This is a genomic window from Sphingomonas sp. (assembly GCF_019635455.1).
Lineage (GTDB): Bacteria > Pseudomonadota > Alphaproteobacteria > Sphingomonadales > Sphingomonadaceae > Sphingomonas.
On sequence record NZ_JAHBZJ010000013.1, the window covers coordinates 1 to 54,633 of the forward strand.

A 54,633-nucleotide genomic window follows, 5' to 3' on the forward strand; every position below is an offset into this window, starting at 1 on the left:
CGTCAGCCGTAACGCCGTGATCGGCAAGGCGCACCGCCTGGGCCTTCCCGCGCGCCCGTCGCCGGTGAAGCCCAACGAAGCCAAGGCCGCCGCGAAAGCCCAGGCGGCCCCCGCCGCGCCCAAGCCAGCGCCCGCCGCCGCGCCGCCGCCTGCCGCCCCCGCATCGGCGCCCGCGCCGGCGCCGCGCATCGACGCGACCACTTCGACCCCGAGCGCCACCGGCGAGCTCGCCGGCGCGCCCAAGGCCGCCGAAGGCCCGGTGATGCGCTCGGTCGGCCCCGGCGGCTTCCTTCGCCAGAATCCCGGCGAGCAATCCGCGCCGATCACGCCGGCGCCGCCGCGCCGCCTGGTCCCCGCCAAGCCCAGCAAGGCGATCGAGGGCAAGACCAGCCTGCTCGATCTGAACGACCGCATCTGCAAATGGCCGCTTGGCCATCCGGGCGAGCCGGACTTTCATTTTTGCGGCGTCAAGGTGAACCCCGGCTTCCCCTATTGCGTCGAGCATTGCGGCCACGCCTATCAGGCACAGCTGCCGCGCCGCGACCGCCGGCCGCCGCCGCCGCTGCCCTATGGGGGACCGCGCGTTCGGTAAGGCACGGTTTCCATAACGAAAAAATTCGTCGAAAACGGATCTAGTTTACCAGCCGATAACCAACGCGCCGCTAATCGACGCCCGGTGTTCTCTCGGGTTTCCTTTCTTGCAGCGGCATTGATCCCGATCCAGATCGGACTCGTTCTGGTAACGATATCAGCTGTCAGCTTTGCTCCGCCTGCTCATGGCGCGATGGCGCTGATCGCACTCGACGGCACCGTCGGCGACCGACTGGCCGGGCCTGCCATTGCGCGCGGGGCCGACCTGCTGGGCCGTGGACCGGCGCGAAACATCCTGCTGATCCGCGCCGATCGCGGCCGGATCTTCCTGCCGATGCTCTCTCGCGGGGTACTCGTCATCGCCGCTCCCCAAAGCTGGTGTGGCGCCGGAAAGGACCCGTCATGACGCCGCCGGAAGTCCTGCAACTGCGCCGTCGCGGCACCCATATCCTGATCGCCGCGTCGTGGTTCCTCACGGCGTTCATCGCGCTGGCGAGCGCATTCCTGGCGCACGGCACCGCGCTGCCCGTGTTTCTGGCCGGAGCGCTGGCCAATGCGATGCCGACCTTCATGGTGCTGCGCGGACGGGCGGACCGGCAGACCCGGCTGGCGATCGGCACCCTCGCCGCGGTCCTTCCGGCGCTTGGCGTGTATGCGCTTGTCGGCGACCCTTGGCAGATGGATGCGCATCTGTACTTTCTGGTGACCCTCGCGGGACTGACGATCCTGTGTGACTGGCGGCCGATCGTGCTGGCGGCGGCGCTGATTGCCGCGCACCATTTGCTCCTTCTCTATCTGGTCCCTGCCTGGGTGTTCAGCGGCGGCGGCGATATCAAACGCGTATTGTTCCATGCCGCCGCAGTGGTGATGGAAGCGACGGTGCTGGTCTATCTGACCACCATGTTGCGGACGCTGTTGCAGGTGCAGGCCGACGCCCGCGACGCCAGCGAACGAACCGCGGTGATCGCCGACGATCGGCGCGAAATCGCCGAGCGGGCGATGTCCGACGCCGCCGATGCGGCGCGGCGCGAGGCGCAGGAACGCGGGCAGCGCGAAGCGATCGCCAGTGAGGCGGAAGCCCAACGCCGCATCATGCAGCGCGACCTGACCGACGCGTTTCAGGCGTCGATGGCCGGCGTGGTCGGCACCGTCGGCACCGCTGCGGCGGAACTGGAACAGCTTTCGACCTTGCTGGCCGAACTGGCGCGGCGAACGAATCAGGAAACGCGCGAATCCGCCTCGAATGCCGTTCAGACGTCGAACGCGATCGAGACGCTCGCGACCCAGCTGCGCGACCTGTCCACCTCGATCACCGCGATCGCGGCGAGCGCGGACCAGCAGGCGCAGCGCAGCGACGACGCCACGGCGATCTCCGATGGCGGGCGCGGCGCGGTTGCCGCGCTCACCGAGCGGTCGAACACGATCACCGGCTTTGCCCAGTCGATCCACGAGATCGCGACCCGGACCAACCTGCTCGCACTCAACGCCACGATCGAGGCGTCGCGCGCGGGCGAGGCGGGACGCGGCTTCGCGGTCGTCGCGCATGAGGTGAAGCAGCTGGCCGGGGAAGCGGCGCGCGCGACGGGCGAAATCCACTCGCTCGCCGATTCGATGCATGACGGCGCCGAAATCGCGCAGGGCGCGCTGACCGAGATCACCGCGATGGTGGCGGACCTGGCGACTGCGGCAGAATCGATCCGCGCGGCGGTCGATACCCAGCGCGAAACCGCGGCCGCGATCGATGATTCGGCGCGCGATGCCGCCGGCGGCGCGGCGTTCATGGTGGAACATATCCGGGGCGTCGCGACAATGGCGGGAGAGACGCAGTCGCTGTCCGATCGCGTCGCCACCGCCGCCGCCGCGCTGTCGAGCACCGCGCGCGCACTCGACGATTCGACCCGCGGCTTCCTGGCGCGGATCGCCGCATAGGCAACGGAACAGCCGCCCCGCTTGCCCGCGCCGGGGGGAACGATATAGCAACGGGCGATGTCTTCCGATCTCTTCAAGTCCGGCACCCCTGCCCCCGGCACCAGCTATGACGCGTCCTCGATCGAGGTGCTCGAGGGGCTGGAACCCGTCCGCCGCCGCCCGGGCATGTATATCGGCGGCACCGACGAACGCGCGCTGCACCACCTCGCCGCCGAAGTGCTCGACAATTCGATGGACGAGGCAGTGGCGGGCCATGCGAGTCGCATCGAGATCGAGCTGGCGCCGGGCAATCGCCTGACCATCACCGACAATGGCCGCGGCATCCCGGTCGATCCGCATCCGAAATTCCCCGACAAGTCGGCGTTGGAGGTGATTCTCTCCACGCTCCATTCGGGCGGCAAATTCTCCGGCAAGGCCTATGCGACCTCCGGCGGCCTGCATGGCGTCGGCGTCTCCGTGGTCAACGCCCTGTCGATCGACACGGTGGTCGAGGTCGCCCGCGATCGCCAGCTGTATCGCCAGCGGTTCAGCCAGGGACGCACGCTGGGGCCATTGGAGCATCTGGGCGGCACGCCGAACCGGCGCGGCACATCGACCGCCTTCACCCCCGACCCCGAAATCTTTGGCGCCGGCATGCAGTTCAAGCCGGCCCGGCTGTACAAGCTGGCGCGGTCAAAGGCGTATCTGTTCGCCGGCGTCGAGATTCGCTGGAAATGCGACCCCTCGCTGATCGCCGACGACACGCCGGCGGAGGCGGTGTTCCAGTTTCCCGGCGGGCTGGCCGATCACCTGAAGGAACAGATCGGCACGCGTGAGGGCGCGACGGCCGAATTCTTTTCCGGCAGCCAGGACTTTCCCGACGGCCAGGGCCGTGTCGAATGGGCGGTGGCGTGGCCGCTGTGGAGCGACGGCTCCTACAGCTGGTATTGCAACACCATCCCCACGCCCGATGGCGGCACGCACGAACAGGGGCTGCGCCAGGCACTGGTACGCGGCATCCGCGCCTTCGGCGACCTGGTCGGGCAGAAAAAGGCGAAGGACATCACCGCCGACGACATCATGGTCGGCAGCGAACTGATGCTGAGCGTCTTCATCCGCGATCCGCAATTCCAGTCGCAGACCAAGGACCGCCTCACCTCGCCCGAAGCGACCGGCCTGGTCGAAAAGGCAGTGCGCGACCATTTCGACCATTTCCTGACCGACAAGATGGAGCGCGGCAAGGCGCTGCTCGGCTATGTCCTCGAGCGGATGGACGATCGCCTGCGCCGCAAGCAGGAGCGCGAGGTCAAGCGCAAGACGGCGACGAGCGGACGCAAGCTGCGCCTGCCCGGCAAGCTGACCGACTGTTCCGCCGACGACCCCGCCGGCACCGAGTTGTTCATCGTCGAAGGCGACAGCGCCGGTGGCAGCGCCAAGCAGGCGCGCGATCGCAAGACCCAGGCGATCCTGCCGATCCGCGGCAAGATTTTGAACGTCGCGTCGGCGACCAGCGCGAAAATCCTCGCCAATCAGGAGATCGCCGACCTGATCCAGGCGCTGGGCTGTGGCACGCGCAAGGAGTGCCAGCCGGACAATCTACGCTATGAACGCATCGTCATCATGACCGATGCGGACGTCGATGGCGCGCATATCGCGACGCTGCTGATGACGTTCTTTTTCCAGGAAATGCCGGACATCGTGCGGCGCGGGCATCTCTATCTCGCCCAGCCGCCGCTCTATCGCCTGACGGCGGGCAGCAAGTCGCTCTATGCGCGCGACGACGCACATCGCGCGCGGATCGAGGCGGACGCGTTCAAGGGCCGCAAGGTCGAGGTCGCCCGGTTCAAGGGACTGGGCGAGATGAATCCGGGCCAGTTGCGCGAAACGACGATGGACCCAGCGACCCGCAGCCTGATCCGCATCACCCTGCCCCAGGAATATGAGGAGCGGGCCGGAGTCAAGGATCTGGTCGATCGGTTGATGGGCAACAACCCGGCGCATCGCTTCACCTTTATCCAGGAAAATGCGGCGCGGATCGACGACGAGGCGATCGATGCCTGATCGGCCACCGTTGCTGGTCCTCAACCCCGCCCATGATCCCGCCGGGCTTGCACGCGGCTATGCGGCGCAGCAACGGCTACAGATCCGCGACGTGCTGACCGCCGAATCGGCACGGCTGATCCGCGATATCCTGCGGCTCGACACCGCATGGGGGCTGGCGTGGCAGGCGGGAAGCCATGGCCCCAATCTGTGGCGCGAGCGCGAAGTGAAGGCGGCGAGCGCCGGAGCCGGGCGCGACGAGGCCGAGCGGCTGATCGGTGCGGCGGCGGGTGGGGATGGCTATGCCTTTGCCTATTCCGCCTATCCGATGCTCACCGCCTATCTGGAACGGTGGGATTCGGGCAGCGCCCAGGACCAGCTGCTCGAGGAGCTCAATTCGCCGCCGATGCTCGATTTCGTGCGCCGGGTCACCGGCATTGGCGAGATCGTGAAGGCGGATGCGCAGGCGACGCTCTATGCGCCCGGCCAGTTTCTGGCGATGCATGACGATGCCGAACCGTCGCGCGGGCGGCGCGTCGCCTATGTGCTCAACCTGTGCGCCACGGACTGGCGGCCGGACTGGGGCGGCTATCTCAATTTCTACGATGACGCGGGCGACGTGGTCGCCGGCTATCGCCCGCGGTTCAACGCGCTGAACCTGTTTACCGTGCCTCAGCCGCACAACGTTACCTATGTCCCGCCTTTCGCACCGGTTGCGCGGTTCGCGATCACCGGATGGTTTCGCGACCGCTGAACTTTTTTGACGCCGGGGTGTAAGAAGCCGGCGTTCCGCGCGACTAAAGGGGGTATGGGCGGACACCTCACCAACCAGCGCCACGCGGCAGCGGACCGGCTCTATGCCGAGGCCTGTGCCGTCCACGCGCCGGCGCTCGCCCGGTTGGCGCGCGCGGTCGAGCGCGACGCGGATCGCGCCCGCGACCTGGAGCAGGACATCCATCTGGCGCTATGGCGCAGCCTGGCGCGTTATGACGGCCGCTGCGCGCTCGGCACCTGGACCTATCGCGTCGCACACAATGTCGCCGCAGGCCACGCCACGCGCGGCGCGCGATCGACGCGGCTGGTGGCGCTGGAGGAGGCCGACGCGCTGGCCGCCGATGACGACCCGGAAGCCCAGGCGGGCGAGGCCTGGGTGATCGAGCGGCTTCACCGCCTGATCGCCGCGCTGAAGCCCGCCGACCGCAGCGTGATCCTGCTCTATCTCGAAGGCCTCGACACCGCGACGATCGCGGACGTCACCGGCCTTTCATCCAGCAATGTCGGCGTGAAGGTGCATCGCATCAAGGCGATGCTGGCGCGCCAGTTCAATTCCGGAGACCCCGTATGAGCGACCCGCTGATCCACCTGTGGACCGCGCGCGAGGCGGACGCCGGCGCGATCCCGCCCGAACAGCTGCGCGCCCGCGATGCCGCCCTGCGCCGCCGGGCATGGCGTCGCGACCTGATCGAATATGCCGCCGGCGCGCTGGTCGTCGCGATATTCGCCTGGTATATCCTGCTCATCCCCGAAACGTCGATGCGGATCGCGAGCGCGGTCATCATCGCCGGCACGCTGATCGTCATGCGGAATCTGTGGAAACGCCGTGCGGTCGAGGATCCGGCGGCATTGGCCGATGATGCGATCGCCTGTTACCGGTCGCGACTGGCGCAGCAACGCGACATGCTGGCGAGCGTCGCGCGATGGTATCTCGCGCCGCTCGTTCCCGGGCTGGTGCTGTTCGTGATCGCGACCGTCGTCGCCAGTGCGCGGGTGATGGCGATCGGCCCGGCGCTGGCCACCGGCGCGATCACCCTGGCCTTTGCCGGCGCGCTGTTCGTCGGCATCCTGCTGCTCAACCGCCGCGCCGCGCGCACGCTCGACGCGGAAATCGCCGCGCTCGACGCGATGCGCGACCCCCCATCGCGCTGAATTCAAAGGAGATGTTGATGCGACCGATGCTTATCGCCGCGCTTGGCCTGCTGGCGGCTCTCCCCGCCCCGATCGCGGCACAGACGCCCGCCCCGCCGCCGGCCGCCGCGGCGACCCCTTCCCCCGCCTTGTCCCAGCGGATCGCCGCGCTTCCGGACATCGTCGGCGGGAGCGGCGATTTCGACGCCTATTTCGCCCCCGCCTTTCGCGCCCAGGTGCCGAAAGAGACGTTCGACGAGGTCGGGCGCCAGTTGAAGGCGCAATATGGCGCGGTGACGAAGGTGGAGTCGGTCACCGCCATCTCGCCCACCAGCGCCGGGGTGCAGCTGGGATTCGAGCGGGGGATCGCCCGGCTGGACATCGTCATCGACGCCGCCCCGCCCCATGCGGTGACCGGCCTGCGCATCACCGGCACCCAGCCGCGCGTGGAAAGTGCAGAGGCGATCGAGGCGGAATTTCGCGATCTGCCCGGCAGCGCCGCCTATGGCGTCTATGCGCTTGGCCACAGCGTCAGCCCGGTCACCGAAATGGCCGGCGACCGGCTGATGCCGCTCGGCTCCGCGTTCAAGCTGTGGGTGCTGGCGGAGGCGGCGCGGCAGGTTTCGGCCGGGGAACGCGGCTGGACCGATATCATCCGCCTGGGCGAACGCTCGCTCCCGTCGGGAATGATGCAGAACTGGCCCGAGGGGGCGCCAGTCACGCTGCACACGCTGGCGACGATGATGATCTCGATCAGCGACAATAGCGCGACCGACACGTTGCTGCGCACGCTGGGGCGCGATCGCGTCGATGCGATGGTGCGCCGGATCGGTCATTCGGACGCACGCGCGACCCTGCCGGTGCTGACGACGATCGAGGCGTTCCGGTTGAAGGCGGCGGACAATGCGGCGCTGGCGGCACAGTGGCGGGCGGCGGGACCCGATGGGCGACGGCGGATGCTGCGCGAACAGGCGGAACGGATCGCGGCGACGCGGATGGACCCGGCCTGGTTCGCGGCCCGGCCCCGCGCGCTCGACGTCGAATGGTTCGCCACGCCGCGCGACGAGGCGGCGGTGATGAACTGGCTGCGCGTGAAGGGCGGCGCGGACGCGCTGGCCATCCTGGCGATCAACCCGACCACCACGATCGCCGACCAGTTCGATTATGTCGGGTTCAAGGGCGGATCGGAAACCGGCGTAGTCTATGGCAATTGGCTGGTGAAGACGAAGCGCGGCAACTGGTATGCCGTCACCGGCGGGTGGAATCGCGCCGACGCCGGCGTCGATAATGGCGCGTTCATGGCGCTGATGAACCGTGTACTGGCGCGGGTCGCCACGCAATGAGGGATCACAGGTCGCCGCGCATCCGGTTGCGGTGATAGCGGGTGCGCACCGCGACGCCGGTGACGATGAGCATCACCGCCGGTCCGATCACCAGCATCGGGACCCAGCGCGGCAGGCCCAGGAACGGCGCGGCAAAGGCGATGCCCGCGCCGATCACCGCCAGCCCCAGCGCCGAGGTGCGCAGGCCCCGCGCGACACCGCGCAGTTCCTGGCGATAGGCGGCCCGCTGGACCGGGTCTTCAAGATCAGGCGGCTGTGGCATTCCATTCCTCCCGCAACAGACCGTAGATCACCGAATCGCGCACGCCCAGATGCGTTTCCCACTCGCCGCGCAAATGCCCTTCCAGCGTGAAGCCCAGCCGTTCGAGCAACGCGCGCGAAGATGAATTGTCGGAATCGGTATCGGCGAACACGCGCCGCTGTCCCTCGGCAAAAATGCGATCGATCACCGCGCTCACAGCTTCGCGCGCGATTCCCGTGCGCCAGTGGGTCCGGGCGAGCAGGTAGCCCAGTTCGCTCACATTCCCCTGGCGTTTCTCGCCGGCGGCGACGACGCCGATCGCGCTGTCGTCGCCGCGCAGGGTGATCGCCCACGCGCGCCAGTCGGACGCGTGCCGCACGAAATCGGCGCGCGTCTGTTCGATGTCGGTGTGCGGCGGACCGGACCAATAGGTCATCAGGTCGGGATCGGCGTAGCTGGCGTGCAGCGCGTCGGCATCCTCGACCCGACGCGGGCGCAGGATCAGCCGTGGGGTTTCGAGCCTAGCCGTCTCGCGCACCGGCAGGCTCACGCCTCGCCCAGCGCCTCGACCAGCGCCTTCACCTTCTTCTGCCGCCATTGCGGCAGCGGCGCGACCATCCAATAGCCCAGTTTCGACGGTCGCGGCTCACCGACGATGGTCAGCGCGCCGGCGGCAATCGCATCGCGCGCCAGCAATTCGGGAACCGTCGCGTGGCCCAGCCCCTGCGCCGCAGCGTCGAGCGCCAGGCCCGCGTCGCCGACGCGCACCAGCGCCGCATCGTCCGGGGCGATGCAGCCGGGCCAGGCGATCGGGGTCTGCGCGGTGGAGCCGGGCCGCGCCACGGTGACGACGCCGTCGCTCTCCAGCGCCTCGCCCTCATGCTCGCCCGGCCCCTCGCCCCAGCGGATCGCGAGGTCGAGATTGGCTTCGGTGAATTCGATCGCATCGTCGGCGGCGATCAGTACGAACCGCAGATCGGGATCGGCGCGCGCAATTTCGGCAAGGCGCGGCATCAGCCATTTTTCGGTCAGGTCGCGCGGCGCGGCGATGGTCAGCGACTTGGACGATTGACCCGCCTGCATCGCCCGCACCGCTTCCTCGAACTGAAGGAAGCCGGCGCGCAGCGCGGCAAGCCCCGCCTCTGCCTCAGGCGTCAGCTCCAGCCCCTTGGTGGTGCGGCGGAACAGGACGACGCCCAGCGTGTCCTCCAGCGCGCGAATCTGCTGTCCGACAGCCGCCGGCGTCACCGCCAGTTCGTCGGCGGCGCGCGTGAAGGACAGGTGCCGCGCCGCCGCGTCCAGGACGCGCAGGCCGTTGAGCGGAAGATGGGTGCGTTTCACCGACGGCGCCCTATTGCGTAACCGCCGGCGCGCGCAGCGCGAAGCGCGGGATTGCGACGTCGAATTCGCGCCCGTCCGCGCCGACCATCACATAGCTTCCCTCCATATGACCGGTCGGCGTGGTGAGCGGGCATCCGGAGACATAGTCAAAGCTCGATCCCGGCGCGATCATCGGCTGTTCGCCGACCACGCCCTCACCCTCGACGCTGTGCTGATGGCCGCGTCCGTCGGTGATCGTCCAGCGGCGCGACAGCAGCTGGACGGCCTGATGCGCGCCATTTTCGATCCGGATGTGATACGCCCAGAACCACCGCCCGCGTTCCGGCTGCGACTGTTCGGGCAGATAGCTGACCGAAACCCGCACGGTGATGTCGCGGGTCGTCGCGTCCTGTTCGAACAGCGCATTCACAGCCCGACCGTCGCCAGCGCCCGATCGAGATCCTCGATCAGGTCGTCGGCATCCTCAAGCCCGACATTGAGCCGCAGCATCCCTTCGCCCACGCCCATCGCCAGCCGCTGGTCCTCGGCGACGCCGCTGTGGGTGGTGGAGGCGGGATGGGTCATCAGCGACCGTGAATCGCCGATATTGTTCGAAATGTCGATGAGGGCCAGCGCATCGAGCAGGCCATGCGCCTGCGCCCGCCCGCCATCGACTTCGAACGAGAAGATCGGCCCTGCCGCCGCCATCTGGCGCATCGCCAGGTCGTGCTGCGGATGGCTGTCCAGGCCGGGATAATTGACCGCCGGCACCCGCCCCGCAAGGAAACGCGCGACCCGCATCGCATTCTCGCTCTGTCGCCGGATGCGCAGATCGAGCGTTTCCAGCCCCTTCAGCACCACCCACGCGTTGAACGGCGAGAGCGTCGGCCCGGTATTGCGGTGGAAGGGGAGCAGCGTGTCGTTGATGAACGCGTCGGTGCCGCACACCGCGCCGGCCAGCACACGCCCCTGCCCGTCCATCATCTTCGTCGCGCTGTACGCCACGACGTCCGCACCGAACTCCATCGGGCGTTGCAGCGCCGGAGTGGCAAAGGCGTTATCGACAACGGTGGTGATACCGCGCTCTTTCGCGATGCCGCACACCGCCGCCAGATCGACGACGTCCATCGTCGGATTGGCGGGAGTTTCGAAGAAGAAGACCCGCGTATTCGGGCGGATCGCGTCGATGAACTGCTGGGGATCGCGCGCATCGACCACCGTCGTCTCGATCCCGAAACGCGGCAACAGCGTATCGGTGAGCCAGCGGCACGAACCGAACGCCGCGCGCCCGCCGACCAGATGGTCGCCGCTCGACAACTGGCATAGCAGCGCGGCGGTCATCGCCGCCATGCCCGACGCGGTGGCGCGACACGCCTCCGCCCCCTCGAGCAGCGCGATCCGCTGTTCCAGCATCTCCACCGTCGGATTCTGGAGCCGCGAATAGGTCATGCCCTGTTGCTCGCCGGCGAACCGCGCGGCGGCGTCGCCGGCGCAGTCATAGGCGTAACCAGAGGTGAGGAAGAGCGCCTCGCTCGTCTCCCCCCATTCGCTGCGCGCGGTTCCCCCGCGCACGGCCAGCGTTGCGGGCTTCCAGCCCCTCGTGATCTCGCGATCCTGTCCGGTACGGCGCTTCATGGCGGCCCATGTGACCGCTCGCGCGCGCGGACGCAAGGGACAGCGGACGCAAGGGACAGGCGTGACGGCGGCGCGAAGCTCAGCTATCGACCCGCACCATGCTCGACCAGCTCGAACAACGCCCGATGCTCCTCGCGCTGCTGCTCGGCGGCATCGCGGCGATTCTGTTCGCGATCGGCCTGGATCGCCCCGGCATCCTCACCTTTGACGAGGTGCATTATGTGAAGGCCGCGCGGGTGCTGATCGATCTGGCGCACATCACCAATCCCGAACATCCGTTGCTGGGCAAGAGCCTGATCGCACTGGGCATGCTGATCCTTGGCGACAATCCGATCGGCTGGCGGGCGATGTCGGTCGTGGCGGGAAGCGTCACCGTGGTCGGCCTCTATGCCTTTACCCGGCAGCTGACCGGGGCGACGCGCGCGGGCCTGTTCGCGGCGCTGTTCGCGATGCTGGGCCAGATGCTGTTCGTCCAGGCGCGGATCGGGATGCTCGACGTGTTCCTGGGCGTGTTCCTCGTCTGGGCGGGTGTCGCCTTCATCGCGGCGATGCGGGCAGGGCCGCGATCTGCGTGGCGGTGGTGGATGGCGTGCGCGGCGCTGTTCGGCTGCGCGGTCGCGGTCAAATGGGCGGCGGTTCCCTATGTCGCACTGGCGGGCGCGCTGTTCCTGTGGCTGCGGCGCGGCGATCCGGCGCGGTTCGGCGCCATGGGTTGGCCGACCGGCCTGGCCATTCTGGGCGGGGTGAGCATCCCGGTCTATTTCCTCAGCTTCGCCCCCGCCTTTTTCTATACCGAACAGCCGATGACGCTGGCCCGGCTGATCCCGTTCCAGATCGAGATGTGGCAGTTGCAGACCCAGGTGCTGCCCCCGCACAATTACCAGTCGAGCTGGTGGAGCTGGCCGCTGATGATCCGGCCGATCTGGTATTTCTACGAACCCGATCAGGGCGCGGTGCGCGGCGTGCTGCTGATCGCGAATCCGGTCGTGCAATGGGGCGGCCTGATCGCGGTGGCCGCATGCTGGTGGGCGGGGTTTCGCGAAAAGGCGCCCGCGCCGATGGCGGCGGCGATGCTGTGGGTGTTCGCGCTGGGCGTCTGGGCGATCATCCCCAAGTCGCTCGGATTCTTTTACTATTACTATATTCCCCACCTGCTGCTGTGCGTCGCGCTGGCGGTGGCGTCCGATCACTGGCGCGCGCGGCTGGATGGGAAGGACGAATGGCTGCTGGTGGTGGCGGTCGGCCTGTTCGCCTATTTCTATCCGATCCTGGCCGCGCTTCCGCTGTCCGGGGATCGCGGCTTCGAACGCTGGGTGTGGTTCCCCAGCTGGGCCTAGTAGCGCCCCCACACGAAGCGCGAGGATAGCGCGAAATTCCACACCGCCGCGACCAGAATCCCGGCGAGCGCCGCCGGCATCCAGCGCGCCTGCTGCACATCGTGGAGGAATGCCGCGACGCCCACATTCGCAATCGCCCCGACCGAGCAGACGAGGCAGAAGCCGACCCATCCGTCGAGCAGCTTGCGGAAACCGCGCAGCCGGGTGTCGCGATAGGTGAGGGCGTTGTTGAGGAAAAAGTTGAACGTCATCGCCACCAGCGTCGCGGCGATCGTTCCCGTCAGGAAGCTGGCGCCAAGCTGGCGAAAGACCAGCCACAGCACCGCAAAATGCACTCCGGCGCCGAGCGCGCCGATACCGGAGAACATCACGAAGCGGACCGGCACCACCCGGCCGAACATCCGGTCGTAGAGCGCGATCAGATATTCCATCGCGACGACGTGATCGAGCTTGCTCTCCCCCTCCTGCCGGGTGCGGAAGACATAGGGAAGTTCGACAAAGGCGAGCGTGCGCGGGCTGGCGGTCATGATGTCCAGCAGAATCTTGAACCCGATCCCCGACAGATGGGGAACGATGCCGCGCACGACATCGGCGCGGATCATGAAAAAGCCGCTCATCGGATCGCTGAGATCGACTTTCAGAACCTGGCGCGACAGGCGCGTGGCAAAGGCCGATTTGGCGACGCGATCGCGATCCCATTCGCCGGTGCCGCCCCCATCGACGAAGCGCGACCCGATTGCGAGGTCGAGCGCGGCGTCCCCCTTCAGCGCGTCGAGCATGCGGGGCAACAGCGTCTCATCATGCTGCATGTCGCCGTCGATCACCGCGACATAGGGGGCGGCGGTGGCGCACATCCCCTCGATCGTCGCCGAAGACAGGCCGCGCCGGCCGATCCGCTGAATCACCCGGACGCGCGGATCGGTGCGCCCCAGGTCGCGGGCCGCGTCGGCGGTGCCGTCGGGACTGTTATCATCGACGAATATCGCTTCCCAGCGCCGCCCGGCCAGCGCACGGTCCAGCGCCGCGACGAGCAGCGGCACATTGGCGCGCTCGTTGAACGTCGGGACGACGACCGCCAGTTCGAGCGGACCTGCGCTCACGCCAGCGCCTTCACCACCGCGTCGCCCATCGCCTCGGTCGACAGGTCGCCGCCCAGATCGGGGGTACGCGCGCCAGAGGCAAGCGCGGCGATCACCGCCGCCTCGATCCGGTCGGCGGCAGCGTCCATGCCCAGCGAATAGCGCAGCATCATCGCGGCAGAGAGGATCGTCGCACAGGGATTGGCCCTGCCCTGCCCGGCGATATCGGGGGCGGAACCGTGGATCGGTTCGTAAAGCCCCTTTCCCGCGCCATCGAGCGCGGCGGACGGCAGCATCCCGATCGACCCCGCACACATGCTCGCCTGATCCGACAGGATGTCGCCGAACAGATTGCCGGTGACGATGACGTCGAACTGACCGGGATTGCGCACCAGCTGCATCGCGGCGTTATCGACGTACATATGTGTCAGCGCGATGTCGGGATATTGCGCCGACATCTCGGTCACCACGTCGCGCCACAGCTGGGAGGTTTCGAGGACGTTCGCCTTGTCCACCGAACACAGGCGGCCCCGGCGCGCGCGCGCGGTCTCGAACCCGACCCGGGCGATGCGCGCCACCTCCTCCTCGTCATAGGACATGAGGTCATAGCCCTCGCGCCGGCCGGCCGCGGTGGTCCGCATGCCCTTGTCGCCGAAATAGACGTCGCCATTGAGTTCGCGGACGATCACCATGTCGATCGCGCCGGCGACTTCGGGCCGCAACGCCGATGCGTCCTCAAGGCCGGGGAAGAGCTTTGCCGGGCGCAGATTTGCGAACAGGCCAAGCTCGCTGCGCAGACCAAGGATCGCCTGTTCGGGACGAAAACGCCGTTCGAGCGCATCGCAACGCGGATCGCCGACCGCGCCGAACAGGATCGCGTCGGCGCGTTGCGCCAGATCGAGCGTCGCGGGCGGAAGCGGATGCCCGTCGGCGAAATAGGCGGCGCCGCCGACCGGCGCCTCCGCAAACGTCAGGTCGAGGTCGAGCGCATCCAGCACGCGGCGCGCCTGCGTCGTCACCTCCGGTCCGATCCCGTCGCCGGGCAGGATTGCGATCAGCGGCATGTTCTCAGGTCCCTTTTCGGCGGCGGTGGACACGGCGCCGGGCCGGTGCCGCAAATCGACGCCCGCGCATTACCGCGTTCGCGGCCTCACGCAACCGCCCTCTTCAGCCGATCGATCAGCCGCGCGCGCGCCGCCAGGACCTCCGCCGCCCGGCCATGCAGCAGATCGCGCGCCAGGAAATGGCCGGTGATGCGAAGGCCGGCCATGATGTCGGTCCATTCCGCCGCCCCGCCGTGACGCAGAAAGGGCGGGAGCGGGAACAGCTGCCGCTCATAGCCCGCCGCGCCGGCGCCGCTCACCGCGCGCCCGCTTTTGGGACTGACAAAGGCGAGATCCTCGCCCTCCCCGGTCGCGGCGCAGCGTTCGAGATCGAGTCCGAAGCCAAGCGCGGCGAGCAGCAGCAGTTCGTACCGGACCAGCGCCGCCGCCCAACCGCGCGCCGCCGGCGCCGCCTCGATCGCGTCGAGCATGCCGCCGAGCGCGGCATGGATCTGCGGATAGGCCTGTCCTTCCGGCAAGGTCGCGGCGGTCAGCGCGGTCGCCCAGTCGAACGCGGCGGCGGGAAGCGGTTCGCGATGCATCGCGGCGCGGCTGTGGACCAGTTCGACGGTCAGCGCGGGCAACTGGTCCTGTGTCCGTGCGCGCCAGTCGCCCAGGATCACATTGCCCGGCTGGAGCACCGGACGATGCTGGCGCGAACGGCCACCGCGCACATAGCCAGCGAGCATCCCGGCCTCTTCGGTCAGAGCGCGCACGATCGCCCCGGTTTCGCCATGCGGTCGGATCGCGAGGACGATGGCGGTTGCGGCGAGGTGCATCGCCGGGATTTAGCCGCGCCGCAATTTCCTTGCCAGCTTCTCGAGCCCCATCATGCCGACCAGCTTCTTGCCGCCCGCCACGCTGTGGTTGAATGCGCCCAGCGCCGCCGTCGTCACGCGGTTGGCCAGGCTCGGCCGCAGCAGCAGCAGATCGAGGCACGGGACCGCGCCGGTCGAGAATTGCCGCTTGTGCTGTCCTTCGCCCTCGGTGAAGTCGAAGCGCGTGAAGCGCCGCTCCTCGAACAGGTCGCGAAACGCCTCGATCTGAAGGACCGCGCCGGGCGACAGGTCGTTGAACGCCGGATCATGCCCGACATATTCGTAGATCAGCGTATCGCCGCGCGCGGGACAGTAGAGATACGCCGCCGGTTCGCCGGCGATATGCAGCAGCCACGCGCGAACCGCGTCACCGGCGCCGCGCGCCAGCATGTCGCGGACGAATTCCGGCGTGTCGGGCAGCCCCTCCCCCATCAGCTTTTCCTGATAGGTGCGCAGCGCGATGCGCCGGGCGATGTCGTGGAATTCCTCAAGCTCGGCAGGCGCCGTATAGCGGCGCACGTCGATCGTGCCGCCCGAAACCTGGGCGATCTTCTTCGCCTTGCGCCGGACGCCCTGCCGCGCGCTGGAGGACAGGCCGGCAAGATAGCCGTCATAGCCGCCGGTCAGATCGGCGAAGTAGCGATGATAACGCTGGCGCACGAACCCGATCATATGGCCGGAGGCATAGATCATCGCGTCGAGCCGGTCGGCGGGAAGCGAGGTGACGATATAGCCGTGCGCGTCACGCGGCAGCGGCGGCAGGACCGGCAGGCGGCCCTCGCGCGCCTCGTCCAGGCTGACCGGAACGCGGATCATCGACCGCTGTACCGCCATCAGCGTGCGCGCGCCGATCTGGAAATTGAGCGCGGTCGGGCGCGGGGCGGTCGTCGCGTTCATGCCGCGCGCTCCTCGACCAGGTTCGACCAGAGCTGCTGCGCCTGGCGCAGGCCGGTGCGGAGGAGGCTGGGGCCGAGCGGTTGGTCGCAGCGATCGAGCGGCAGGTCGGGCAGGCTGGCGAATGTCGTCGTGACGATCGCCCCGCGCCGTTCGGCGAGCATCGCGCACAGCGTCTCGAACCGGTGAACATGGATCGCGTTGGGCCGCGTGCCGGCCCGGTTCGACAATTCGAATCCGTGGCTGACGATCGTCACCGCCGCATGGCTTTCGCGCACCGCGTGATCGAGCGCGTCGCGCATCTCTGCGGTCGAAAGCGCGCAAATCTGGAAATGCCGCAAATGGCCGCGCTTGTCCTCGATCAGCGTGACCGGCACCTCGACCACGCCCTGATGCATGCAGGGCGCGATCCGGCGCGGATCCAGCCCGATCGCGCTGGGCCAGGGATGTTCGGAGCCATTGTGGCTGCTGTCATAGCGGATACCGAGCGCGGCGAGCGCGGCGAGCGTGTCGTCGCTCGCGCAATAGCTGCCCGCGCGAAACGCGATCGGGCGCGGCGCGCCGGCGGCGACCAGCAGATCGGACGCGGCGCGGATCAGTTCGCGCTGTTCGATATAGGTGAAGTCGATCAGTTCGAACGAGGCATGGGCGGTTCGATCCTCGTCGCTGGCCGCCGCCCAATTGGGGTGGAGATGCAGCTGGACATCCTGTCCCGCCTCCAGAATGGCATCGACGACGCGGCGGATCGGATCGAGTCCATGCGCCACCGCCGGCATGGGATCGACGAAGAACGTCGCCTTCAGATCGTGCTGCGCCAGCATCCGCAGCTGGTGGGAAATTCCCACCCCCGCCGGTTCCAGCGAACGTGCGGCGATGGCGTCGATATCCAGCCCGGCGGCGTGGTGGCGCCACATCAATTCGGTATCGACGGTCAGGAATGCGCGTGTCGGCATGATCGGCGCTCTATCGCACGCGGGTGAAGAAATTCCCAAGGAAGCGGCCAGCGCCCCGCTTCACGGCTTGATCCCGTACCGCGCATATTCGGCATCGATGCCCGGCGACATCAACCGGGCGCCAGCCAGATCCGCGGCAGCCCGCGCGTCGCCCCTGGACTTGCGGATGACGCCGCGCATGAACACGCTGGCGGTCAGGTCCGGTTCCTGCTGCAACGCCGCGTCGATATCCGCCAGCGCGGCGTCCATGCGCCCCATCCGGAAATAGACCAGCGCGCGGCTGTCGAGATAGGCCGAATTGTCTTCGCTCAGTTCGATCGCCTTGGTGCAGTCCTGAAGCGCAGCCTCCAGTTCGACATTGTGCGTGCCGCGCATCCAGCATCGCGTGTTGAACAGTTCGGTGCTGCGCGGATAGGATTCGATCAGACCGTCCATGATTCCCACGGCCTCCTCGACCTTCCCCGAATCCGCCAGATACTTCGCGCGCTGGGCGGCATAACCGGCACGGACCTTGTCGTTCGTCATCTCGATCTGTTCGTCCGCGATCGCGATCGCACCGGCATAATCGCCCTTGCTCGCGCGATAGTCGATCGCAAGCTTGATCGCATGATGCGACGAAGGGTCAAGTTCGCGCGCCTTGTCCGCATCGGCGATCGCCTTGTCATGCCGGCCCAGCAGGTCGAAGACCGACGCGCGCTGCGCGTAGAGGTCGGCGCTCGGCGCGAGCGCGAGCGCGCGGTCGAAATCGCCGATCGCGGCCGCATAGTCGAACACGGACAGGCGGAATCCGGCGCGGGCGAGATACACCGTCGCCGATTGCGGATCGGCGGCCACCGCCTCGTCCAGGATCGCGTTGATCTTTGCGAACGCGCCGGGCCTGCCCTCCTGCCAGCGCTCCGGATATCCGGCCGGCGCCACCAGACGGAGCAGCTTGGCCTTGGCCATCGCCAATTCGCGCCGCGTCGCCGGCACCTGCGCCGGATCGATCTCCGCGCCGGTGGTGATCAGCTGATCCTCGACGGTCACCGTCCCGCCGGTCAGCGATGCGCGGCGACGCAGCACCCGGCCGGCAAGCTGTGCGGGAAGCGTTTCCGCGCCGTCAAGCGCGAACCCTGCCCCCGCCTTGGGGAGCCGGTAACTGACGCGAATCCGAATATTCGAAGGGTCGCCCGTCGTCACCGGCAGGTCCCGCCAGCTGGCACGGCCGCGATCGGGATTGAACGTAATCGCCTGAACCGCGTGATCGACCGTCAGTCTGCGACGCCCGTCGTCCAGGTTCCAGCCGGGTTCGGCGACGCCGGTGGCGCTGATGATCGCGGTTCCCGCCGCATCGTCGAAATCGATCCGCCGGCGGACGAGCGCGACGATCGATGCATAGTCGCCGAGCGCTCTCGCGACCATCTGGTCGCGCTGTTCCTTGCCCATCGTCGCATCGGCAGTGCGCAACAACTGAACGACGGGTCCGTGCAACGTGACCTTTGCGGTTACCGGCGCAAGGAAGTTGATCCCGGCGCTCTGATCGAAGTCGAGCGCCACGTCGAATTGCGGCCGCGCATCGGGCTGGAGCGGCAGATCGACCAGCCCCGCCCCCGCCATGCGCAGCGGCAGCGCATGCCGAAATGGTGGCACGTCGCCCAAATCCTCCAGACGATCGCCGTTCGAGGTTCCGTCGAGCCACAGGCTGGTGCCGTCGATGGTCGCATGCACGATGACATGGTCGAACGCGGCCGGCATCGGCAGGCGCTTCGGCACCAGGTCTCCAAGCGTCGAATGCACCAGCACCGCCTCCGCCTCGATGCCCAGTTCACGCAGGATCGCAAGCAGCAGCAGCGACTTCGCCTTGCAGTCGCCATAGCGGGCCGACCAGGTTTCGGCGGGCGACTGGGGCGCGTAATTGCCCTGCGCCATACCGTTGAACAGGTATCGCACCTTGTCCTGCACCAGTCGCAGCGCGGCCGCCGCCCGGCGTCGCGGCTCCGGCGAAGCGGCGGCGATCGCGGCGACCTCCTGCGCCAGCGCGCTACCCGGCGCGATCAGCCCCTGGGTCCGATAGAGCGGCGCCATCGCCTTCGATACCGCCTGCCAGTCGGGATAGCTGGCCGCGTCAAGGATCGCGACCGGCCGATACCGCACCGGAATATCCTTTGGCATCTCCGGCACCTTCGGGAGCGGGAGGGCAATCTCCAGCTCCTTCATTCCTGCGACCGTCCGCGGTGGCTGAATCCTCGACCAGTCGGCATAGGAGCGCCAGACGATCGGCGCCGCTTCCGGCCAGATCAGGCGGACGCGCCCGAATTGCGTGCGCATCGGCTCAGCGAACAGCGGCAGCGAGCTTTGCACCTGCCCGCCCAGCACGCGGTCGCGGCGGGTGACGGTGAAGCGCAGTCGCAGCACGTCGCCGACCCGCAGCCCCTCGACCGGCATCGTGGCGGTCAGCACGCCGTCGAGTTGCAGCTGCTCCAGCTTCTGCTCGCGGCGAATTACCGGAATCTGCTTCCCCCCGGCGAGCAGGTCGATCGTCTCGCTGCCGCGCAGGATGCTGGCGCTGTGGACCGTCAGATCGCCCTGGTCCGGGTTCCACGGCAGCTGGATTGTTCCCGCCTGGGCCAGGATTTCGGGGGACGCGATCCGGGTCGCACTTTCGACATAATGCGCAACCTCGCCATCGGCGAGACGCTCCTGCTGGTCGATGATCAGGAAGATCGGCGAGGCGTCGGTGATCGTCGTCATATCGACCGGCGGCGCTGGCTTCACCCACGCCGGCACGGGCGCATAAAGCAGCTTGTCGCCTGCCCATGCGGGCGCGACGACGACGGTCAAAGCCGCGAACGGCGCAATGATACGGATCATGTAAAGCCCCCTGTCTGCGACGAAACCTAGCGGCGCGCATGTGATGGGCAAGCGCATTTGCGACCGATCCGGAACCGCGCGGGACGCCCGGGGGTTGGACGCGCATGATCGTTTCGAATCCGGTCCGGTCGACCCGATGAGCCGCTGGGCATGGGTGTGGCATGTGCTGTCGCGGCGGCTGTGGTTTCGCGCCGCCGCATTCTGCGTGGCCGCCGTGCTGCTGGCGCTGGTCGCGCCGCTCACGGCGCCGCTGATTCCCTATCAGCTCGGCGCGAAGCTGGGGGCCGATGCGGTCGGCAACATCCTGACGATCCTGGCGTCGAGCATGCTGACCGTCACCACCTTTTCGCTGGCGGCGATGGTCGCGGCCTATGGCGCGGCGACCACCAATGTCACCCCGCGCGCGGTGACATTGCTGGTGCAGGACAAGACATCGCAGAACGCGCTGTCGACCTTTCTCGGCGCGTTCCTGTTCGCGATCGTCGGCATCTGCGCGCTATCGACCGGTTTCTACGGCGCACAGGGGCGGGTGCTGCTGTTCGGCGGCGCGATCGCGCTGATCGTCATCATTGTCGTCACGCTGCTGCGCTGGATCCAGCATCTCGCCAAGCTGGGCCGGGTGCATGACAGCATCGTGCGCGTCGAGCGTGCGGCGTTGTCGGCGGTCGATTCGGTGCAGCACCCGCCGCGCATCGCCGCGCTGGCGATGCCGCCGGTGCCGGCCGATGCCGAACCGGTCTTTTGCGCCGACCGGATCGGCTATGTCACCAATATCGATCTGGGCGAGTTGCGCGATGCGATGGGCGATTGCGGCGGGCGGGTGATGCTGGGCGTGGTGCCGGGCAGCTTCATCGACCCCGGGCGGGCCGCCGCCTGGGTGACCGGTGGCGATGCCGCGACGATCGATCGCGTGCGCCGCGCGATCACGATCGAGCGCGACCGCAGTTTCGACCATGATCCGCGATTCGGCCTGATCGTGCTGTCCGAAATCGCCTCACGCGCGCTGTCGCCGGCGGTGAACGACCCCGGCACCGCGATCGCCGTGCTGGGCGCACAGTTGCGGGTGATGCAGAAGCTGTCGCAGAGCGAGGGGGCGCCATTCGACGAACGCGTGGTGCTGCCGGCCCTGGCGATCGAGAAGCTCGTCGCAGACGCGTTCCGCCCGGTCGCGCGCGACGGCGCCGGACAGATCGAGGTGGCGCTCAAGCTTCAGAAGGTCCTCGCGGCGCTCGCGCATATCGAGCCGCAATGGTCGCCCGCCGCGCGTGCCGCCGCGCGTGAGGCGAGCACGCGGGCGAGCGCCGCGCTCGCGCTGCGGGACGACGCGCTGGCGGTGGCGCGCGCCTTTGACGACTGGCCGGACTGACGGGGAGGTCAGCCGGGGTGGTAGAAGTCGTGGACCTGCTGCGCGACCGCCGCTGACACGCCGGGCGCTTTTTTGAGGTCGTCCAGGCTGGCCCCGCGCACCGCCCGCGCGGTGCCGAAATGCATCAGCAGCGCCTTTTTCCGTGCCGGACCGATGCCCGGCACTTCATCCAGCGGCGATGCGCCGATCGCCTTTGCGCGCTTCGCCCGGTGCGCGCCGATGGCGAAGCGGTGGACCTCGTCGCGCAGCTTCTGGATGTGGAACAGCGCCGCCGCGTTGGTCGGCAACATCCGCTCGCTGCCGTCCATCAGGTGGAACACCTCGCGCCCCTCACGCCCATGATGCGGCCCCTTGGCGACACCGACCAGGCAGACGTCCTCGATCCCCATCTCCTCCAGCACCGCGCGCGCGGCGTTGAGCTGGCCCTTGCCCCCGTCGATCAGGACAAGGTCGGGCCACACGCCCCTGTCGCGGTCGGGGTCCTCCTCCTGCGCGCGGGCGAAGCGGCGGGTGAACACCTCACGCATCATCGCGAAATCGTCGTCGGTCGCCGCGCTCTTGATGTTGAACTTGCGATACTGGCCCTTGCGGAACCCTTCCGGCCCGGCGACGATCATCGCGCCGACCGCGCTCGTCCCCTGGATATGGCTGTTGTCATAGACTTCGATCCGGTCGGGCGGTTCGGCCAGCCCGAACAGGTCGGCGATCTCCCGCAGGATCCGCGCCTGCGTCGTCGATTCGGCCATGCGGCGATCCAGCGCCTCGACCGCGTTGCGCTCGGCCTGTTCCATCAGCTTGCGCCGCGCGCCGCGCTGCGGACGGCTGATCTCGACCTTGAATCCCGCACGCTCGCCCAGCGCCTGCGCCACCACGTCGCACTCGGGCAGGTCGCGATCGATCAGCACCGTACGCGGCGGCGGCACCTCCTCATAGAATTGCATGAGGAACTGGGTCAGCACCTCCTCGTCCGGCACTTCGGCGGTGTGCGCGGGGAAAAAGGCGCGATGCCCCCAATTCTGGCCGCCACGAATGAAGAAGGCCTGGATGCCGATCTGTCCCTGTTTGGCGGCGAGCGCGAAGATGTCGGCATCGCCCACCCCCTCCGCATTGATCGCCTGCGACCCCTGGATGAAGGTCAGCGCCTTCAGCCGGTCGCGCAGCACGGCGGCCAGTTCGAAATCGAGGGTCTCCGCCGCCGCCTGCATCTGCTCGCCGAGCTTCGCCTGCACCTTGGTCGATTTGCCCATCAGGAAATCGCGCGCGTCGGACACCAGTTCCTCATACCCCGCCTTGTCGATGCGATCGACGCAGGGGGCCGAGCAGCGGCGGATCTGATAGAGCAGGCACGGCCGGTCGCGGGTATTGAAGAACCCGTCGGTGCAACTGCGCAGCAGGAACAGTTTCTGAAGCGCGTTCAGCGTCTTGCGTACCTGCCCCGCGCCCGCGAACGGGCCGAAATAATCGCCCTTGGCCCGTCGCGCACCGCGATGCAGCTGGACGCGGGGAAAGTCGTGATCGCCGCGCAGCAGGATGTAGGGAAAGGATTTGTCGTCGCGCAGCAGCACGTTGTAGGCGGGCCGGAACCGCTTGATCAGCTGCGCCTCGAGCAGCAGCGCCTCGGCCTCGTTATTGGTCGTCACGACGGTCATGCCGCGCGTTTGCGCGATCATCCGACGCAGGCGGTTCGACAGCTTCGCCGGCTGGGTGTAGTTGGCCACGCGATTTTTCAGCGCGCGCGCCTTGCCGACATAGAGAACGTCGCCGCGCGCATCCTGCATGCGATAGACGCCGGGGCGCGCGGGCAGCGTCTTCAGCACGTTGCGGATCGCCGCGACGCCGGCATCAAGGTCGGGCGTTTCCGACCCGCGCACCGCAAAGGTCGCGCCTTCCTCATTGAACCGGTTCGGGGAATTGGGGGAGGACATCGCCCCCGATCTAGGGACTGTCCACCGATTCAGCTAGCCGGCAGCGTGGCGATCCACGCCTCGATCCCGTCGGTATCGGCCAGCGCGCCGTTCCAGCGATATTTGGGTACCGCCGGCACATTCGATCCACGGGTACGGCCGCGATACACCTTTGTCGGTAGCCAGGCCCGCATGACTCCGCCGGGCAGTTCGAACCCCCGCACCTCCATATACAGCGTGTCGGCATCGGTTTCCTGCCCCACCTGGGTCGCACCCAGATCGGTCAGGACATCGACCGCGTCGAGACAGGCCGACGCACAGCCGAAATCGGTGAGCACGAAGATCCGGGCGCGCACCGGATCGGCGCCCGCGGGCAGAGCAGGGCGGACGCCGGACGGATTCTCTGGGTCCGCAAAGCGCCAGAACGCCTGCCCCTTTGCCTTTGCCCCCTCCATGCCGGCGATCATCAGCTTCACGAGCCGGTGGAGTTCCGGACTGTCGGCCGGGTCGAGCTTCTTGGCGAAGTCGCTGAAATTGGCGATGTTGCCGTCCGACACGCGATAGTCGGTTTCCGACGCGCTCCAGGTCTTGGCATCGTACCAGGGCTTGCCCCACAAGGCGCGCGCCGTGCGCGCCATCCATTCGGATGACCCCCCGCTATTGCCACGCAGGTCAAAGACGAGGCGCGGCGCGGACGCCAGTTCGGCATGGCGCGATTCGATCTCGCGCACCAGCGCGGTCAGTTGCGCCCCGTCCTCGCTCTGGGGATCGCTTTCGAACGTCCCCATGCGGATCCAGAAGCCGCCATCGGCCTGTTTCCTCAGACCGATTCCCGTGCCGAACCGGGTCCCTACCGTCTCTGCGATCAGCGTGCTGCGACGCGTGCTGTCGATTGGCGTCCAGTTCAGCCGATAGCCCATCCGCTTCCCCGCCGATTCGAACGTGCAGCGCTTCGCCGGCGCGCGCCATGGATTGTCGGACCGCAGGAACAGGCGCGGCGCGGTCCGCACGCGCGTCGCGGTCAGCCGCCACCGCCCGGTCAGCGGCCCTAGCCGTTCCGCCGCGAATTGCTCGACACCCTTGCCATCGCACCCGATCAGGCGTGCGCCCGGCGCGGGCCGCGCTTCGCCTTCGCGCTGCACGACGCGCCACGCGCCGTCACGCAGCGCGACGACGAAACCGGGCCAGGTGAACGCCCAGGGGTGCGCATAGCCCTGATCGATCGGCGCGACACCCAGATGCCCGTCATCAAAGGCGTTGCCGAATTCGACCATCGCCCAATAATATTCGCGATAGCCGATACCGGCTTTCGCCCGAGACATCGCGAGGCGGTAACTGCGGTCGAGCAGCGCGTCGAAGCCGGGATTTTCCGTGTCCAGAGGACCGGGATGCGAATCCAGAATCGCGGCACGAAACGCGGTCGCGTCCTGACGGAGCAGGGACGCGTAATCGCGCGCCGGTGCCTTTTGCACGCCGGCATCGGATTGTGCCGACGCCGCACCAGCGACGACCAGCGCCACCGCAGCAACGGCACATGCAACGGATTTCACCACCCCGATACTCCTCCATCGGCAGCTATAGCCGGGCTTTTGCCCCCTTCCACTGCGATCTGCGCGGGGCTAGCCTGCCGCGATACAAAAGGGGGATTATCACATGCGCCTGCTCGCCGGCCTGCTCGCCACCAGCCTTCTTGCCGCGCCGGCGCTTGCCGGACCCGATTTCGCGCCGGCGGTGGAGGCCGATTATGCGGCGCACCTCGAAAAGCTGTTCGTCGATTTCCACCGGAATCCGGAATTGTCGTTCAAGGAAACCCGCACCGCCGCGATCATGGCAAAGGAATTGCGCGCGGTCGGCGGGATCGAGGTGACCGAGGGCGTGGGCGGCACCGGCGTCGTCGGGGTGATGAAGAATGGCGAGGGTCCGACGGTGCTGGTGCGCGCCGACATGGACGGCCTGCCGCTCAAGGAAGACAGCGGCGTCGCCTATCCCTCCACGGTCACCCAGGTCGATATCGACGGCGTGACGAAGCCGGTGATGCACGCCTGTGGCCATGACGTGCATATCACGTCGATGATCGGCACCGCGCGCCAGCTGGCGCGGATGAAGGATCGCTGGCGCGGCACCGTCGTGTTCGTGGTGCAGCCCGCCGAGGAGCGGATCGGCGGCGCGCGCAAGATGATGGAGGACGGCCTCTATACGCGGTTTCCAAAGCCCGATTATGCCGTCGCGTTTCATGTCGCGGCGGGGGTTCCCACCGGCAAGCTGATGCTGGAGCCGGGGATTTCCTCCTCTTCGTCGGACAGCGTGGACATCACCGTGTTCGGCGTCGGCACCCATGGCGCCGCGCCGCATATGGGCAAGGACCCGATCGTCATGGGCGCCGAGATCGTGATGGCGTTGCAGACGCTGGTCAGCCGGGAGATCGCCCCTCTCAGCCCCGGCGTCGTCACCGTCGGATCGTTTCATTCGGGGTTCAAGCACAACATCATCTCCGACAAGGCGGAACTGCAACTGACCGTGCGGTCCGACGATGAGGGGACGCGCAAGAAGCTGCTCGACGGGATCAAGCGCATTGCCGAGAATGTGGGGCGGATGAACGGCCTGCCCGAGGACAAGCTGCCCAAGGTGCGCGTCGGATTCGAATCGACGCCGGTGACGATCAACAACCCGGCGCTGACGGGGCGCGTGCAGAGCGCCTTTACCGGCGCGTTCGGCGAAACGATCCTGCATCGCGAACCGCGCCAGTCGATGGGCGCGGAGGATTTCGCCTATTTCATTCAGCAGGACAGCGGCGTTCCGGGCGCCTATTTCCAGGTCGGCGGCACCCCCCAGGCGGAGATCGACGCGGCGAAGAATGGCGGCAAGCCGGTGCCTTCACACCATTCGCCCTTCTTCAAGATCGACCCCAAGGCGTCGGTGACGCTGGGGACCGAGGCGACGACGGTCGCGGTGCTCGATCTGCTCAAGCCCAAAAGCTAGCGCTCGACGCGCGCGTCCATGATCCAGAGCGCGGCCAGAAGCGCGAGCGCACCGATGGTATAGACCCAGGCGATCAGCCGGATGTTGAGCGCGCCGAGTTGCTTGATCCGGTGCGCCGACAGCCGCGACTGGATCGCGCAGGCACGGCGTTCGGCCATCCAGACGATCAGGATGCCCAGCGCGACGAACAGCGTCGCGATGACGCGCGGCAGCCAGACGGGTTCGATCGCGCCGAACAGCACGTGAAAGCCCAGGCCGATTCCCACCGTCGCGAGCGCGGTGCGCGCCCAGCCGCTGAAGGTTCGCTCATTCGCCAGAAGGGTGCGGTCCTCGGCCAGATCGGTCCGCTCTTCGGCCAGCCGGTTCTTGGTCTTCGCGTCATCGCCCATGCCGGCTCAACGCCCGACGCGGCGGATTGCTTCGCGCGCCAACCAGTGTAATGGTGAGATAATACACACTGGAGGGTTCGATGAAGCTGTTCGCCTGTGCAATATCCGCCGCATCGCTGGCCGCGATCGCGGTCCCGGCCATTGCCGGCCAGACGGTCAGCAAGCCGGTGGTCGCCGCGCTCGCCAATCCGGACCGACCCGCCGATCAGCGGGCGATCGACGGTCGGCGCAAGGCGGGTGAGATCCTGACCTTTGCCGGGATCAGGCCGGGGGACAGGGTCGCGGACTTCGTGATGGGCGGCGGATATTGGACCCGCATCCTTTCACCGCTCGTCGGTCCGAAAGGCAAAGTCTATGCCTACCAGCCCGCCGAGTTCATCAAGTTTCAGCCATCCTATGCCGAGCAGCAAAGGGCCGCCGTCGCCGGTCTGTCCAACGCCGTCGCGAAGGATGAGAGCTTTGGCGCGCTCGCCTTTCCGGAAAGGCTGGATGCGATCGTCACCGTCCAGAATTATCACGACCTGTTCCTGAAACCCTTTCCCCGCACCCTGGCCGCGGACGTCACGAAGAAGTTGTTCGACGCGCTGAAGCCGGGCGGCGTGCTGCTGGTCGTCGATCATGTCGCGGCGAGCGATCCGGACAATGTCGCGCCCGACAAGCTGCACCGGATCGATCCCGCCATCGCGCGGGCGGCGATCGAACAGGCGGGCTTCCGCTTCGCGGGGAAGCTGGACGTGCTGCGCAATCCCGACGACCCGCACGGCGCCAGCGTGTTCGACCCGTCGATCCGCGGCAAGACCGATCAGTTCATCTATAAATTCGTGAAGCCGAAACGCTGAGGCCATGCGGACACGCGCCGGCATCGCCCCACAGGCGAGCGGGCGGCGACCGATGCGGACTGGCCCGAACCGGCGGGTGGCGCCATCCCGCCGTCCCGTGGCCGACGCGCGCGTGATCCGGCAACACGCTTGACCGACAACGAAAAGGCCCGCGATCCGGATGGACCACGGGCCTTTTTCAACGGCTTCAGCGCCGGTCAGTTGACCGTGCCGAGACCCGCGATCGTGCGATCCACCAGCGCCTTGTCGGCACCGGCATCATGCTTCTGCGCGATGATCGCCGCAGCGGCCTTAGCGGCGGCATCGGCGGCGCGCGCGCGGACCTGGTCGATCGCGGCGCGTTCGGCGGCGGCGATCTTCTCCTCCGCCATCTTGCCGCGACGCTTCACCAGATCGTCGGCGTCCTGCTTCGCCTTCGCGACCAGCGCCTTCGCTTCCTCATCGGCATGGGCGACCATTTCGGCGGCCTGGGCCTCAACACTGGCGATCCTGCGCGCATATTCGTCGCGCAGCGCCTCGGCCTCGTTGCGCAGCGCCTTCGCCTCGTCCAGCCGGGCGCGAATCTGGGCGATCTGGGTATCCAGCCCACGCGCGATCAGCCCCGGAACCTTCTTCCACAGAAGGATCAGGATGAAGGCGAGCATCGCGATCGACACCCACACGGTCGAGGTCAGCAGACCGAAGCTCGCGGGGTCGGCATGCGCCTCGCTCGGCCCGCCATGCTGAATGGTCACCGCCTTCGTTCCGGTGTCGGGAAGGCCCATGCCCTTGCCCTTCGCCGCTTCGCTCAAATTCTCTGCCACGGGATCCCCCGCCTGGGCAGGCGCCGTCTGAACGTCAGCCATTGAGCGCCGCCTTCACTGCCGTCTTTGCCTCGGCAGCGGTGACCTTCGCCCCCGAAACCTTGGCGACGATGTCCTGCGCCGCCTCGGCGGCGACCGCTTCGATCTCGCCCTTCGCCGCTTCGGACGCCGCAGCGATGCGCGCCTCCGCCTCGACGACTCTCGCGTCGAGTTCGCCATTCGCGACGGCGAGCTTCTTCTCGGTCTCGGCGGCGGCCTTGCCGCGCGCCTCGGCGAGCTTCGTCTGCGCCGCCTCACGCGCCGCATTTTCATGCGCCCGCCAGCTTTCCTCGGCGGCGTCCGCCTGGACGCGCGCCGCCTCGGCCGCCTTAAGGTCGTCGGCCACGGTCTGATCGCGCTGATCGACCGTCGCCTGAACCTTGGGCGCCATGCCCCGGCCGATGACGAAATAGACGATGCCGAAGGTCACAAACAGCCAGAACAGCTGAGAGGCCCAGGTCGCCGCGAGTTGCGAGATTTGAGGCATATTGATCCTGTCCTGTCACGGACCGGAGCAGCGGAACGCCGCCCCGGCCCGAACGGGAGAGCAGTTACGCGACGAAGATCAGGATCATCGCGACGACGAACGCGAGCAGGCCGAGAAGCTCGGCGGCCGCGAAGCCGATGAACAGGCGGCCCTGCTGGCCGTCGGCCGCACCCGGATTGCGCAGCGCGCCTTCAAGGAACGAGCCGAAGACGTTGCCCACACCGATCGCGGCCATGCCCGCGCCGATCGCGGCAAGGCCGGCGCCGATGAGCTTCGCCGCTTCCGGGCTGATCATGCTGGTCGGTTCCATTTTCAAAACTCCTGCTTCAAATTCAGTTGGTGGTTGTTGACGAAAAAACTCAGTGCAGATGCTCGGCGTCGTGGATGTAGAGCGCGGTGAGCAGCGCGAAGACATAGGCCTGAATGCCCGCCACCAGCACTTCGAGCGCCGAAATGCCGACCATCAGCGCGAAGCTGGGGATGCCGACGATCCCGCCCCACATCGGGCTGGCCGCGCCGGAATTGATGACGAAGCCGGCCAGCACCTTCAGCAGGATGTGGCCCGCGGTCATCGCGACGAACAGTCGCAGGCCCAGGCTGAACGGGCGGAACAGGAACGAGATCAGTTCGATGACAAAGATCATCGGGACCATATAGCCCGGCGTGCCGGCCGGCACGAACAGGCTGAAGAAGTGAAAGCCATGCTTCCAGAAGCCGACGATCAGCACGATCGAGAAGCTGAGCAGCGCGAGCACGCCGGTGATCGTGAAATGGCTGGTGAAGGTGAACGGATGCACGCCGAACAGCCCGAGCGGCAGCAGCCCCAGCAGGTTGGCGAACAGGATGAACATGAACAGCGAGAAGACATAGGGCAGATATTTCCGCCCGCCCTTGCCGATATTGTCATCGACCAGCTTGGCGATGAAGCCGGTGAAGTTTTCCACCAGCATCTGCCAGCGGCCGGGTACGACCTGCTGCTTCATGCCGCCGGCCATGAAGACCCACAGCACGATCATCGCGACGACCATCCACAGCGCCGAGTTGGTGAAGGCGATCTGATGCCCGCCGATGTTGAAACCGTCCCAGATCGTCTGCACCTCAAACTGGTGCATCGGGTCGATCTTGCCAGATTCTGCCGCCACGCCGTCTTCCTGTTTGATCGGCCCGCCGGGGCGCGCCGCTCTTCGTTTGTCTACCGCGATTTCCGGGCGCCGCGCGCGGGCGGCTGGAAATCACTTTGGCAAAAGCGCCCGAAAGTCACTTCGAGCGCTGGTTCGAAATCCTGAAGATGTTCCTGAACGCGACCCCGATTCCGAGGAACAGCATCACGAGCAGGAGCCAGGGGGATGTTCCGAGGAACCGATCGAGCAGCCACCCGATCAGCGCCCCTCCCGCCAGACCGCCGACCAGCTCGGCGAGAACGCGATTGCCCAGGCGATAATCATCCTCGCCCTTGTCGTCGCTCTCGCCTCTGCGGATCGCCTCATCGGTTTGCGCCCGCGCCAGCCGCTCGTTCAGCGCGGCGATGCGTGCATCCTCCTTGAGGGGGTCCAGTCCGGGCTCGTTCTCGGCCATCTCGTCTCTCCACAGCCTCCAGCCACGTCGCAGGACACCGGGCAAAACGCATGCGCCGAGCGGCAAGCCCGCCAAGGCACGCGCGCTTTAGAAAGGGGGGGGAGCCGAGTCAACCGCGGTGCAACAATCGTGCGTGCGAACGCGCGACGCCCGGTTGCCGACCGCCCCCGCCGGGAACCGCTTCCCTTCGGCAGGATCACCCTCTACCCAATGCCTATGGGCGCGGCCGACAGCGATGCGATCACCGACGGCAGCGGACATCGCGCGCGACTGCGCCAGCGCCTGTTGAGCGACGGCGAGGGTCTGCTGGACCATGAGCTTGTCGAATATCTGCTCGCACTGGCGATTCCCCGCCGCGATACCAAGCCGCTGGCAAAGGCGCTGCTCCATGAATTTGGCGGGCTGACCGGCCTGTTGACCGCGGAAGCGGAAGCGATCGCGCGCGTACCGGGAATGGGCGAGACGTCGGTCGCGGCGATCAAGATCGCGCACGCCTCCGCCCTGCGCCTGCTCAAGGGCGAGGTGGCGGCGCGGCCGGTGCTGGCGAACTGGCAGGCGCTGCTCGACTATCTGCGCGCCGACATGGCGCCGCATGTGATCGAGCGGGTGCGCGTGCTGCACATGAATTCGCGCAACATGCTGATCCGCGACGAATTGATGCAGGAAGGGTCGGTGGACGAGGCGCCGGTCTATGTCCGCGAAGTGATCCGCCGCGCGCTGGAACTGGGATCGGCGGCCATCATCCTGGTGCATAATCATCCCAGCGGCGATCCCGCGCCCAGCCGGGCCGATATCGAATTGACCCGCAACATCGTCGAGGCGGGCAAGCGACTGGGCATCGCCGTACACGATCACATCATCATCGGCTCCACCGGCCATTCCAGCCTGCGGGGCATGGGCCTGATGTAAGCGCGCGCACATGCGGGCGCGCACGGAGATTTGACGCGGAACGGCCGCCGGACCGAAATCCGGCGGCCGCTGGACGGGAGATGCGGATACCCGTCCGGGAGGGGCCTCTTACGAAGGCTGGGGGGCAAGGAAGCCCTTGAGTTCATCCTTGCTCACACCGCCCGATTTGTCGGTATCGGCCGCAGCCATCGCCTTGCCGATCCATTCCTTGTCCGCTGCCGACTCACCGGTGAAGGCTGGTTCGGCTGGCGAACGCAGCGCGACCATCCAGGCGCCGAATTCCTCGCTCTTCAGATTGCCGTCGGCATCCTTGTCATAGGTCGGAAAGTCCTGATCTACGATCTGGGCGATCTGCGCCGGGGTCGCCGGCTGCTTTGCAGGCTGCGACTGCGCCATCTGCGGCTCCGAAGTCGCCGGCTCGGCCGGGGTGGCCGGTGTCGTGGGCGTTGCCGCCACGGGCGTGCCGGGTGCCGTATCGGCCGGTTCATCCGTCGCCGATGGCGTGGCCGCCTGTGGCGGCGTTGCAGGTTCCGCCGGTGTGGCCGGCTCGGCTGGCGTGGCGGGCGCCGCCGGCGGCGATTCGGCCTGCGGCTCGCCAGCCGGCATGTCCTGCGCCAATACCGGCGCAGAAATCGTCATCGCGCCGGCAAGAAATATCGTCTTGAGCATTGAAAATCTCCTGCTCTATTGGACGAGAGGCACGTGATATTCAGCGCCACCCGTGAAGATATCGAACACCCAACAAACGCGTTGCATTTTTACAACGTTCCCTGAAAAATTACTTCGCTATCAACTTGACGATACATAACCTCGACTCGTCGCGTCACCGTTTGGATTTTGCGACGAGATGAAGCGCGGGGATGCGGTTTACGGCGCCCGCCCCGCTTTGCTAGGGGCGCGGCGCACCACGAAAGGCTTGCCATGGTTCCCCGCTATTCCCGCCCCGAAATGACCGCCATCTGGTCGGCCGAAAGCCGCTATGGCATCTGGTTCGAGATCGAGGCGCATGCGACCGACGCCCTGGCCGACCTTGGCGTCGTCCCGAAATCCGCGGCCAGGGCGCTGTGGGACTGGTGGGCGACGAACCCGTCGATCGACGTCGCGGCGATCGACGCGATCGAGGCGGTGACGAAGCACGACGTCATCGCCTTTCTGACCTGGGTCGCGGAAAATGTCGGCGAGGAAGCGCGCTTCATGCATCAGGGCATGACGTCGAGCGACGTGCTCGACACCTGCCTGGCGGTACAGCTGGCCCGCGCGGCGGACATTCTGCTGGCGGATATCGACGCGCTGCTCGCGGTCCTCAAGCGGCGGGCGGAGGAGCATAAATATACGCCCACGATCGGGCGCAGCCACGGCATCCATGCCGAACCGGTGACGTTCGGCCTGAAAATGGCGGAAGCCTATGCGGAGTTCGCCCGCAACAGGACGCGCCTGGTCGCCGCGCGCGCGGACATCGCGACCTGTGCGATCTCCGGCGCGGTCGGCACCTTCGCCAATATCGATCCCCGGGTGGAAGCGCATGTCGCCGGGAAGCTGGGCCTGGCGGTCGAGCCGGTTTCGACCCAGGTCATCCCGCGCGATCGCCATGCGATGTTCTTCGCCACGCTGGGCGTCATCGCCAGCTCGATCGAGCGGCTCGCGGTCGAAATCCGCCACCTTCAGCGCACCGAGGTGCTGGAGGCGGAGGAATATTTCTCCCCGGGCCAGAAGGGCAGCAGCGCGATGCCGCACAAGCGCAATCCGGTGCTGACCGAAAACCTGACCGGCCTTGCCCGCATGGTCCGTAGCGCCACGATCCCGGCGATGGAGAATGTCGCCTTGTGGCACGAGCGCGACATCAGCCATTCGTCGGTCGAGCGCTATATCGGTCCGGACGCGACGATCACGCTCGATTTCGCGCTGGCACGGCTGACGGGGGTGATCGACAAGCTGCTGGTCTATCCCGCGCGCATGCAGAAGAATCTCGACCGGATGGGTGGCCTGGTCCATTCGCAGCGCGTGCTGCTGGCGCTGACCCAGGCCGGAGTGAGCCGGGAGGACAGCTATCGCCTGGTCCAGCGCAACGCGATGAAGGTGTGGGAGAGCGACGGCGACCTGTCGCTGCTCGACCTGCTCAAGGCCGATCCCGACGTGACCGCCGCGCTATCGACGCAGGAGATCGAGGAAAAGTTCGACCTCGACTATCATTTCCGACAGGTCGATACGATCTTTGCACGGGTGTTCGCCGAGTGATGCGCGGTCCGGACGATTGACGGCGCGGCGCCTTGGTGATTTACCCGAATAATACAGGAGTGATCGATGGCCAAGGCGAAGAAACTGAAGGCGAAAGCCGAAAAGGCGCTGAAGACCGGCAAGCTGCCCAAGAAGGTGGCCGGAATCGAGCTGCCGAAGGAATTGCGCAAGCAGGGCGGAAAGCTGCTGGAGATGGCGCGCAGCCCGCTGGTCGGCGACCTGCTGGCCGCCGGGCTGGTGGCGCTGGCCGCGAACGTGCGCAACCAGAACCGGCCCAAGGACGAAAATGGCGCGAAGAAGGACCGGTCGGGCGCTGCCGAAGCGCTGGGTCAGACCGCCGCGACGCTCGCGACCGTCGTCGCCGCCCGGGCAGCGGAGAAGATCACCGGCAAGCTGACCGAACGCGCCGCGCCACCGGCCGCGCCCCGAGCGCCGGACGCGCCGGCGCCCCCGACCGCACCGGTCCCGCCGGAAAAGCCCGAACCGTCAGCGCCGCTCAAAACCACCGGAACCCGCAGATCCGCCGCCAAGCCCGCACCGGCACCGGTGAAGACGCCGCGCGCGAAGGCGCAGCCGCCGCTCAAGGCGGGCGCGACCCGCAAGCCGGCCACCCGCAAGCCGCGCGCGAAGCCGGCATCCTGATCCGCGCAGCCCGATGAGCGCGGTCGAGATCATCGGGCTGGCCGCCAGCGTCAGCCTGTTGGCGGGATGGCGGCTGTATCTGTGCGTGTTCGCGGTCGGGCTGGCGATGCACGGCGGCTGGGTGGCGCTGCCCGAACAACTGCGCGCGCTCGACGTGCTGGCCAATCCATGGGTGATCGGCGTCGCCGGCGCCGGCGCGGTCGCCGAATTTCTTGCCGACAAGGTGATGTGGATCGATTCGGCATGGGATGCGGTCCACACGCTGATCCGTCCGGTGGGCGGGGCGCTGCTGGCGCTGGCGATCGTCGATCCGTCCAACCCGGCCTGGCAGGTGGCGGTCCTGCTGCTGGGCGGGGGCAGCGCGCTGCTGACCCATGGTGCGAAGGCAGGCGCGCGCGCAGCGGTCAATGCCAGTCCCGAACCGTTCAGCAACATCGCGGTATCGACCGGCGAGGATGTGCTGACCGGCGGACTGCTGGTGCTGGCGCTGGCGAATCCGGTCGCCGCGGTCGGGATCGCCGCACTGATCGCATTGGCCGCCCTCGCGGCGCTGGTGATGCTGCGCCGACTGCTCAGGCGGCTGTTGCGGCGAACCGCGCAGGCACGCCCCGACTAACGGCCGCGCGTTCGGCCCGTGCCGCCGCCATTCACGCGAACAGTTCGTCCAGAAAATCGCGCATCGCCTGCCAGCTGCGGCGATCGGCATCCGCATGATAGCCGAATCCCGGCCGATCCGATCCGGCCATGCTGGCGTCGGTGAAGCCATGTCCCGCCCCGCCATACCCATGGATCTGCCAGTCGGCGCCGCCCGCAGACAGCTCCGCCGCAAGTCCAACGACCCGGTCGGGCGGCGCGAGTGGATCGTCCCAGCCGTGACAGACGAGCAGCCGGGTCGCGATCGGCGTGGGATAGGCATAGCCAGGCGGATCGAACAGACCGTGAAACGCCACCACGCCGCGCACGTCCCCACCCGCCCGGGCGAGGTCGAGCACCGCCTTGCCCCCGAAGCAATAGCCGATCGCGGCCATGCGCGCGGGATCGACATGCGGCTGCGCGCGCATCGCGGCGACGCTGGCGAACAGGCGGTCGCGCAGCAGCGCGCGGTCGGCGTTGAGCTGGTTCATATACACTGCCGGGTCCGGCGACTCGCGCGTCGTTCGCTTGCCCTGGCCGTACAGATCGGCGACGAACCCGACATAGCCGAGCGCCGCCAGACGGTCGGCGACGGCATCGTCCTGTTCCTTCCGACCCAGAACGTTCGGCACCACCAGCACGCCCGGCCGCGCCGCCCCGTCGGTGGTATCGCGCGCCGCGCACCCTTCGAACGGACCGCCCGGTCCGTCATAGATGATGCGTTGTCTTTCCACCGCCATGGCCATCCTCCGTTGCCCTGTCGCCACCATGCGCTAAGGACGCGGGCGACATCCCGCAAGGAGTAGCCCATGCCCACGCTCGTCCTGATCCGCCACGGCCAGTCCGCCTGGAACCTGGAGAACCGCTTCACCGGCTGGTGGGACGTCGATCTGACGGCGCAGGGTGTGGAAGAGGCCTGGGCCGCCGGACGGTTGATGAAGGAGAAGGGTGTCGATTTCGACCTGACCTTCACCAGCTATCAGACACGCGCGATCAAGACGCTCAACCTCGCGCTGGAGGCGATGGGGCGGCTGTGGCTGCCGACCGAGAAATCGTGGAAGCTGAACGAGCGCCATTATGGCGGCCTGACCGGCCTGGACAAGGCGGAGACCGCGGCGAAGCACGGCGATGAACAGGTCAAGCTGTGGCGCCGCAGCTTCGACATTCCGCCGCCCCTTCCCGAGGAGGGATCGCCCTGGGACCTGGCCAAGGACGAACGCTACAAGGGCATCCCGATCCCCCAGACCGAGAGCCTGAAGGACACGATCGCGCGCGTCCTCCCATATTGGGAGGAACGGATCGCCCCCGAATTGCGGGCGGGCAAGCGCGTGCTGATCGCGGCGCACGGAAATTCGCTGCGCGCGCTGGTCAAGCATCTGTCGGGCATTTCGGACGAGGAGATCACCGGGCTGGAAATTCCGACCGGCCAGCCGATCGTCTACGATCTCGCCGACGATCTGACCGCGACCGATCGCTATTATCTCAGCGAGCGCTGACACATATCCGGGCCGGACGGGAAGGACCGGGTCAAAGGTTGTCGCGGAACATCGCGACCATGTCCTCGACCCGGTCGATATGCGCGGGCGCGATCGACACGATCGTGCGCCGGCTGTCCATCGGATGGACCTCGCGCACCAGGATGCCGGCGCTGGCGAGCCGTTCGACATGGCGCAGCGCGGTGGTGCTCGGTACGCCCGATCCGTGGCACAGCGCCTTGACGCTCACCTCGCGCCCCTCGGCACGCGCGGCGACCAGATCGAGCAGCATGTCCCATGCCGGATCGCGCATGCACTCGATGCCGAGCAGGGTGTTGCGACGGGTGCGCAGGCGGCGCAGGCGGCCGGCATAATCGCCGACGGGACGCCCTTCCGCACGCTTTTGCGCGGCACCGGTAACCGCCTCTTCGATCCGGTCGATCGCTTCGGTGATCGAACAGCCGTTGCGGTTCGAAACCGCCATGGCCAGACCCAGCAGACGCGCCAGATCGTCGGGAGAAAACTGATGATTCACGCTGATTTACGAACCGCCCCTGCTACACGGGACGTCCTTTGACACCAAAATGGAGCCGGCGTGTACGCCGAACGGCTCCGCTTTAGCAATCCATTTCGGGTAACCCGCGCGCCCGATCAGCCGGACGCGTTCAGATTATGGGTCAGACCGATCTCTGCGTTCAACAGCTTCGAAACCGGACAGTTCGCCTTTGCCTCGGCCGCCAGGCGCTCGAACTCCGCCGGGTCGATTCCCGGCACCGACGCATCGAGCGTCAGATCGGAACGCGTGATCGTGAAGCCGCCATCGCGCTGTTCCAGCTTGACCGCAGCCTTTGTTTCCAGCGTCCCGTCCGCATGGCCCGCACGGGCGAGCGCGAAGCTGAGCGCCATGGTGAAGCAGGCGGCGTGCGCCGCGGCGATCAGTTCCTCCGGATTGGTGCCGGGTTCGTCCTCGAACCGCGTGTTGAAGCCATAGGGCTGGTCGGACATCACCCCCGACTGGGTCGAGATGCTGCCCTTCCCCGCCTTGCCGAAACCGGAATAGCGGGCGCTGGCGGTGCGGGTGGTCATCGATCGATCTCCTGATAGTCGGTTCGCAGCAGCAACGACGGGGCGGGGCCGGCGTTCCATGCCTGCGACCGGTCCTTCCCACATCCCGAGCCACGATGTAGAGCGGCGAGCGACGCACATGAAGAATCCGACCGTCCTCTCTCGCCCCTTTTTCGAGCAGAAGAGCCGCGCCTTCTGGATGCTTCAGGGTGCCGGCTGGGGCGGCTATCTGATGCTGCGCGCGGTTTCCAACTTTTCAAACCGCACCTTCAGCTTCGAAGACCTGATCCGCGTCACGATCGAATCGATCGTCGGCTATTGCCTGACGCTGCTGCTGTCCGCGCTGTACGGCTATTATCGCCGCGTGCCGCGTGTTTCGGGCGTGCTCGCGACGATCGCCACGTTGTTCGCGGCGACGCTCGTCTATGCCGTGCTCAACGCCTTTACGGTGTCGGTGATGCGTGGCGATCCGGGGATCGAGCTGCCGCTGATCCTGGGCAGCCTGTTCCTCAATTTCACCGTGCTCGCGGGCTGGTCCGCGCTATATTACGGCATCAACTTCTACCTGATCGTCGAGGACCAGACCGATCAGATGCGGGTGCTGGAGAATCAGGCGAGCAGCGCCCAGCTGGCGATGCTGCGCTATCAGCTCAACCCGCATTTCCTGTTCAATACGCTCAATTCGATCTCGACGCTGGTGCTGCTCAAGCAGACCGACCGGGCGAACGCGATGCTGGCCCGGCTGTCCAACTTCCTGCGCTACACGCTCGCCAACGAACCGACCGCCCATGTCACGCTGGCGCAGGAGGTCGAGACGCTGAAACTATATCTCGAGATCGAGAAGATGCGCTTCGACCAGCGCCTCAAGCCGGTCTTCGACATCGATCCGCGCACGGTGAAGGCGCGCCTGCCCTCGCTGCTGCTCCAGCCGCTGGTCGAAAATGCGATCAAATATGCCGTCACCCCGCGCGAGGAGGGTGCCGAAATCTGCGTGCGCGCTCGGCTCAGCGGCGATCGGGTGCGGATCACCGTATCGGACACCGGACCGGGATTGATCGAGGGCGAGAACCGGCCAAGCCTTTCAACCGGGGTCGGGCTCACCAATATCAGGGAACGGCTGGCACAGGCGTTCGGCCCGGATCACCGGTTCGAAACCCGGTCGGACCCCGGACGCGGTTTCCGCGTTGAGATCGAAATCCCGTTCCAGATCGAGGAACAGGCACGGGAAGCGGCATGATCGGAACCGGTCCGTAACGATTTCGTTGGGAGGTCAAAGGCAGGGGATAGTACGGCACCGCGCCGGGGGCATCGGCGCAGACCGAAAGCAGAGTAGAGGAACCATGACGATCCGCACCATCCTGGTCGATGACGAACCCCTGGCGATCCAGGGGCTGGAGTTGCGCCTACAGGCGCATGACGATGTCGAGATCATCGAAAAGTGCCAGAACGGGCGCGAGGCGATCCGCGCGATCAAGACGCACAAGCCCGATCTTGTCTTCCTCGACATCCAGATGCCCGGATTCGACGGCTTTTCGGTCGTGCAGGGATTGATGGAGGTCGAGCCGCCGCTGTTCGTCTTCGTCACCGCCTATTCCGACCACGCGATCCGCGCGTTCGAGGCGAATGCGATGGACTATCTCATGAAGCCGGTGGACGAGGCACGCCTCGCCGACACGCTCGACCGGATTCGCCAGCGCATCGCCGAGAAGCGCGGCGTCGAGGAAGTCGAAAAGCTCAAGGAAGTGCTGGCGGAGGTCGCCCCGGAAGCGGCCGAGGAACTGGCGACCGATGCCGGCGAAGTGTCAGCCAACCGCTACGAAAAGCTCATCAACATCAAGGATCGCGGCCAGATCTTTCGCGTCGATGTCGATACGATCGAGGTGGTCGAGGCGGCGGGCGACTATATGTGCATCAAGACCGCCGACAATACGCTGGTCCTGCGCGAGACGATGAAGGATCTGGAAAAGCGCCTCGACCCGCGCCGGTTCCAGCGCGTCCACCGCTCCACCATCGTCAACCTCGACCAGGTGAAACAGGTCAAACCGCACACCAACGGCGAATGTTTCCTGATCCTCGATTCGGGATCACAGGTGAAGGTCAGCCGCAGCTATCGCGACGTGGTGGCGCGGTTCGTCCACTGACCCCGGACGGGCGCGGCGGTCTGCCGCGCCACGCCGGTCGAGCGATTCAATCCTGCTGCGGCGCGGCCTCTTCGCCGTCCGCGGGCGCTTCGTACCAGGCCTCGACCGGGCCGTTCAGCTTGATCGTCAGCGGATTGCCCTTGCGATCGACCTTCTTGCCGAGCTGCACGCGGATCCAGCCTTCGGAAATGCTGTATTCCTCGACATCGCGGCGCTCATTGCCCTTGAAGCGGATGCCGATGCCACGACGCAGCACATCGGCGTCGAAATGCGGACTTTTCGGATTGACCGAGAGCCGGTCGGGAGGCGTGTCACTCATGAGGCGCGCCTCTAGCTAACTTCGCGGACAAAAAAAAGCGGCGCGGGACACGCCCGCGCCGCCTCTTAGTTCCGATGCCCGCAGATCAGCCGCAGTAACGGACGCGCACGTTGCGCCGCAGATACGGGTCATAGACCCGGCGAACGGTGCAGCCACGCCAGCCGCTGCGCTCATACTGGCGATAATAATAGCCGTCGCGCGGATAGTAACCACGCTCCCGGTAATAGGGCTGGTCGTAATTATAGTAGCGATTGTCGTAGTTGTAATAGCGACGATCGTAGCGGTCGTAGTACCGATCGCGGCTCGATCCCGCGATCGCGGCGCCGATGACGACGCCGGCGATGCCGGCAGCGACGGCGGCCCCGGCATTGTCGCGATCCCGATGGCGATAGCGCTGCGCCTCTGCCGGCGCTGCCGCGGTGAGGGCGGTGGCGCCGAGCGTCAGACCGAGCACCGCCTTGGTAATGGTGGTCTTCATGACTTCCTCCTCGTGCATCTGCACTTTCTGACGCCGGAAACGCATGAGCGGGCGCCGTGGATGCATTTATGGACGAGTCGGCCTGAACTGCCCCGGAATCGGATGTTCACTTGCGGTTTAGGCGGATTTGGGGTTGGAGGACCGCCCCTGCCCGCTCCGCGCGCCGACACAAGACGAGGAATGGTCGATGAATCTGTGGCTGATGAAGTCGGAACCGGAAACCTTCAGCTGGGACGATCTGGTCCGCGACGGCAGCACCGAATGGGACGGCGTGCGCAACTATGCCGCCGCCAACAATCTGAAGGCGATGAAAAAGGGCGACCGCGCCTTTTTCTACCACAGCGTCAAGGGGCTGGAGATTGTCGGCATCATGGAGGTGTCGCGCGAGGCGAAGCCCGATGGCGACGGCAAGCATTGGGTATCGGTCGAGGTGAAGCCGATCGCGCCGCTGGACCACCCGGTGTCGCTGAAAGCGGTGAAGGCCGAGCCCCGGCTCGGCGCGATGGAGCTGGTCAAATATTCGCGCCTGTCGGTCGGCAAGGTGACACCCGATGAGTGGAAGCAGGTCATCGACATGTCGAAGGGCTGATCCGCCCGCCGTCCCTTTATCTCGCCCGCGCGCTTCGCTAGACGCCGCAGGGCATGGCAGACGACCTTCCGATCGCCGGCCGCTTCGACGGTAACGCGCACCGCTTCCCCGTTCGTGTCTATTTTGAGGACACCGACCTGTCCGGGGTGGTCTATCACGCCAATTATCTGCGGTTCATGGAGCGTGCGCGCTCCGATATGCTGCGCTGTGCCGGCATCGACCAGCGCGCCGCGTATGAAGGCGGCGAGGGTGTATATGTGGTTCGCGACATCGCGATCCGCTTCTCCGCCCCCGCCCGCCTTGACGACGCGCTCGTCATTGTCAGCCGGGTGCTCGATGTACGGGCCGCCTCGGTGCTTATTCATCAACGAGTCATGCGGGACGGGGAATTGCTGACCGACGCCAGGGTGGAAGCTGCGTTCGTATCGCCACAGGGGCGACCGAAACGACAGCCCAGAGGCTGGGTGGACGCGTTCGTGCCGCTTGTTTGGAAGGGAAGCTGAGCGACACATGGACTGGTTCGTGAATACCGACGCGGCGACGATGTCTCCCCTGGGCCTGTTCCTTCAGGCCGACTGGGTGGTGAAGGCCGTGATGATCGGCCTGTTGCTGGCGAGCATCTGGACCTGGGGCATCATCTTTTCGTTGCGGGGGCGCATCGCGAAAGCGCGCAAGGCCGCCGACCGGTTCGAACGCGATTATCGCAAGAGCGACGATATCGACGCCTTTCACCGCCTGCACGGCGACGAGGACCACCCGGTCGCGCGCGTGTTCGCCGCGGGCGTGACCGAATGGCGGCGATCGACCGGCGGCCGCTCCCTGGACAAGGAAGGGACGCGCGAGCGCCTGGCGACGACGATGGGCGCGGCGGTCGCGCTGGAGATCGACCGGCTGTCGGACCGGCTCAACATCCTCGCCACGGTCGGGTCGGTCGCGCCGTTCGTCGGCCTGTTCGGCACGGTGTGGGGCATCATGCGCAGCTTCACCGCGATTGCGAGCGAACAGAATACCTCGCTCGCGGTGGTTGCGCCGGGGATCGCCGAAGCGCTGTTCGCCACCGCGATCGGCCTGTTCGCGGCGATCCCGGCGGTGATCGCGTACAACCGGTTCAGCCATGGCATCAACAAGGTCGAGGCGCGGCTGAACCGCTTTGCCGACGGGTTCCACGCGACGTTGAGCCGCCAGCTTGACGGCGGCGTCGGCGGCGGGACCGCGCCGGCGCAGAAGTCGCTGCTCTGATGGGGGTGCAGCTTCCCTCCGCCCGCGGAAAGGGGCGTCGCGCGCCGATGGCGGACATCAATGTCACGCCGCTGGTCGATGTGATGCTGGTGCTGCTCATCATCTTCATGGTCACCGCGCCGTTGCTGACCGCCGGCGTGCCGGTGAACCTGCCCGAAAGCCGCGCCAAGCCGCTCGACCAGGACCGCAAGCCGGTCCAGATCTCGATCGACGAAAAGGGCGCGATCTATCTCGACAACAGCGAGGTGGACGAGGCCGGCCTTCCCGCGCTGCTCGATGAGATCGCGGCGCAGCGCGGCGCGGAAAAGCCGCAGATCTTCCTGCGCGCCGACATGCGGCTCGAATATGGGAAGGTGATGCGGGTGATGGGCGAGCTTAATCGCGTCGGCCTGAACAAGGTGTCGCTGGTGACGACGCCGGTGGATCGCTGATGGCGGCAGCGCTCGACCGTCGCGAATCGATCGGGATCGGCCTGGCGGTGCTGGGCCATATCGTCCTGTTCGGCGTGCTGACGGTCGGGTTCCTGTCCACGCCCAATCCCCGCAAGCTCGAGGCGACCCCGATCGAGATTTCGCTGACCGACGAGGTGGGCCTCAAGAGCGAGGCGCCGGTGGTCAATCGCGAAGCCCCGGCCGAACGGCTGGCCGAAGTGCCGGCACCGCCGACGCTCGACACGCCGCCGCCGGTGGAGCGGCCCGAGCCGGAGCCGGTGGTTCGCCCCGACCCCGCCCCGCCCAAGGCACAGCCCCAGCCCGCCCCCAAGCCCGAGCCGAAAAAGGCCGAGCCGAAGTCCAGCGCAGCGCCCCCCAAATCACCGCCCAGGCCGACCACGAAACAGGTGCGCCCGACCGGCCGCCTGTCCGGCATCGTCGATGGCCTGACCGATCAGCCGAGCAAGGGCAAGGCGACCACACCGCAGGCGGCGACGATCGGCCCGGCGGTGCGCAGTTCGGTGTTCGGGCTGATCCGCAAACAGGTTCAGCCGCACTGGCGTTCGCCGACCGGGGCGGATGTCAACCTGCTCGTCACCAATGTCGAGGTGCGGCTCAATCGCGACGGATCGCTCGCGGCCGAACCGCGTATCGTCGGGCAGACGGGCGAGACCGAAAGCAATCGCCCGCAGCAGCAATTGCACAAGGAACGCGCGATCAGCGCGATCAAGCAGGCCGCCCCCTTCAAGGGCCTGCCCGACGAATATTATGACGCCTGGAAAGGCTTTGTCCTGTCCTTCGACCGGAGACTGTAGATGCGCATTCGACTTCTCATTGCCGCCGCCGCGCCGGCGATCTTCCTCGCCGCGCCCGCACATGCGCAGACGCCGGCGCAGGTCCGGCCGCCCGTCGTGGCCGCGCCGCAGCAGCCGGCACAGGATGGCCAGTTGCCGGTCATCGACGTCACCGACGAGAGCGCGCAGGACCTGACGATCCTCATCCCCGCGATGCCGACGGCGCAGGTGGTGAGCACGCCGGCAGGCAGCACCGACGCGCTGGGGCGACAGATTTCCGAAGTCATCGCCGCCGATCTGGGCAATACCGGCCTGTTCAAGCCACTTGGCCCCACCGGCGTCCGCGCGATCCCCTATGGCGAAGTGAGCGCCCCCGATTTCGCCTATTGGCGCGGCGCCAGCGCGCAGGCGCTGGTTCAGGGGTTCGTCCGCGCCGGCGGGGACGGCACGCTGACCGTGGGATGCTATCTCTATGACATCGCGCTGGGGACCGAGAGCGCCCGACAGGGCTTTGTCGTGCAGCCGAGCGAATGGCGCCGCGCCGCGCACAAATGCGCCGACACCATCTACACCCGCCTGACCGGCGAAGGGCCGTATTTCGACAGCCGCGTGGTCTATGTCAGCGAGACGGGGCCGAAGAACCGGCGCATCAAGCGGCTGGCGATCATGGATCAGGACGGCGCCAATCACCGGTTCCTGACCAATGGCCAGTCGATCGTGCTGACCCCGCACCTGTCGCCCGACGATCGTCGCATCGCCTATATGAGCTATCAGAACGACAAGCCCTCGCTCTATGTGTACGACCTGTCGAACGGGACGCAGCGGTTGCTGGTCACGAATGTCAGCCTGGCCTTCGCGCCGCGTTTCAGCCCCGACGGGCGGTGGGTGCTGTTCACCATGTCGACGGCGGGCAATGCCGATATCTATCGCATCCCCGCGACCGGCGGCACGCCGCAACGGCTGACCAACAGCCCCGGCATCGATACCGGCGGCAGCTTTTCGCCCGATGGCAGCCGGATCGTGTTCGAAAGCGACCGCTCCGGCACCCAGCAGCTGTATGTGATGAACGCCGACGGATCGAACCAGCAGCGGATCAGCTTTGGCGGCGCGCGCTATGCGACGCCGGCATGGAGCCCGCGCGGCGACCTGATCGCATTCACCCGTATCGGCGGCGGATTCCGGATCGGCGTGATGAGCCCGTCGGGCGGCGGCGAAAAGCTGCTGACCGACAGCTGGGGAGACGAAGGGCCGACCTGGTCCCCCAATGGCCGCGTGCTGATGTTCTTCCGCGGCGCACAGGGGCCGTCGGGCAAGGCGGATGTGTGGTCGGTCGATCTGACCGGCACCAATGCGCGCCGGATTCCGACGCCACTGGACGGATCCGATCCCGCATGGGGACCGCTGCGTCCATGAAACGGGGTTGACGCACACCGGAACACTCACGCACCCTGACCGTTACGTTCGGGTATCGAATTTTGAAGCGAGCTATAGGGAGACACATCATGGCGAAGCTGAAGACCGCCCTGATCATTGCGACGATGGCCGTCGCGGTGGCGGGCTGCCAGAAAAAGCGGCCGGAAACGCTGCCCCCCGGCCCCGGCCCGGTCGATCCCGGCCCCGGCCCCGGACCCGGCGGCGGCATGGCCCAGCCCGGCACCCCCGAGCATTTCCGCCAGAATGTGATCAGCGACACGATCAATTTCGGGTTCGACCAATATGACATCGACGCGCGCGCGCGCCAGATCCTGGACAGTCAGGCGCAGTGGCTGATGCAGTTTCCGAACACGCGCATCACGATCGAGGGACATTGCGACGAACGCGGCACGCGCGAGTATAATCTTGCACTCGGCGATCGCCGCGCCAATGCCGCGAAAAACTATCTCGCCGCGCGCGGGGTCTCGCCGGCCCGGATCACGACGATCAGCTATGGCAAGGAACGTCCGATCGCGCTCGGTTCGGACGAGGCCAGCTGGGCGCAGAACCGCCGGGCGGTGACGATCGTCCTGAACTGACCAATCCTGTACACATATAGAAGGGGGCGTGGCCTGCGGGCCGCGCCCCCTTTTTCGCGCGCGACCGTTCCGCGCCCGTCCGATTTCGCTTGCGCCTTCCGTGATTCGATATAAAGATGATATCATAATTATGGAGGCAAACATGTCCGACTTCGATTCCCGCGCGCTGCGCAGCAGCAGCGAGCGCCCCGCCGCCACCGTCAGCGGCTATGCCATGCTGATCGCGATGCTGGTGCTGATCGCGGTGCTGATCTTTGCGATCACCCAGATCAAGGATGGTCCGCCCGCCCCATGGGAAGGGGGGGCGCTGATCGCGAGCGTGATCGGCCTGAGCTTCATCGCGCCGGGCTTTTACCTGCTTCAGCCGAATCAGGCGGCGGCGATCCTGCTGTTCGGCGATTACAAGGGGACCGACCGGACCACCGGGCTGCGCTGGACCTGGCCATGGATGATCAAGAAGAAGATTTCGGTGCGCATCCACAACATCACCTCCGAACGGCTGAAGGTGAACGACCTGCGCGGCAACCCGATCGAAATCGCGTCGAACGTGGTGTGGCGCGTTGCCGACACCGCCCAGGCGCTGTTCGATGTCGATGACTATCGCGAATTCGTCCACATCCAGATCGAGAGCGCGGTCCGCGCGATCGGCTCGCGCTATCCCTATGACGATTTCACGCATGAAGAGATGACGCTGCGCGGCAATGCCGATCATGTGAGCGAGGAACTGCGCACTGAGTTGCAGGATCGCGTGGTGGCGGCGGGCGTCCATATCGACGAATGCCGGCTGACCCACCTGGCCTATGCGCAGGAGATCGCCCAGGCGATGCTGCGGCGCCAACAGGCCGAGGCGGTGATCGCCGCCCGCCAGAAGCTGGTCGAAGGTGCCGTGTCGATGGTCGAGACGGCGCTGGAACAGCTGAGCGAGAAGAATGTCGTCGAACTGGATGACGAGCGCCGCGCGGCGATGGTGTCGAACCTGATGGTCGTGCTGTGTTCGGAACGCGATACCCAGCCCGTCGTCAACACCGGTTCGCTCTACCAATAACGGCGGCGAGCTTGGCAGCCCCACCCAAAAAGGCGTTCCCGCTCCGTCTCGACCCGGCTCTGTATGCGGCGATCGAGCGGAGCGCGGCGACCGATTTGCGCAGCGTGAATGCGCAGGTCGAATGCCTGTTGCGCGAGGCGCTGGGCCGGCGCGGCGTCAAGCTGGCCGATCCGGTGCGGGCGCGCCGCGGACGGCCCCCGAAGAACGAAGGAGACGAGACATGATGATGGCGTTTTTCACCCGTCGCGAACGGCTGCCATGGCTGGTCGCGGGATCGCTGCTGCTGCTCGGCATCGGCCTGACGCTGGTGCTGTCATGAAGCCGGATGAGGTGCGCGCGCATTTTCGCGTGCGCGAGGGATATTGGTTCGCGCCCAAGCTGTTCGGCTATGGCGCGACTCCGGCGACCTGGCAGGGTTGGCTCAGCCTGTTCGGCTTTGTCGGTGCGATCGCCCTGCTGGCGCACACGATCCGCCAGCCTGGCCTGCTGATCGCGGCGGTGGCGCCGCTTACCATCGCCTATATCTGGTTCGTCTATACGAAGACGGATGGCGGATTCCACTGGCGCTGGGGCCCGGGAAAGGACTGACGCCAAGACGCCTTGCGCGCGTGAAATCAGCGGCCTAGCCTTTGCGCCGCAGGGGGATCGACCCCGCGACCCAGGCGCGGAGTGTACCCATGGCGTTCACCGATACCGGCACCGGCCCCGACGGCGAGGATATCGCCGACCCGCGTGGCGACCGCGCGCAGCATATCCGCAACGACACCGCGTTTTTCGGTCACCCGCGCGGCCTGGGCTTTCTCGCCGGGTCGGAGATGTGGGAGCGTTTCTCGTTCTACGGGATGCAGGCGCTTCTCATGCTCTACATGACGAAGCTGCTGCTCACCCCAGAGGTCGAGCCGGGGGTGTTCGGCCTTGCCGCGTTCCGCGCGCTGCTTTCGGGCATCTTCGGTCCGATGACCGATCTGGCGTTCGCGGCGCAGACCTTCGGCCTTTATTCCGGGACGATCCTGGTGACGCCGCTGATCGGCGCATGGCTGGGCGATCGGGTGCTGGGGCGGACGAAGACGGTGTCGATCGGCGCGCTGCTGATGGCGGCGGGGCATCTGACGATGGCCAGCGAACGCGCATTCCTGATCGCGCTACTGCTGCTGATCCTGGGCGGCGGCTGTTTCATCGGCAATCTTCAGGCCCAGATCGGCGGCCTGTACGCACCCGACGACAGCCGGCGCACCCGCGCGTTCGGCATCTATCTGATGGCGCTCAACGTCGGAGCGCTGATGTCCCCGCTGATCGTCGGCACGCTGGGGGAGAAGCTGGGGTTCCACTGGGGATTCGGCGCGGCGGGGATCGGCATGCTGTTCGGGCTGGTGATCTATCTCGTCGGGCGCCCCCACCTTGCCCCCGACCTGATTTCGAAGGGCGAGCGGCCGGCGCCGCTGAACCGCGCGCAATGGGTGACGGTGGCGGCGCTGATCGTCACCTTTCTGCCCCGGATTTTCGCCAATGCCGCCGCGCAACAGGCCTATGGCATCATGGTGGTATGGGCCGACGGCGCGGTCGATCGCACGATCTTCGGGTGGGAAATGCCGGTCACCTGGGTGCTGACCGCCGACGGCATCCTGACGATATTGGGCGTGCTGCTCGCCAACCGGATCTGGATGCGATTGGCGCGGCGAGGGCGCGAGCCGGGGGATATCGCCAAGATCGGCATCGGCAATATGATGATCGTGGTGGCGTTCGTCACGGTCGGCCTGCTGGCGACATTGCCGAAGGTGCCGATCTTCGGCTGGCTCGGCTTCTACCTGCTGCTCACCGCGTCCTATGCGTGGTTCGATCCGCCGGGCAAGGCGCTGATCTCCCGCTACGCCCCGGCATCGATCAACGGCACGATGTTCGCCGTGTCGAACGTGGCGTCGGCGCTGGGCTTTTTCCTGCTCGGCTGGCTGGGGCGCTTCTACGAGCCGCTGGGGCCGTCACTCTATTTCATGCTGACCGCGACGCTGCCGATCGGCGGCGCGGCGCTGATGTTCCTGTTCCACCGCCCGCTCCGGCGCGCGCTGGAAGCGGCGGAGTCTCGCGAAACCGGGCAGGGCGCGCCCTAGGACGCCCTTGCCGGCGCCGACGCGGGTGGCGCGAACGCCTCGTCGAGCAGGCGGGCGAGCCGCAGCCCGCCGCGCGTCACCTGCTTGCGAAGCACCGGCACCAGCTTGTCCACGGCGGCATCGTCCAGCTTGCCGCGCGCCGGCTGATCGGGCGCGCACGGATCATCGCCATAGGCGACCGCATAGGCCTCATGCGCGATCTGCCAGTTTTCGCGGCTCCAGTCCTCGATCGTGCCGGCTTCCATCGTCGCGCGCTCGCCCGCCGGATAGACATGGACCAGCGGCGGCGGTGTCGAAATCGCGCGTTCGGCCAGCCAGCCATCCCAGATGCTGTGCAGATTGAGCCGGTCGGTCGAATAGATGCCGTAATCTGATTTCGCCCGGTTTCCGCCCAGATCGCCCTTGTCGCCGGCATGGAGCGGCTGGTGAAGATCGCCCACCAGATGGACCAGGAACGCCAGCGCCATCACCTTTTCGCGCTGCGGCACCTTCGGGTCCTGCAACAGCTTCACCTGACGTTCGATCTGCGCCGACACACAATTTCCGTCGGGGCAATTGCCCTTCAGCGTGAACGGCTTGCAGATGTTCACATTCTGATAGTGCCAGTTATAGGCGTAGCTGAACCGGGGACCCAGTTGCTTGATGCAGTCGGGCCACACGCTCGCCTCCTCGATCGTGCGCGCCGGACAGGTCGGCGTTTCGAGCAGTCCCTGCTGGCGCAACAGCCGGTCGATCGCCCGCTTCGTTTCGGGCCGCACATTCTTGTACGCGATCGCGGCGACCGTCTCATGCCCATATTCCCAATAGGCGAAGGCGGGCGTGGCGAGGACCGCGCTGAACAGCGCGAGCAGGGCAAGCAGACGGCGAATCATGTCGGTCCCTTACTCTTCGTCGCCATAGATCGCGATCACCTTCTTGCCGCCGGCCGATGCCTTGCCGCGATACATGCCGGGCGTGTTGAAACTCCATCCCATCTCGCCGGTCGGTCCGGTGACGATGACACCGCCGCTGCCGCCCAGCGCCTTCGTCTCGCCCATCACGACATCCGCCGCCGTCTTCAGGCTCTCGCCCTTGAACCGCACGCGGGCGCAGATTTCGTGCGCCACACCCTCGCGGATGAAATATTCGCCCGAACCGGTCGCGGAAATGGCGCAGCCGCGATCGTCTGCATAGGTCCCGGCGCCGATAATCGGCGAATCGCCAACCCGGCCCCATCGTTTCCCGGTGACGCCGCCGGTCGAAGTCGCGGCGGCGACATGCCCCGCCTTGTCCTTCGCCACCGCGCCGACGGTGCCGTATTTCATATCGACGTCGAACCAGCTGGTCTTCTTCGCCTTCATCTTTTCGAGCTGCTGGCGGCGTTCGTCGGTCGCGAACCAGCTGGGATCGGCCTGTTCCAGCCCCTTTTCCGCGCTGAAGATATCGGCGCCCTTGCCCGCCAGCATCACATGGGGGCTGTCCTCCATCACCTTGCGGGCGAGGCTGACGGGATGGCGGGTGCGGGTGACGCCGGCGACCGCGCCCGCCGCACGGGTCGCGCCGTCCATGATCGACGCGTCGAGTTCGTTCGTCCCCTCATAGGTGAAGACCGCGCCGCGCCCCGCGTTGAAGTTGGGATCATCCTCCAGCACACGGATCGCCGCCTCGACCGCGTCGAGCGCGCTGCCGCCGCCCGCCAGCACCTTTGACCCCGCGTCGAGCGCGGCATCAAGGCCGGCACGCGCCGCAGCCTCGCGCTCGGGCGTCATCTTGTCACGCTGCAGCACGCCCGCGCCGCCATGGATGACGAGCGTCCATTCGGGGGCGGACTGGGCGGCGGCAGGAAGAGACATCGAAAGCACTCCAAGCAGGGAAATCAGGCGGATCATATGGCCTCCGGATTTGGGGCGGGCGTCGGCGCGGGGCGATCCCGTCGCTGCATCCTGAGGCCGATGAGCGGCCGCAGCAATGGCACTTCGCGGCCATAGCGATAGAACAGCCAGCAGCCCAGGATCGTTACCGGCACCAATACCACGAATTCGACAAGCCCCCCCACCCGCGCCTTCAGCAGCCAATACATCGCGACCACGATGATCGTCTGATGGATCAGGTAAAAGGGGAACACCGCCTCGGTCAGCATCGGGCGCAGGCGATGGTCGCGGTTGAGGAACACCTCCGCGATCCCGATCAGCGCCGCGATCATCATCCAGGACTGGATGTAGCGCGCCGCGAGCATCACCCGGCCCAGGATCCAGGGATGATGGCCCCAATAGGAAATGGTGATCGCCACGCTGACCGCATAGGCAGCGAGGCCGATCGCCAGCGCGGGCGCCCACAGCCGCGCGATCCAGCCCATCACCGCCTCCGACCGGGCCAGCGCGAAGCCGAACAGAAAGGCGGGAAAATAGGCCAGGTGGGCGATGCCGTCATGGATGACGTCGTGCGTGTCGCTCCACCGCTGAAAGAACACCACCTGAGACAGCAGAAGATAGGCGGTGGGCAGCCACAGCACGCGCGTGCCGGCAAAGGCACGATCGAACATGCGCTGTACCCATGCGCCGCCCGGCAACAGCACGATGAGCGCGAGCGCCATCGTATAGATCCACAGATAGCCGACGAACCACAGATGGTTCCAGGTCGGAAACACCAGGCCGTGAAAAACGCCGAACCGCCAGAAATCACGGGTCCAGAAATACCACAGGCCGTGAGAATAGATGTGCTGCGTCTTCAGCTCGACATAGCTTTGCGGCGGGACGATCAGGGCGATGCCGAACAACAGCGGCACGATCAGCCGCCAGGTGCGGTTGGCCGAAAAGTCGGTGACGCCATCGGACCGGGTCCACAGCGCGCGGCTGGCATAGCCGGAGACGACGAACAGCAATGTCAGACGCCACGGATTGGTGAACAGCATCGGCACCGTGACCCATGCGGCCGGGTGCGCGGTCTTCGCATGATAGCCCCATGGCACGAAGACCATCCCGATATGATAGAAGATCAGCAGTCCGAACGCGCCGATCCGCAACCAATCCATGCCGTAATGCCGTTTCACCCGCGCCCCTTAGCGCGCGGGGACGGGATTGTCAGGCCGCTTGCGGCGAGGAACCGCGCGCACGGCGGCCCGGCCGGCGCGAAAGCCCGATCAACGGCCGCAGCCAATCGACCTCCCGGCCCAGGAGATAGAAGAGGGTGCTGGCCGCCAGGGTGCCGGCCGCGAGCAACGCGAATTCGACCGTCGCGGACAGACCCATGGGCAGCGTGTGCCAGGCGATGAGCACGATCACCGGCTGGTGGATCAGATAGAAGGGAAACACCGCCTCCGCGATCGTCGCGCGCCAGCGGTGATCGCGATTGAGCATCCGGTCCGCGAAGTGGAACAGCACCAGGATCATCGTCCACGCCATGACGGTGCGGGCCGCGCGATCAGCGGCCATGATCCAGTGCGGCGGCAGCATGTCGCCCGGATAGCTGAGCTCGACCGACAGGACAGTCGCGCCCGAGGCCAATGCGAGCATCAGCGCCGCCGGCCATAGTTGCGCGATTCGCGGCCAGATCTGCGGCGCGCCGGCAAGGATGAAGCCGAACAGGAAGATCGGCACGAACCGCGCATGACCCGACCAGTCGGTGAGCAGCCCCTTTTCCTCAGGCACGACGAACAGCAGGGCCAGGCGCAGGATCGTCATGACCACGATCGGCACCCAGAGCAACCGACGCCCTTCGAGCAGCCAGGCGACGAGCCTGTCCGCCCCGCGTCGAAGCGCCGGCCCGTGCAGCATCAGCGCGAGCGCGAGCACCGCCGTGTACGCCCAGAGATAGGCGACGAACCACAGATGCTCCCAGCTTGGCAGGACGCGCCCGTAAAATTCGCCCCAATGCCAGTAATCGAGCAACCAGAAATGAAGATAGCCATGGGGATAGCCCCCTTCCTGCACGCGCACCCACATCTCCGGCGGGATCAGCACCGCCATGCCGAATGCCAGCGGGACCAGCAGCCGCAGGTTGCGCGATCGCAGGAACGCGCCCGCGCCGCCCGATCGTTCGAACAAATGGCGCGAGGCGAAACCGGACACCGCGAACAGCAGCGGCAGCCGCCAGGGCGTGAGCAGAGCCATCGGCGGAACGAGCGCGGTGATCGCATGGGGCGTCTTGATCACCCAGCTCCAGGGCGAGAAGACCATCCCGATATGATAGAGGATCAGCAGTCCGAACGCGGCGATGCGCAGCCAGTCCAGGCCATAATGGCGCCCATTGCGCATCGGTGCCGGCTCGGACGGGTTCACGTCCGGCCCATATCCGCTCAGGCGTCACCAATTGGTTAGCGCCGCCGCCTTTTTCCGCGCGGACACGTCGGCTATAGCGGCGCCGAAGCAGAGGAACCGTCCCATGTCCGTTCGTCCCTGGCGCGATATCGTGCGCCGCCCCAGCCGCCAGATCATGGTGGGCAACGTTCCCGTCGGCGGCGACGCTCCGGTCACCGTTCAGACGATGACGAACACCCCGACATCCGACGCGCGGGCGACGATCGACCAGATCCGCCGCTGCGAGGATGCCGGCGTCGATATCATCCGTGTCTCGTGTCCCGATGTCGAAAGCACGGCCGCGCTGCGCCAGATCGTCCGTGCGGCGCGCGTACCGATCGTCGCCGACATCCATTTCCACTATAAGCGCGCGCTCGAAGCCGCCGATGCGGGCGCCGCCTGCCTGCGCATCAACCCGGGCAATATCGGATCGGCGGAGCGGGTGAACGAAGTGGTCAACGCCGCCAAGGCGAACGGCTGCGCGATCCGCATCGGCGTGAATGCGGGCAGCCTGGAAAAGGACCTGCTCGAAAAATATGGCGAACCCTGTCCCGCCGCGCTGGTGGAAAGCGCGCTGGATCACATCAAGCTGTTGCAGGATCGCGATTTCCACGAATTCAAGGTCGCGGTGAAGGCGAGCGACATCTTTCTTGCCGTCGCGGCGTATCAGCAGCTGGCCGAAGCCGTCGATTGCCCGCTGCATCTGGGCATTACCGAGGCCGGTGGATTCGTCGGCGGGACGGTGAAGAGCGCGATCGGCATCGGATCGCTGCTCTGGTACGGCATCGGCGACACGATCCGCGTCTCGCTTTCGGCCGAACCGGAAGAGGAGGTGCGCGTCGGGTTTGAAATCCTGAAGGCGCTGGGCATCCGCAACCGCGGGGTTCGCGTGGTTTCCTGCCCCAGCTGCGCACGCCAGGGATTCGACGTCATCCGCACCGTTCAGACGCTGGAGGAGCGGCTGCAACATATCCGCACGCCGATGTCGCTCAGCGTGCTCGGTTGTGTGGTGAACGGGCCGGGCGAGGCGCGCGAGACCGATATCGGCGTAACCGGAGGCGGCAATGGCAAGCACATGGTCTATCTGTCGGGCGTGACCGATCACCACGTGCAGGACGCCGACATGATCGATCATATCGTCCGCCTGGTCGAAGCGAAGGCGGCAGAGATCGAGGCTGCCGGGGCGGAGGCCGCGGCGGCCTGATTCAGCCGCCGCCGAGCACGTTGATCGTGAACGCGATCACGCCGAGGTTGAAGACGAACGCGACCATCGAATGCAACGTCACCACCCGCCGCAGCCGGGTCGTGCAGATCGCGGTATCCGACGTCTGGAAGGTCATTCCGAGGGTGAAGGCGAAGTAGATGAAGTCCCAGTAGGCGGGCGTTTCGGTTTTCGGAAAATCCAGCCCGCCCGCGTCGCCATCCTCCCCCTTGCTGTAGAACAGATGCGCATAATGCAGCGCGTAGACGGTATTGGCGAAACACCATGCCAGCATCAGCGTGGCGACGATCAGCACGATCATCGGACCCGATGTCCGCTCGTTCCCCGCAAGTTCGGCGGCGACGGCAGCCAGAATGGCGATCATGGTCGCCGCGCTGATCAGCAGAAGGAGCGCGCGATTGGCATCATTGTCGCGGGCGACCACGCGCATGCGATCGGTATCCGCGCCAAGCAGCGGCACCAGCGAGACCAGAAAGACCAGCGCGGCGATATCGAACGCGATCATCAGCCCCGTCGACCACTCGCTCGCCCCGATCGCGATCGGCGTGGCGATGGCGGCGATCAGGCAGAAGGCGAGAAAGCGCGGCGGCGCGATCCGATTGCCGAGCCGAAACGGCCCCCGCTTCA

At 66.8% G+C, this 54,633-nt stretch carries 61 protein-coding genes (1 of these 61 only partly in view); 31 read left to right on the top strand and 30 right to left on the bottom strand.

All coding sequences use genetic code 11. From position 1 onward, the window contains the following. From KF783_RS14365 to KF783_RS14400, 8 genes are all read left to right on the top strand, one after another. Window positions 1–592 (top strand): GcrA family cell cycle regulator (locus KF783_RS14365; protein WP_294080519.1); only part of this gene is annotated, 592 nt, incomplete at its 5' end. A gap of 192 nt (window positions 593–784) precedes the next feature. Then, a complete protein-coding gene (locus KF783_RS14370) occupies window positions 785–997 on the top strand; it encodes a hypothetical protein (protein ID WP_294080521.1) in 213 nt (70 codons plus the stop codon). Beyond that, window positions 994–2,520 (top strand): methyl-accepting chemotaxis protein, encoded by a 1,527-nt coding sequence (locus KF783_RS14375; protein ID WP_294080523.1) that lies wholly within the window; start codon window positions 994–996, stop codon window positions 2,518–2,520. The genes KF783_RS14370 and KF783_RS14375 overlap by 4 nt, the downstream gene beginning before the upstream one ends. Window positions 2,521–2,577: 57 nt before the next feature. Further along, entirely contained in the window at window positions 2,578–4,560 is a 1,983-nt protein-coding gene (gene parE, locus KF783_RS14380) for a DNA topoisomerase IV subunit B (protein WP_294080526.1), read from the top strand. After that, window positions 4,553–5,293: a 2OG-Fe(II) oxygenase family protein gene (locus tag KF783_RS14385; protein ID WP_294080528.1), complete on the top strand. Its 741-nt coding sequence runs from the start codon at window positions 4,553–4,555 to the stop codon at window positions 5,291–5,293. The genes parE and KF783_RS14385 overlap by 8 nt, the downstream gene beginning before the upstream one ends. A gap of 54 nt (window positions 5,294–5,347) precedes the next feature. Then, window positions 5,348–5,884, top strand: a complete 537-nt coding sequence (locus tag KF783_RS14390) for a sigma-70 family RNA polymerase sigma factor (RefSeq protein WP_294080530.1) — start codon at window positions 5,348–5,350, stop codon at window positions 5,882–5,884. Further along, window positions 5,881–6,465 carry a hypothetical protein gene (locus tag KF783_RS14395; RefSeq protein ID WP_294080532.1) on the top strand — a complete coding sequence of 195 codons (585 nt, stop codon included), beginning with the start codon at window positions 5,881–5,883 and terminating at the stop codon, window positions 6,463–6,465. Before KF783_RS14390 ends, KF783_RS14395 begins: the two co-directional genes overlap by 4 nt. 17 nt (window positions 6,466–6,482) lie before the next feature. Then, complete coding sequence (locus KF783_RS14400; RefSeq protein ID WP_294080535.1) at window positions 6,483–7,787, top strand: serine hydrolase; 1,305 nt, start codon at window positions 6,483–6,485, stop codon at window positions 7,785–7,787. 4 nt (window positions 7,788–7,791) lie between these two features. On the opposite strand, the gene KF783_RS14405 is transcribed toward KF783_RS14400, so the two are convergent. The 5 genes from KF783_RS14405 to KF783_RS14425 are packed head-to-tail and all read right to left on the bottom strand — an operon-like array spanning window position 7,792 to window position 10,983. Then, window positions 7,792–8,049 (bottom strand): hypothetical protein, encoded by a 258-nt coding sequence (locus tag KF783_RS14405; RefSeq protein ID WP_294080536.1) that lies wholly within the window; start codon window positions 8,047–8,049, stop codon window positions 7,792–7,794. Beyond that, window positions 8,033–8,578 carry a GNAT family protein gene (locus tag KF783_RS14410; RefSeq protein WP_294080538.1) on the bottom strand — a complete coding sequence of 182 codons (546 nt, stop codon included), beginning with the start codon at window positions 8,576–8,578 and terminating at the stop codon, window positions 8,033–8,035. The genes KF783_RS14405 and KF783_RS14410 overlap by 17 nt, the downstream gene beginning before the upstream one ends. After that, window positions 8,575–9,369: a LysR family transcriptional regulator gene (locus tag KF783_RS14415; protein ID WP_294080540.1), complete on the bottom strand. Its 795-nt coding sequence runs from the start codon at window positions 9,367–9,369 to the stop codon at window positions 8,575–8,577. Before KF783_RS14415 ends, KF783_RS14410 begins: the two co-directional genes overlap by 4 nt. 10 nt (window positions 9,370–9,379) lie before the next feature. Next, window positions 9,380–9,778 (bottom strand): Co2+/Mg2+ efflux protein ApaG, encoded by a 399-nt coding sequence (gene apaG, locus KF783_RS14420; RefSeq protein WP_294080542.1) that lies wholly within the window; start codon window positions 9,776–9,778, stop codon window positions 9,380–9,382. Further along, the gene (locus KF783_RS14425) at window positions 9,775–10,983 is read right to left on the bottom strand and encodes an aminotransferase class I/II-fold pyridoxal phosphate-dependent enzyme (RefSeq protein WP_294080544.1); all 1,209 of its coding nucleotides are present in this window, start codon (window positions 10,981–10,983) and stop codon (window positions 9,775–9,777) included. The genes apaG and KF783_RS14425 overlap by 4 nt, the downstream gene beginning before the upstream one ends. 98 nt (window positions 10,984–11,081) lie before the next feature. Here KF783_RS14425 and KF783_RS14430 point away from each other — a divergent pair, with 98 nt between their 5' ends. Then, window positions 11,082–12,320: a glycosyltransferase family 39 protein gene (locus tag KF783_RS14430; RefSeq protein WP_294080546.1), complete on the top strand. Its 1,239-nt coding sequence runs from the start codon at window positions 11,082–11,084 to the stop codon at window positions 12,318–12,320. Here KF783_RS14430 and KF783_RS14435 read toward each other — a convergent pair. From KF783_RS14435 to KF783_RS14460, 6 genes are all read right to left on the bottom strand, one after another. Continuing rightward, window positions 12,317–13,420 (bottom strand): glycosyltransferase family 2 protein, encoded by a 1,104-nt coding sequence (locus KF783_RS14435; RefSeq protein ID WP_294080548.1) that lies wholly within the window; start codon window positions 13,418–13,420, stop codon window positions 12,317–12,319. The two genes, KF783_RS14430 and KF783_RS14435, sit on opposite strands and share 4 nt — an antisense overlap. Beyond that, on the bottom strand, window positions 13,417–14,463 hold the full coding sequence (gene leuB, locus KF783_RS14440) for a 3-isopropylmalate dehydrogenase (protein WP_294080550.1): 1,047 nt from the start codon (window positions 14,461–14,463) through the stop codon (window positions 13,417–13,419). Before leuB ends, KF783_RS14435 begins: the two co-directional genes overlap by 4 nt. A gap of 86 nt (window positions 14,464–14,549) precedes the next feature. Next, window positions 14,550–15,281, bottom strand: coding sequence for a DNA repair protein RecO (gene recO, locus KF783_RS14445; protein WP_294080552.1), 732 nt, complete (start codon window positions 15,279–15,281; stop codon window positions 14,550–14,552). A gap of 9 nt (window positions 15,282–15,290) precedes the next feature. Then, entirely contained in the window at window positions 15,291–16,217 is a 927-nt protein-coding gene (locus tag KF783_RS14450; protein WP_294080556.1) for a GNAT family N-acetyltransferase, read from the bottom strand. After that, complete coding sequence (locus KF783_RS14455; protein WP_294080558.1) at window positions 16,214–17,167, bottom strand: polysaccharide deacetylase; 954 nt, start codon at window positions 17,165–17,167, stop codon at window positions 16,214–16,216. The genes KF783_RS14450 and KF783_RS14455 overlap by 4 nt, the downstream gene beginning before the upstream one ends. Before the next feature lie 60 nt (window positions 17,168–17,227). Further along, window positions 17,228–20,017: a DUF3857 domain-containing protein gene (locus KF783_RS14460; protein WP_294080560.1), complete on the bottom strand. Its 2,790-nt coding sequence runs from the start codon at window positions 20,015–20,017 to the stop codon at window positions 17,228–17,230. 136 nt (window positions 20,018–20,153) lie between these two features. Between KF783_RS14460 and KF783_RS14465 the strand changes: the two genes are divergently transcribed. Then, entirely contained in the window at window positions 20,154–21,383 is a 1,230-nt protein-coding gene (locus KF783_RS14465) for a DUF2254 domain-containing protein (protein WP_294080561.1), read from the top strand. 8 nt (window positions 21,384–21,391) lie between these two features. Here the strand turns inward: KF783_RS14465 and uvrC are convergent, their stop codons facing one another. Both uvrC and KF783_RS14475 read right to left on the bottom strand, forming a co-directional pair. Then, complete coding sequence (gene uvrC / locus KF783_RS14470) at window positions 21,392–23,308, bottom strand: excinuclease ABC subunit UvrC (protein ID WP_294080563.1); 1,917 nt, start codon at window positions 23,306–23,308, stop codon at window positions 21,392–21,394. Between the two features lie 29 nt (window positions 23,309–23,337). Further along, window positions 23,338–24,837: a S41 family peptidase gene (locus tag KF783_RS14475; RefSeq protein ID WP_294080566.1), complete on the bottom strand. Its 1,500-nt coding sequence runs from the start codon at window positions 24,835–24,837 to the stop codon at window positions 23,338–23,340. 103 nt (window positions 24,838–24,940) lie between these two features. Between KF783_RS14475 and KF783_RS14480 the strand changes: the two genes are divergently transcribed. Beyond that, window positions 24,941–26,266 carry an amidohydrolase gene (locus KF783_RS14480; RefSeq protein WP_294080568.1) on the top strand — a complete coding sequence of 442 codons (1,326 nt, stop codon included), beginning with the start codon at window positions 24,941–24,943 and terminating at the stop codon, window positions 26,264–26,266. Here KF783_RS14480 and KF783_RS14485 read toward each other — a convergent pair. After that, window positions 26,263–26,655: a DUF202 domain-containing protein gene (locus tag KF783_RS14485; protein ID WP_294080570.1), complete on the bottom strand. Its 393-nt coding sequence runs from the start codon at window positions 26,653–26,655 to the stop codon at window positions 26,263–26,265. The two genes, KF783_RS14480 and KF783_RS14485, sit on opposite strands and share 4 nt — an antisense overlap. An 80-nt stretch (window positions 26,656–26,735) precedes the next feature. On the opposite strand from KF783_RS14485, the gene KF783_RS14490 reads away from it, so the two are divergent. Continuing rightward, window positions 26,736–27,494 carry a methyltransferase gene (locus KF783_RS14490; protein ID WP_294080571.1) on the top strand — a complete coding sequence of 253 codons (759 nt, stop codon included), beginning with the start codon at window positions 26,736–26,738 and terminating at the stop codon, window positions 27,492–27,494. Between the two features lie 197 nt (window positions 27,495–27,691). On the opposite strand, the gene KF783_RS14495 is transcribed toward KF783_RS14490, so the two are convergent. The 5 genes from KF783_RS14495 to KF783_RS14515 form a co-directional block, all read right to left on the bottom strand. After that, entirely contained in the window at window positions 27,692–28,339 is a 648-nt protein-coding gene (locus tag KF783_RS14495; protein ID WP_294080572.1) for a F0F1 ATP synthase subunit B, read from the bottom strand. Then, entirely contained in the window at window positions 28,332–28,823 is a 492-nt protein-coding gene (locus KF783_RS14500) for an ATPase (RefSeq protein ID WP_294080574.1), read from the bottom strand. The genes KF783_RS14495 and KF783_RS14500 overlap by 8 nt, the downstream gene beginning before the upstream one ends. A 64-nt stretch (window positions 28,824–28,887) precedes the next feature. Further along, the gene (locus KF783_RS14505) at window positions 28,888–29,115 is read right to left on the bottom strand and encodes a F0F1 ATP synthase subunit C (protein ID WP_254292488.1); all 228 of its coding nucleotides are present in this window, start codon (window positions 29,113–29,115) and stop codon (window positions 28,888–28,890) included. Between the two features lie 67 nt (window positions 29,116–29,182). Continuing rightward, the gene (locus KF783_RS14510) at window positions 29,183–29,965 is read right to left on the bottom strand and encodes a F0F1 ATP synthase subunit A (protein ID WP_294080576.1); all 783 of its coding nucleotides are present in this window, start codon (window positions 29,963–29,965) and stop codon (window positions 29,183–29,185) included. A gap of 115 nt (window positions 29,966–30,080) precedes the next feature. After that, window positions 30,081–30,398 carry an AtpZ/AtpI family protein gene (locus tag KF783_RS14515; RefSeq protein WP_294080578.1) on the bottom strand — a complete coding sequence of 106 codons (318 nt, stop codon included), beginning with the start codon at window positions 30,396–30,398 and terminating at the stop codon, window positions 30,081–30,083. A gap of 216 nt (window positions 30,399–30,614) precedes the next feature. On the opposite strand from KF783_RS14515, the gene radC reads away from it, so the two are divergent. After that, a complete protein-coding gene (radC, locus tag KF783_RS14520) occupies window positions 30,615–31,307 on the top strand; it encodes a DNA repair protein RadC (RefSeq protein ID WP_294080579.1) in 693 nt (230 codons plus the stop codon). Between the two features lie 108 nt (window positions 31,308–31,415). On the opposite strand, the gene KF783_RS14525 is transcribed toward radC, so the two are convergent. Further along, window positions 31,416–31,925, bottom strand: coding sequence for an EF-hand domain-containing protein (locus tag KF783_RS14525; protein WP_294080581.1), 510 nt, complete (start codon window positions 31,923–31,925; stop codon window positions 31,416–31,418). A 303-nt stretch (window positions 31,926–32,228) separates the two neighbouring features. On the opposite strand from KF783_RS14525, the gene purB reads away from it, so the two are divergent. From purB to KF783_RS14540, 3 genes are all read left to right on the top strand, one after another. Beyond that, complete coding sequence (purB, locus tag KF783_RS14530) at window positions 32,229–33,542, top strand: adenylosuccinate lyase (RefSeq protein WP_294080583.1); 1,314 nt, start codon at window positions 32,229–32,231, stop codon at window positions 33,540–33,542. Between the two features lie 66 nt (window positions 33,543–33,608). Then, complete coding sequence (locus tag KF783_RS14535; protein WP_294080585.1) at window positions 33,609–34,184, top strand: hypothetical protein; 576 nt, start codon at window positions 33,609–33,611, stop codon at window positions 34,182–34,184. A gap of 13 nt (window positions 34,185–34,197) precedes the next feature. Next, the gene (locus KF783_RS14540) at window positions 34,198–34,800 is read left to right on the top strand and encodes a DUF4126 domain-containing protein (protein WP_294080587.1); all 603 of its coding nucleotides are present in this window, start codon (window positions 34,198–34,200) and stop codon (window positions 34,798–34,800) included. 31 nt (window positions 34,801–34,831) lie between these two features. On the opposite strand, the gene KF783_RS14545 is transcribed toward KF783_RS14540, so the two are convergent. Continuing rightward, entirely contained in the window at window positions 34,832–35,557 is a 726-nt protein-coding gene (locus KF783_RS14545) for a dienelactone hydrolase family protein (RefSeq protein ID WP_294080590.1), read from the bottom strand. A 69-nt stretch (window positions 35,558–35,626) separates the two neighbouring features. Here KF783_RS14545 and gpmA point away from each other — a divergent pair, with 69 nt between their 5' ends. Next, on the top strand, window positions 35,627–36,313 hold the full coding sequence (gene gpmA / locus KF783_RS14550; RefSeq protein WP_294080592.1) for a 2,3-diphosphoglycerate-dependent phosphoglycerate mutase: 687 nt from the start codon (window positions 35,627–35,629) through the stop codon (window positions 36,311–36,313). Between the two features lie 31 nt (window positions 36,314–36,344). Here the strand turns inward: gpmA and KF783_RS14555 are convergent, their stop codons facing one another. Next, complete coding sequence (locus tag KF783_RS14555; protein ID WP_294080594.1) at window positions 36,345–36,827, bottom strand: MarR family transcriptional regulator; 483 nt, start codon at window positions 36,825–36,827, stop codon at window positions 36,345–36,347. A gap of 116 nt (window positions 36,828–36,943) precedes the next feature. Continuing rightward, complete coding sequence (locus tag KF783_RS14560; protein WP_294080595.1) at window positions 36,944–37,378, bottom strand: OsmC family protein; 435 nt, start codon at window positions 37,376–37,378, stop codon at window positions 36,944–36,946. 118 nt (window positions 37,379–37,496) lie between these two features. On the opposite strand from KF783_RS14560, the gene KF783_RS14565 reads away from it, so the two are divergent. Together KF783_RS14565 and KF783_RS14570 are read left to right on the top strand one after the other, a co-directional pair. Continuing rightward, window positions 37,497–38,594, top strand: a complete 1,098-nt coding sequence (locus KF783_RS14565) for a histidine kinase (protein ID WP_294080597.1) — start codon at window positions 37,497–37,499, stop codon at window positions 38,592–38,594. 103 nt (window positions 38,595–38,697) lie between these two features. Further along, a complete protein-coding gene (locus KF783_RS14570) occupies window positions 38,698–39,498 on the top strand; it encodes a LytTR family DNA-binding domain-containing protein (RefSeq protein WP_294080600.1) in 801 nt (266 codons plus the stop codon). A 46-nt stretch (window positions 39,499–39,544) separates the two neighbouring features. Here the strand turns inward: KF783_RS14570 and KF783_RS14575 are convergent, their stop codons facing one another. Next, window positions 39,545–39,817, bottom strand: coding sequence for a DUF3297 family protein (locus tag KF783_RS14575; RefSeq protein ID WP_294080602.1), 273 nt, complete (start codon window positions 39,815–39,817; stop codon window positions 39,545–39,547). Between the two features lie 85 nt (window positions 39,818–39,902). Continuing rightward, entirely contained in the window at window positions 39,903–40,295 is a 393-nt protein-coding gene (locus KF783_RS14580) for a hypothetical protein (RefSeq protein WP_294080604.1), read from the bottom strand. Between the two features lie 187 nt (window positions 40,296–40,482). Between KF783_RS14580 and KF783_RS14585 the strand changes: the two genes are divergently transcribed. The 11 genes from KF783_RS14585 (at window position 40,483) to KF783_RS14635 (ending at window position 48,510) form a co-directional block, all read left to right on the top strand. After that, complete coding sequence (locus tag KF783_RS14585) at window positions 40,483–40,884, top strand: EVE domain-containing protein (RefSeq protein ID WP_294080606.1); 402 nt, start codon at window positions 40,483–40,485, stop codon at window positions 40,882–40,884. A 53-nt stretch (window positions 40,885–40,937) separates the two neighbouring features. Continuing rightward, window positions 40,938–41,387 (top strand): tol-pal system-associated acyl-CoA thioesterase, encoded by a 450-nt coding sequence (gene ybgC, locus KF783_RS14590; protein ID WP_294080608.1) that lies wholly within the window; start codon window positions 40,938–40,940, stop codon window positions 41,385–41,387. A 7-nt stretch (window positions 41,388–41,394) separates the two neighbouring features. Further along, a complete protein-coding gene (tolQ, locus tag KF783_RS14595) occupies window positions 41,395–42,123 on the top strand; it encodes a protein TolQ (RefSeq protein ID WP_294080610.1) in 729 nt (242 codons plus the stop codon). Next, window positions 42,123–42,554 carry a protein TolR gene (gene tolR, locus KF783_RS14600; RefSeq protein ID WP_294080611.1) on the top strand — a complete coding sequence of 144 codons (432 nt, stop codon included), beginning with the start codon at window positions 42,123–42,125 and terminating at the stop codon, window positions 42,552–42,554. Before tolQ ends, tolR begins: the two co-directional genes overlap by 1 nt. After that, entirely contained in the window at window positions 42,554–43,369 is an 816-nt protein-coding gene (locus KF783_RS14605; RefSeq protein WP_294080613.1) for a cell envelope biogenesis protein TolA, read from the top strand. Before tolR ends, KF783_RS14605 begins: the two co-directional genes overlap by 1 nt. Then, window positions 43,370–44,761, top strand: a complete 1,392-nt coding sequence (gene tolB / locus KF783_RS14610; RefSeq protein ID WP_294080615.1) for a Tol-Pal system beta propeller repeat protein TolB — start codon at window positions 43,370–43,372, stop codon at window positions 44,759–44,761. It begins immediately after the preceding gene. Window positions 44,762–44,850: 89 nt separating this feature from the next. Next, window positions 44,851–45,360: a peptidoglycan-associated lipoprotein Pal gene (gene pal, locus KF783_RS14615; protein WP_294080617.1), complete on the top strand. Its 510-nt coding sequence runs from the start codon at window positions 44,851–44,853 to the stop codon at window positions 45,358–45,360. 142 nt (window positions 45,361–45,502) lie between these two features. Further along, window positions 45,503–46,405, top strand: a complete 903-nt coding sequence (locus KF783_RS14620) for an SPFH domain-containing protein (RefSeq protein ID WP_294080620.1) — start codon at window positions 45,503–45,505, stop codon at window positions 46,403–46,405. Window positions 46,406–46,416: 11 nt separating this feature from the next. Next, complete coding sequence (locus tag KF783_RS14625) at window positions 46,417–46,629, top strand: toxin-antitoxin system HicB family antitoxin (protein WP_294080622.1); 213 nt, start codon at window positions 46,417–46,419, stop codon at window positions 46,627–46,629. 91 nt (window positions 46,630–46,720) lie between these two features. Further along, window positions 46,721–46,993, top strand: a complete 273-nt coding sequence (locus KF783_RS14630) for a hypothetical protein (protein ID WP_294080623.1) — start codon at window positions 46,721–46,723, stop codon at window positions 46,991–46,993. An 89-nt stretch (window positions 46,994–47,082) separates the two neighbouring features. Further along, entirely contained in the window at window positions 47,083–48,510 is a 1,428-nt protein-coding gene (locus KF783_RS14635) for a peptide MFS transporter (RefSeq protein WP_294080625.1), read from the top strand. Here the strand turns inward: KF783_RS14635 and KF783_RS14640 are convergent. The 4 genes from KF783_RS14640 to KF783_RS14655 are packed head-to-tail and all read right to left on the bottom strand — an operon-like array spanning window position 48,507 to window position 52,766. Further along, a complete protein-coding gene (locus tag KF783_RS14640) occupies window positions 48,507–49,382 on the bottom strand; it encodes a S1/P1 nuclease (RefSeq protein ID WP_294080627.1) in 876 nt (291 codons plus the stop codon). The genes KF783_RS14635 and KF783_RS14640 overlap by 4 nt on opposite strands. A 9-nt stretch (window positions 49,383–49,391) precedes the next feature. Beyond that, complete coding sequence (locus KF783_RS14645) at window positions 49,392–50,342, bottom strand: isoaspartyl peptidase/L-asparaginase (RefSeq protein WP_294080628.1); 951 nt, start codon at window positions 50,340–50,342, stop codon at window positions 49,392–49,394. Between the two features lie 32 nt (window positions 50,343–50,374). Next, a complete protein-coding gene (locus KF783_RS14650) occupies window positions 50,375–51,538 on the bottom strand; it encodes an acyltransferase (protein WP_294080630.1) in 1,164 nt (387 codons plus the stop codon). Window positions 51,539–51,569: 31 nt separating this feature from the next. Next, window positions 51,570–52,766, bottom strand: coding sequence for an acyltransferase family protein (locus KF783_RS14655; RefSeq protein WP_294080632.1), 1,197 nt, complete (start codon window positions 52,764–52,766; stop codon window positions 51,570–51,572). Window positions 52,767–52,869: 103 nt separating this feature from the next. On the opposite strand from KF783_RS14655, the gene ispG reads away from it, so the two are divergent. Next, window positions 52,870–53,988 carry a flavodoxin-dependent (E)-4-hydroxy-3-methylbut-2-enyl-diphosphate synthase gene (gene ispG / locus KF783_RS14660; protein WP_294080634.1) on the top strand — a complete coding sequence of 373 codons (1,119 nt, stop codon included), beginning with the start codon at window positions 52,870–52,872 and terminating at the stop codon, window positions 53,986–53,988. A 1-nt stretch (window position 53,989) separates the two neighbouring features. Here the strand turns inward: ispG and KF783_RS14665 are convergent, their stop codons facing one another. Beyond that, window positions 53,990–54,633, bottom strand: partial view of a DUF1345 domain-containing protein gene (locus KF783_RS14665; RefSeq protein WP_294080636.1) — the 3' portion only. The gene runs 1 nt beyond the window's last position; only the last 644 of its 645 coding nucleotides appear in the window; its start codon straddles the right edge of the window (only 2 of its three bases are visible, at window positions 54,632–54,633); its stop codon occupies window positions 53,990–53,992.

Bases quoted from the DNA above. Each gene is read 5' to 3' on its own strand.
- KF783_RS14370 (WP_294080521.1), top strand. From the start codon at position 785: ATGGCGCTGATCGCACTCGACGGCACCGTCGGCGACCGACTGGCCGGG.
- KF783_RS14375 (WP_294080523.1), top strand. From the start codon at position 994: ATGACGCCGCCGGAAGTCCTGCAACTGCGCCGTCGCGGCACCCATATC.
- parE (WP_294080526.1), top strand. From the start codon at position 2,578: ATGTCTTCCGATCTCTTCAAGTCCGGCACCCCTGCCCCCGGCACCAGC.
- KF783_RS14385 (WP_294080528.1), top strand. From the start codon at position 4,553: ATGCCTGATCGGCCACCGTTGCTGGTCCTCAACCCCGCCCATGATCCC.
- KF783_RS14390 (WP_294080530.1), top strand. From the start codon at position 5,348: ATGGGCGGACACCTCACCAACCAGCGCCACGCGGCAGCGGACCGGCTC.
- KF783_RS14395 (WP_294080532.1), top strand. From the start codon at position 5,881: ATGAGCGACCCGCTGATCCACCTGTGGACCGCGCGCGAGGCGGACGCC.
- KF783_RS14400 (WP_294080535.1), top strand. From the start codon at position 6,483: ATGCGACCGATGCTTATCGCCGCGCTTGGCCTGCTGGCGGCTCTCCCC.
- KF783_RS14405 (WP_294080536.1), bottom strand. From the start codon at position 8,049: ATGCCACAGCCGCCTGATCTTGAAGACCCGGTCCAGCGGGCCGCCTAT.
- KF783_RS14425 (WP_294080544.1), bottom strand. From the start codon at position 10,983: ATGAAGCGCCGTACCGGACAGGATCGCGAGATCACGAGGGGCTGGAAG.
- KF783_RS14430 (WP_294080546.1), top strand. From the start codon at position 11,082: ATGCTCGACCAGCTCGAACAACGCCCGATGCTCCTCGCGCTGCTGCTC.
- leuB (WP_294080550.1), bottom strand. From the start codon at position 14,463: ATGCCGCTGATCGCAATCCTGCCCGGCGACGGGATCGGACCGGAGGTG.
- recO (WP_294080552.1), bottom strand. From the start codon at position 15,281: ATGCACCTCGCCGCAACCGCCATCGTCCTCGCGATCCGACCGCATGGC.
- KF783_RS14450 (WP_294080556.1), bottom strand. From the start codon at position 16,217: ATGAACGCGACGACCGCCCCGCGCCCGACCGCGCTCAATTTCCAGATC.
- KF783_RS14455 (WP_294080558.1), bottom strand. From the start codon at position 17,167: ATGCCGACACGCGCATTCCTGACCGTCGATACCGAATTGATGTGGCGC.
- KF783_RS14460 (WP_294080560.1), bottom strand. From the start codon at position 20,017: ATGATCCGTATCATTGCGCCGTTCGCGGCTTTGACCGTCGTCGTCGCG.
- KF783_RS14465 (WP_294080561.1), top strand. From the start codon at position 20,154: ATGAGCCGCTGGGCATGGGTGTGGCATGTGCTGTCGCGGCGGCTGTGG.
- uvrC (WP_294080563.1), bottom strand. From the start codon at position 23,308: ATGTCCTCCCCCAATTCCCCGAACCGGTTCAATGAGGAAGGCGCGACC.
- KF783_RS14480 (WP_294080568.1), top strand. From the start codon at position 24,941: ATGCGCCTGCTCGCCGGCCTGCTCGCCACCAGCCTTCTTGCCGCGCCG.
- KF783_RS14485 (WP_294080570.1), bottom strand. From the start codon at position 26,655: ATGGGCGATGACGCGAAGACCAAGAACCGGCTGGCCGAAGAGCGGACC.
- KF783_RS14490 (WP_294080571.1), top strand. From the start codon at position 26,736: ATGAAGCTGTTCGCCTGTGCAATATCCGCCGCATCGCTGGCCGCGATC.
- KF783_RS14495 (WP_294080572.1), bottom strand. From the start codon at position 28,339: ATGGCTGACGTTCAGACGGCGCCTGCCCAGGCGGGGGATCCCGTGGCA.
- KF783_RS14500 (WP_294080574.1), bottom strand. From the start codon at position 28,823: ATGCCTCAAATCTCGCAACTCGCGGCGACCTGGGCCTCTCAGCTGTTC.
- KF783_RS14515 (WP_294080578.1), bottom strand. From the start codon at position 30,398: ATGGCCGAGAACGAGCCCGGACTGGACCCCCTCAAGGAGGATGCACGC.
- radC (WP_294080579.1), top strand. From the start codon at position 30,615: ATGGGCGCGGCCGACAGCGATGCGATCACCGACGGCAGCGGACATCGC.
- purB (WP_294080583.1), top strand. From the start codon at position 32,229: ATGGTTCCCCGCTATTCCCGCCCCGAAATGACCGCCATCTGGTCGGCC.
- KF783_RS14535 (WP_294080585.1), top strand. From the start codon at position 33,609: ATGGCCAAGGCGAAGAAACTGAAGGCGAAAGCCGAAAAGGCGCTGAAG.
- KF783_RS14540 (WP_294080587.1), top strand. From the start codon at position 34,198: ATGAGCGCGGTCGAGATCATCGGGCTGGCCGCCAGCGTCAGCCTGTTG.
- KF783_RS14545 (WP_294080590.1), bottom strand. From the start codon at position 35,557: ATGGCGGTGGAAAGACAACGCATCATCTATGACGGACCGGGCGGTCCG.
- gpmA (WP_294080592.1), top strand. From the start codon at position 35,627: ATGCCCACGCTCGTCCTGATCCGCCACGGCCAGTCCGCCTGGAACCTG.
- KF783_RS14560 (WP_294080595.1), bottom strand. From the start codon at position 37,378: ATGACCACCCGCACCGCCAGCGCCCGCTATTCCGGTTTCGGCAAGGCG.
- KF783_RS14565 (WP_294080597.1), top strand. From the start codon at position 37,497: ATGAAGAATCCGACCGTCCTCTCTCGCCCCTTTTTCGAGCAGAAGAGC.
- KF783_RS14570 (WP_294080600.1), top strand. From the start codon at position 38,698: ATGACGATCCGCACCATCCTGGTCGATGACGAACCCCTGGCGATCCAG.
- KF783_RS14575 (WP_294080602.1), bottom strand. From the start codon at position 39,817: ATGAGTGACACGCCTCCCGACCGGCTCTCGGTCAATCCGAAAAGTCCG.
- KF783_RS14580 (WP_294080604.1), bottom strand. From the start codon at position 40,295: ATGAAGACCACCATTACCAAGGCGGTGCTCGGTCTGACGCTCGGCGCC.
- KF783_RS14585 (WP_294080606.1), top strand. From the start codon at position 40,483: ATGAATCTGTGGCTGATGAAGTCGGAACCGGAAACCTTCAGCTGGGAC.
- ybgC (WP_294080608.1), top strand. From the start codon at position 40,938: ATGGCAGACGACCTTCCGATCGCCGGCCGCTTCGACGGTAACGCGCAC.
- tolQ (WP_294080610.1), top strand. From the start codon at position 41,395: ATGGACTGGTTCGTGAATACCGACGCGGCGACGATGTCTCCCCTGGGC.
- tolR (WP_294080611.1), top strand. From the start codon at position 42,123: ATGGGGGTGCAGCTTCCCTCCGCCCGCGGAAAGGGGCGTCGCGCGCCG.
- KF783_RS14605 (WP_294080613.1), top strand. From the start codon at position 42,554: ATGGCGGCAGCGCTCGACCGTCGCGAATCGATCGGGATCGGCCTGGCG.
- tolB (WP_294080615.1), top strand. From the start codon at position 43,370: ATGCGCATTCGACTTCTCATTGCCGCCGCCGCGCCGGCGATCTTCCTC.
- pal (WP_294080617.1), top strand. From the start codon at position 44,851: ATGGCGAAGCTGAAGACCGCCCTGATCATTGCGACGATGGCCGTCGCG.
- KF783_RS14620 (WP_294080620.1), top strand. From the start codon at position 45,503: ATGTCCGACTTCGATTCCCGCGCGCTGCGCAGCAGCAGCGAGCGCCCC.
- KF783_RS14630 (WP_294080623.1), top strand. From the start codon at position 46,721: ATGAAGCCGGATGAGGTGCGCGCGCATTTTCGCGTGCGCGAGGGATAT.
- KF783_RS14635 (WP_294080625.1), top strand. From the start codon at position 47,083: ATGGCGTTCACCGATACCGGCACCGGCCCCGACGGCGAGGATATCGCC.
- KF783_RS14640 (WP_294080627.1), bottom strand. From the start codon at position 49,382: ATGATTCGCCGTCTGCTTGCCCTGCTCGCGCTGTTCAGCGCGGTCCTC.
- KF783_RS14645 (WP_294080628.1), bottom strand. From the start codon at position 50,342: ATGTCTCTTCCTGCCGCCGCCCAGTCCGCCCCCGAATGGACGCTCGTC.
- ispG (WP_294080634.1), top strand. From the start codon at position 52,870: ATGTCCGTTCGTCCCTGGCGCGATATCGTGCGCCGCCCCAGCCGCCAG.